Annotated in this window: 52 protein-coding genes (2 of these 52 only partly in view); 30 read left to right on the top strand and 22 right to left on the bottom strand. The window is 53.1% G+C overall.

Features of this window, described 5'->3' with window-relative positions; translation table 11 throughout:
• On the top strand, positions 1-786 hold the 3' portion of the coding sequence (locus ACJJI5_RS21465) for an OapA family protein (protein WP_444895293.1). Its footprint begins 594 nt before the window's first position; the window shows 786 of its 1380 coding nt (coding positions 595-1380); the start codon falls outside the window, past its left edge; it ends in the stop codon at positions 784-786.
• 15 nt (positions 787-801) lie between these two features.
• Positions 802-1911, top strand: coding sequence for an anhydro-N-acetylmuramic acid kinase (locus ACJJI5_RS21470; RefSeq protein WP_282934416.1), 1110 nt, complete (start codon positions 802-804; stop codon positions 1909-1911).
• Between the two features lie 22 nt (positions 1912-1933).
• Here ACJJI5_RS21470 and erpA read toward each other — a convergent pair whose 3' ends face one another.
• The 4 genes from erpA to argC form a co-directional block, all read right to left on the bottom strand.
• Entirely contained in the window at positions 1934-2287 is a 354-nt protein-coding gene (gene erpA, locus ACJJI5_RS21475; protein WP_108731633.1) for an iron-sulfur cluster insertion protein ErpA, read from the bottom strand.
• Positions 2288-2449: 162 nt separating this feature from the next.
• Entirely contained in the window at positions 2450-2893 is a 444-nt protein-coding gene (locus tag ACJJI5_RS21480) for a bactofilin family protein (RefSeq protein ID WP_282934417.1), read from the bottom strand.
• A 33-nt stretch (positions 2894-2926) separates the two neighbouring features.
• On the bottom strand, positions 2927-3670 hold the full coding sequence (locus ACJJI5_RS21485) for a DUF6776 family protein (protein WP_444895294.1): 744 nt from the start codon (positions 3668-3670) through the stop codon (positions 2927-2929).
• A gap of 53 nt (positions 3671-3723) precedes the next feature.
• On the bottom strand, positions 3724-4770 hold the full coding sequence (gene argC, locus ACJJI5_RS21490) for an N-acetyl-gamma-glutamyl-phosphate reductase (protein WP_282934591.1): 1047 nt from the start codon (positions 4768-4770) through the stop codon (positions 3724-3726).
• A 170-nt stretch (positions 4771-4940) separates the two neighbouring features.
• Here argC and ACJJI5_RS21495 point away from each other — a divergent pair, with 170 nt between their 5' ends.
• The 7 genes from ACJJI5_RS21495 (at position 4941) to hemB (ending at position 12571) form a co-directional block, all read left to right on the top strand.
• Complete coding sequence (locus ACJJI5_RS21495) at positions 4941-6692, top strand: chloride channel protein (RefSeq protein ID WP_444895295.1); 1752 nt, start codon at positions 4941-4943, stop codon at positions 6690-6692.
• A 33-nt stretch (positions 6693-6725) separates the two neighbouring features.
• Positions 6726-7148 carry a protoporphyrinogen oxidase HemJ gene (hemJ, locus tag ACJJI5_RS21500; RefSeq protein WP_282934420.1) on the top strand — a complete coding sequence of 141 codons (423 nt, stop codon included), beginning with the start codon at positions 6726-6728 and terminating at the stop codon, positions 7146-7148.
• An 82-nt stretch (positions 7149-7230) separates the two neighbouring features.
• Positions 7231-8016, top strand: a complete 786-nt coding sequence (gene thiD / locus ACJJI5_RS21505) for a bifunctional hydroxymethylpyrimidine kinase/phosphomethylpyrimidine kinase (RefSeq protein ID WP_413664269.1) — start codon at positions 7231-7233, stop codon at positions 8014-8016.
• Between the two features lie 179 nt (positions 8017-8195).
• Positions 8196-9479, top strand: coding sequence for a glutamate-1-semialdehyde 2,1-aminomutase (gene hemL, locus ACJJI5_RS21510; RefSeq protein ID WP_445355127.1), 1284 nt, complete (start codon positions 8196-8198; stop codon positions 9477-9479).
• 160 nt (positions 9480-9639) lie between these two features.
• Complete coding sequence (locus ACJJI5_RS21515) at positions 9640-10812, top strand: benzoate/H(+) symporter BenE family transporter (RefSeq protein ID WP_445355128.1); 1173 nt, start codon at positions 9640-9642, stop codon at positions 10810-10812.
• Positions 10813-10821: 9 nt separating this feature from the next.
• Positions 10822-11448: a GntR family transcriptional regulator gene (locus ACJJI5_RS21520; RefSeq protein WP_445355129.1), complete on the top strand. Its 627-nt coding sequence runs from the start codon at positions 10822-10824 to the stop codon at positions 11446-11448.
• 112 nt (positions 11449-11560) lie between these two features.
• Positions 11561-12571, top strand: coding sequence for a porphobilinogen synthase (hemB, locus tag ACJJI5_RS21525; protein ID WP_444912057.1), 1011 nt, complete (start codon positions 11561-11563; stop codon positions 12569-12571).
• A gap of 43 nt (positions 12572-12614) precedes the next feature.
• On the opposite strand, the gene mrcB is transcribed toward hemB, so the two are convergent.
• Positions 12615-15197: a penicillin-binding protein 1B gene (gene mrcB / locus ACJJI5_RS21530; protein ID WP_444912056.1), complete on the bottom strand. Its 2583-nt coding sequence runs from the start codon at positions 15195-15197 to the stop codon at positions 12615-12617.
• Positions 15198-15582: 385 nt separating this feature from the next.
• Here mrcB and ACJJI5_RS21535 point away from each other — a divergent pair, with 385 nt between their 5' ends.
• Positions 15583-16581: an adenosine kinase gene (locus ACJJI5_RS21535; protein ID WP_413664263.1), complete on the top strand. Its 999-nt coding sequence runs from the start codon at positions 15583-15585 to the stop codon at positions 16579-16581.
• 51 nt (positions 16582-16632) lie between these two features.
• Here ACJJI5_RS21535 and ACJJI5_RS21540 read toward each other — a convergent pair whose 3' ends face one another.
• The 4 genes from ACJJI5_RS21540 to ACJJI5_RS21555 all read right to left on the bottom strand — a co-directional run bounded on the left by ACJJI5_RS21540 (position 16633) and on the right by ACJJI5_RS21555 (position 20397).
• Positions 16633-18426 carry a putative bifunctional diguanylate cyclase/phosphodiesterase gene (locus tag ACJJI5_RS21540; RefSeq protein WP_445355130.1) on the bottom strand — a complete coding sequence of 598 codons (1794 nt, stop codon included), beginning with the start codon at positions 18424-18426 and terminating at the stop codon, positions 16633-16635.
• Positions 18427-18605: 179 nt separating this feature from the next.
• Entirely contained in the window at positions 18606-19175 is a 570-nt protein-coding gene (locus ACJJI5_RS21545) for a YajG family lipoprotein (RefSeq protein WP_444914843.1), read from the bottom strand.
• Positions 19176-19210: 35 nt separating this feature from the next.
• Positions 19211-19672, bottom strand: a complete 462-nt coding sequence (locus ACJJI5_RS21550; RefSeq protein WP_413664261.1) for a copper chaperone PCu(A)C — start codon at positions 19670-19672, stop codon at positions 19211-19213.
• A complete protein-coding gene (locus tag ACJJI5_RS21555; protein ID WP_444914844.1) occupies positions 19669-20397 on the bottom strand; it encodes an N-acetylglucosaminyltransferase in 729 nt (242 codons plus the stop codon). Before ACJJI5_RS21555 ends, ACJJI5_RS21550 begins: the two co-directional genes overlap by 4 nt.
• Positions 20398-20526: 129 nt before the next feature.
• Between ACJJI5_RS21555 and ACJJI5_RS21560 the strand changes: the two genes are divergently transcribed.
• The 4 genes from ACJJI5_RS21560 to accC all read left to right on the top strand — a co-directional run bounded on the left by ACJJI5_RS21560 (position 20527) and on the right by accC (position 24881).
• The gene (locus ACJJI5_RS21560; protein WP_444914845.1) at positions 20527-22320 is read left to right on the top strand and encodes a protein-disulfide reductase DsbD family protein; all 1794 of its coding nucleotides are present in this window, start codon (positions 20527-20529) and stop codon (positions 22318-22320) included.
• A 259-nt stretch (positions 22321-22579) separates the two neighbouring features.
• Positions 22580-23035: a type II 3-dehydroquinate dehydratase gene (gene aroQ / locus ACJJI5_RS21565; RefSeq protein ID WP_444914846.1), complete on the top strand. Its 456-nt coding sequence runs from the start codon at positions 22580-22582 to the stop codon at positions 23033-23035.
• Between the two features lie 22 nt (positions 23036-23057).
• On the top strand, positions 23058-23525 hold the full coding sequence (gene accB, locus ACJJI5_RS21570) for an acetyl-CoA carboxylase biotin carboxyl carrier protein (RefSeq protein WP_282934436.1): 468 nt from the start codon (positions 23058-23060) through the stop codon (positions 23523-23525).
• 15 nt (positions 23526-23540) lie between these two features.
• Positions 23541-24881, top strand: a complete 1341-nt coding sequence (gene accC / locus ACJJI5_RS21575) for an acetyl-CoA carboxylase biotin carboxylase subunit (protein WP_444906502.1) — start codon at positions 23541-23543, stop codon at positions 24879-24881.
• On the opposite strand, the gene ACJJI5_RS21580 is transcribed toward accC, so the two are convergent.
• Complete coding sequence (locus tag ACJJI5_RS21580; RefSeq protein WP_445355131.1) at positions 24870-25007, bottom strand: hypothetical protein; 138 nt, start codon at positions 25005-25007, stop codon at positions 24870-24872. The two genes, accC and ACJJI5_RS21580, sit on opposite strands and share 12 nt — an antisense overlap.
• Positions 25008-25031: 24 nt before the next feature.
• On the opposite strand from ACJJI5_RS21580, the gene prmA reads away from it, so the two are divergent.
• From prmA to coq7, 7 genes are all read left to right on the top strand, one after another.
• The gene (prmA, locus tag ACJJI5_RS21585; RefSeq protein ID WP_445355132.1) at positions 25032-25913 is read left to right on the top strand and encodes a 50S ribosomal protein L11 methyltransferase; all 882 of its coding nucleotides are present in this window, start codon (positions 25032-25034) and stop codon (positions 25911-25913) included.
• Between the two features lie 75 nt (positions 25914-25988).
• Complete coding sequence (locus ACJJI5_RS21590; RefSeq protein ID WP_445355133.1) at positions 25989-27224, top strand: DUF3426 domain-containing protein; 1236 nt, start codon at positions 25989-25991, stop codon at positions 27222-27224.
• Between the two features lie 205 nt (positions 27225-27429).
• Positions 27430-28422: a tRNA dihydrouridine synthase DusB gene (gene dusB, locus ACJJI5_RS21595; RefSeq protein WP_444892695.1), complete on the top strand. Its 993-nt coding sequence runs from the start codon at positions 27430-27432 to the stop codon at positions 28420-28422.
• Entirely contained in the window at positions 28419-28727 is a 309-nt protein-coding gene (gene fis / locus ACJJI5_RS21600) for a DNA-binding transcriptional regulator Fis (protein ID WP_020411495.1), read from the top strand. The genes dusB and fis overlap by 4 nt, the downstream gene beginning before the upstream one ends.
• A 143-nt stretch (positions 28728-28870) precedes the next feature.
• Positions 28871-30442 carry a bifunctional phosphoribosylaminoimidazolecarboxamide formyltransferase/IMP cyclohydrolase gene (gene purH, locus ACJJI5_RS21605; RefSeq protein ID WP_445355134.1) on the top strand — a complete coding sequence of 524 codons (1572 nt, stop codon included), beginning with the start codon at positions 28871-28873 and terminating at the stop codon, positions 30440-30442.
• Between the two features lie 191 nt (positions 30443-30633).
• Positions 30634-31938 (top strand): phosphoribosylamine--glycine ligase, encoded by a 1305-nt coding sequence (gene purD / locus ACJJI5_RS21610; RefSeq protein ID WP_413664253.1) that lies wholly within the window; start codon positions 30634-30636, stop codon positions 31936-31938.
• A 56-nt stretch (positions 31939-31994) separates the two neighbouring features.
• Complete coding sequence (coq7, locus tag ACJJI5_RS21615; protein WP_108731610.1) at positions 31995-32639, top strand: 2-polyprenyl-3-methyl-6-methoxy-1,4-benzoquinone monooxygenase; 645 nt, start codon at positions 31995-31997, stop codon at positions 32637-32639.
• Positions 32640-32723: 84 nt separating this feature from the next.
• On the opposite strand, the gene ACJJI5_RS21620 is transcribed toward coq7, so the two are convergent.
• Positions 32724-33131: an OsmC family protein gene (locus ACJJI5_RS21620; protein ID WP_282934442.1), complete on the bottom strand. Its 408-nt coding sequence runs from the start codon at positions 33129-33131 to the stop codon at positions 32724-32726.
• A 301-nt stretch (positions 33132-33432) separates the two neighbouring features.
• On the opposite strand from ACJJI5_RS21620, the gene crp reads away from it, so the two are divergent.
• On the top strand, positions 33433-34083 hold the full coding sequence (gene crp, locus ACJJI5_RS21625) for a cAMP-activated global transcriptional regulator CRP (protein WP_051089460.1): 651 nt from the start codon (positions 33433-33435) through the stop codon (positions 34081-34083).
• Between the two features lie 78 nt (positions 34084-34161).
• Here crp and trpC read toward each other — a convergent pair whose 3' ends face one another.
• The 8 genes from trpC to ACJJI5_RS21665 form a co-directional block, all read right to left on the bottom strand.
• Positions 34162-34959 (bottom strand): indole-3-glycerol phosphate synthase TrpC, encoded by a 798-nt coding sequence (trpC, locus tag ACJJI5_RS21630; RefSeq protein WP_445356334.1) that lies wholly within the window; start codon positions 34957-34959, stop codon positions 34162-34164.
• Positions 34953-36002: an anthranilate phosphoribosyltransferase gene (gene trpD / locus ACJJI5_RS21635; RefSeq protein WP_444914853.1), complete on the bottom strand. Its 1050-nt coding sequence runs from the start codon at positions 36000-36002 to the stop codon at positions 34953-34955. The genes trpC and trpD overlap by 7 nt, the downstream gene beginning before the upstream one ends.
• A 73-nt stretch (positions 36003-36075) precedes the next feature.
• Positions 36076-36654, bottom strand: a complete 579-nt coding sequence (locus ACJJI5_RS21640; RefSeq protein WP_108731605.1) for an anthranilate synthase component II — start codon at positions 36652-36654, stop codon at positions 36076-36078.
• Positions 36651-37514, bottom strand: coding sequence for an ion transporter (locus tag ACJJI5_RS21645; RefSeq protein WP_445355135.1), 864 nt, complete (start codon positions 37512-37514; stop codon positions 36651-36653). Before ACJJI5_RS21645 ends, ACJJI5_RS21640 begins: the two co-directional genes overlap by 4 nt.
• On the bottom strand, positions 37501-39012 hold the full coding sequence (gene trpE / locus ACJJI5_RS21650; RefSeq protein ID WP_445355136.1) for an anthranilate synthase component I: 1512 nt from the start codon (positions 39010-39012) through the stop codon (positions 37501-37503). Before trpE ends, ACJJI5_RS21645 begins: the two co-directional genes overlap by 14 nt.
• Before the next feature lie 231 nt (positions 39013-39243).
• Positions 39244-39906 (bottom strand): ribulose-phosphate 3-epimerase, encoded by a 663-nt coding sequence (rpe, locus tag ACJJI5_RS21655; protein WP_444892691.1) that lies wholly within the window; start codon positions 39904-39906, stop codon positions 39244-39246.
• A 19-nt stretch (positions 39907-39925) separates the two neighbouring features.
• A complete protein-coding gene (locus ACJJI5_RS21660) occupies positions 39926-40633 on the bottom strand; it encodes a nucleotidyltransferase family protein (protein ID WP_444895316.1) in 708 nt (235 codons plus the stop codon).
• A 38-nt stretch (positions 40634-40671) separates the two neighbouring features.
• The gene (locus ACJJI5_RS21665; RefSeq protein ID WP_445355137.1) at positions 40672-41745 is read right to left on the bottom strand and encodes an aminoglycoside phosphotransferase family protein; all 1074 of its coding nucleotides are present in this window, start codon (positions 41743-41745) and stop codon (positions 40672-40674) included.
• 296 nt (positions 41746-42041) lie between these two features.
• Here ACJJI5_RS21665 and ACJJI5_RS21670 point away from each other — a divergent pair, with 296 nt between their 5' ends.
• The 5 genes from ACJJI5_RS21670 (at position 42042) to ACJJI5_RS21690 (ending at position 48841) form a co-directional block, all read left to right on the top strand.
• Positions 42042-44651, top strand: a complete 2610-nt coding sequence (locus ACJJI5_RS21670) for an LPS-assembly protein LptD (RefSeq protein WP_445355138.1) — start codon at positions 42042-42044, stop codon at positions 44649-44651.
• The gene (locus ACJJI5_RS21675; RefSeq protein WP_445356335.1) at positions 44651-45991 is read left to right on the top strand and encodes a peptidylprolyl isomerase; all 1341 of its coding nucleotides are present in this window, start codon (positions 44651-44653) and stop codon (positions 45989-45991) included. Before ACJJI5_RS21670 ends, ACJJI5_RS21675 begins: the two co-directional genes overlap by 1 nt.
• A 76-nt stretch (positions 45992-46067) precedes the next feature.
• Entirely contained in the window at positions 46068-47051 is a 984-nt protein-coding gene (gene pdxA, locus ACJJI5_RS21680) for a 4-hydroxythreonine-4-phosphate dehydrogenase PdxA (RefSeq protein WP_445355139.1), read from the top strand.
• Positions 47052-47200: 149 nt separating this feature from the next.
• The gene (gene rsmA / locus ACJJI5_RS21685; RefSeq protein ID WP_445355140.1) at positions 47201-48001 is read left to right on the top strand and encodes a 16S rRNA (adenine(1518)-N(6)/adenine(1519)-N(6))-dimethyltransferase RsmA; all 801 of its coding nucleotides are present in this window, start codon (positions 47201-47203) and stop codon (positions 47999-48001) included.
• Between the two features lie 27 nt (positions 48002-48028).
• On the top strand, positions 48029-48841 hold the full coding sequence (locus ACJJI5_RS21690) for a symmetrical bis(5'-nucleosyl)-tetraphosphatase (RefSeq protein WP_413664241.1): 813 nt from the start codon (positions 48029-48031) through the stop codon (positions 48839-48841).
• 114 nt (positions 48842-48955) lie between these two features.
• Here the strand turns inward: ACJJI5_RS21690 and ACJJI5_RS21695 are convergent, their stop codons facing one another.
• The gene (locus ACJJI5_RS21695) at positions 48956-50281 is read right to left on the bottom strand and encodes a M1 aminopeptidase family protein (RefSeq protein ID WP_445355141.1); all 1326 of its coding nucleotides are present in this window, start codon (positions 50279-50281) and stop codon (positions 48956-48958) included.
• Positions 50282-50631: 350 nt separating this feature from the next.
• The gene (galE, locus tag ACJJI5_RS21700) at positions 50632-51660 is read right to left on the bottom strand and encodes a UDP-glucose 4-epimerase GalE (RefSeq protein ID WP_445355142.1); all 1029 of its coding nucleotides are present in this window, start codon (positions 51658-51660) and stop codon (positions 50632-50634) included.
• Positions 51661-51999: 339 nt separating this feature from the next.
• On the opposite strand from galE, the gene ACJJI5_RS21705 reads away from it, so the two are divergent.
• The 3 genes from ACJJI5_RS21705 (at position 52000) to ACJJI5_RS21715 (ending at position 57027) form a co-directional block, all read left to right on the top strand.
• Positions 52000-53922 (top strand): PrkA family serine protein kinase, encoded by a 1923-nt coding sequence (locus ACJJI5_RS21705; protein WP_413664238.1) that lies wholly within the window; start codon positions 52000-52002, stop codon positions 53920-53922.
• A 238-nt stretch (positions 53923-54160) separates the two neighbouring features.
• The gene (locus ACJJI5_RS21710; protein WP_413664237.1) at positions 54161-55438 is read left to right on the top strand and encodes a YeaH/YhbH family protein; all 1278 of its coding nucleotides are present in this window, start codon (positions 54161-54163) and stop codon (positions 55436-55438) included.
• Positions 55438-57027, top strand: coding sequence for a SpoVR family protein (locus ACJJI5_RS21715; protein ID WP_445355143.1), 1590 nt, complete (start codon positions 55438-55440; stop codon positions 57025-57027). Before ACJJI5_RS21710 ends, ACJJI5_RS21715 begins: the two co-directional genes overlap by 1 nt.
• 76 nt (positions 57028-57103) lie before the next feature.
• Here ACJJI5_RS21715 and ACJJI5_RS21720 read toward each other — a convergent pair whose 3' ends face one another.
• Positions 57104-57671 carry the 3' portion of a helix-turn-helix domain-containing protein gene (locus tag ACJJI5_RS21720; RefSeq protein ID WP_413664235.1) on the bottom strand. It continues 5 nt past the right edge of the window, so 568 of the gene's 573 nt are visible here — the last part of the coding sequence; the start codon falls outside the window, past its right edge; the stop codon is at positions 57104-57106.

Genomic DNA, 57671 nt, shown 5'->3' on the forward strand with positions numbered 1-57671 from the left:
GGCAGCGATGCTGGGCTGAGTGACAGCCTGATAATGGAGATGGCGGATGTATTCAGCTCCGATATCGACTTTGCCCTCGATATTCGCAAGGGCGACAACTTTAGTGTGATGTTCGAAGAGTTGTTCCTGGATGGGGAGAAAATTGGCAACGGTCCTATCCTGGCGGTCAGTTTTACCAACCAGGGAAGAACTTTTAGCGCTGTACGCTATGTGGATAACAGTGGTGATGCCAATTACTACACGCCTGAAGGCAAAAGTATGCGCAAGGCATTTATCCGCACACCGCTGGACATAGTCCGCATCAGCTCTCACTTCAACCCAAGCCGCCTGCACCCTGTATTCAAGTCACGCCGACCTCATAATGGCACCGACTATGCCGCTCCAAGAGGCACCCCCGTTTACTCTACTGGCGATGGTCGGGTTATCGCGTCCGGCTATAGCAAACCCAACGGCAACTACGTATTTATCCAGCACGGCGAACGGTATGTAACCCGCTATCTCCACCTAACCAAGCGCAAAGTCAAAAAGGGCCAGCGCGTTAAGCAGCGCCAGGTTATTGGCACTGTGGGGTCTACCGGTTATGCCACCGGCCCGCACTTGCACTACGAATTCCTGGTGGATGGCAGACATCGCAACCCCGCCACCATTGTGCGCAAATTGCCCAAGGCAAAGTCGGTACCGACTTCTGAGATGATCCGTTTTAAAAACCAGACCCAGCCACTTCTGGCGAAACTAGAAAACTTCCAGGGGCCGGCTTTGGCTCAACTGGATGAAGAAAGCCCCTAACAAGCGCCAACGAATATGCCCGATCTGTTTATCGGCCTGATGTCCGGCACCAGCGTTGACTCCATTGACGCGGTGCTGGTCGATTTTGGCGATGAAGAAAAAATAAACACCCGGATCCTGGCTGCGCTAGCCCACCCGATTCACAGCGGCCTGCGCGAGGCTATCCTCAGCCTCTGTGCCCCCGGCCCTTCAGAGTTGGATCGCGCTGGACAGTTAGACCGGCAACTGGGACAGGTTTTTGCCGAGGCCACCAATACCCTGCTAGCCCGAGCCGGTGTTGAGGGTCAGTCTGTTACCGCCATTGGCAGTCACGGCCAAACTGTACGCCACCGCCCCCCAGGCACAGTGACTTCTCCCTTTACTTTGCAACTCGGTGACCCCAACACCATCTCAGCACTGACGGGCATCTGCACCGTTGCGGATTTCCGTCGCCGGGATATCGCTCTCGGTGGTCAAGGAGCGCCTTTAATGCCGGCGTTTCACCAGGCCGCCTTCAAAACTGATGGAAGCCGTGCTGTGGTCAATATTGGGGGGATGGCCAATATCACTGAGCTGACGGCAGATGGCCAGGTTTACGGCTATGACACGGGTCCAGGTAATGCATTGCTCGACTACTGGGTGAACCTACACAAAAACCAGCCCTACGATAGAAATGGAGACTGGGCCGCGAGCGGTCGCGCCAATGCTGAACTTCTCAACCGCCTTCTTTCAGATCCCTATTTCTCCGCCGAGCCACCCAAGAGCACTGGCCGTGAAACTTTTAACCCCAGCTGGCTCGAACAGGCCTGCGCCGGTTTGGAAGTAGCGCCGGTAGATGTGCAGGCGACCCTGTCTGAAGTGACCGCAGCCAGTATCGCCGACGCCGTGCATAATTTTGCCGAAGGCGGCGAGTTGCTCACTTGCGGGGGCGGGGCAAAAAATAAGGACTTGGTTGCGCGATTACAGCGCCGCTTGCCCACCTGGTCTATTACTGACACGGGCAGTTACGGTATTGACGCAGACTGGCTCGAAGCCGTTGGATTTGCCTGGTTAGCCCGCCAGACATTGAGAGGGCTGCCCGGTAATTGCCCGGGAGTGACTGGCGCGCAGAAAGAGGCGGTTCTAGGGGCTATTTACCCGCCCTGATAATAGGGCGGGTTAGGATTTCTCAAATAGAGAAAGAGGAGCCGCAGCCACAGGTAGCGGACGCATTGGGATTTTGTACTACGAAGCGCGACCCCGAAAGGCCTTCTTCGTAATCAACATTGGCGCCAACCAGGTAGGGGTAGCTCATCGCATCCACCAAGACCTGAATACCATCCTTTTCTATGATGGCATCATCTTCGGCAACCAATTCATCAAAGGTAAAACCGTATTGGAAACCGGAACAGCCGCCTCCGGTCACGAACACCCTGAGTTTCAACTCCGGGTTGCCCTCCTCTTCCAACAGGCTTTTTACCTTGGCCACAGCCTTGTCTGTGACCACGAGTGGCGCGGGAGAAAAGGATACAGCTTCTGACATAAGTCTCTCTCAACTCATCGGGACATTCACCGCTCGTATAAAAGTTATAACGAGTGCAGCCCCGGGGGCGTCATCTTGCTTAAACCCAGCAATTCAGTCAAGTATTAACCGGCAGGTAGGCCGGTACAACAAAGTACCAGCGCCAGCCAGTACTACCCGGACTTAAGAGGCTTCAATGACAGTTTCATCTTCGGAATAGCCGAGCATATGGGGCTCACCCGCGCTACTCAGGTCGGCACTGGATACCAGGGCACCGTTTACCTGGGCACCTTTCAGCATCTCGATCAGCTTATAGTGTACATTGCCTTCTACCATTGCCTTGGAAGCGAGTTCCAGGTGGCGCGCAGCAAACACATCCCCTTTCACATTGCCATTGATCACTACCTGAGGCACACGAATTTCACCCTCAATGATGCCGCCATCCACAATTTGCAGGCGCGCATCACTATCACTGTGAGCGGTAACATTGCCGCGCACCTTACCTTCGATGACCAGGTTGCCACGGAAGTGGATATCACCGCTGATCTCAGTCTGACGAGCGATCAAAGTCGTGTGGTTACTACCGGTATTGGCCATAGTTATCTGTTTCTCTTTTTTTCTTAACATAATCCCCAAAACCTCGTGCCTTTGGCACCTATGCTAACTTTCCTGTACTAACCAACCGTAGCGCTGCTCAATATTAAAGCCCTTGCGCCCAGAAGATTTAAGTGACAACTCCACACCTTCGGGCACAAATCCCTCCGGCAAGCGCAGCTCTCCCTCGATATTCTGAAAATATTTAAAACGCAGCTGAATCGACTCACTATCCACCTGCTCCGACAGTTCCTTCAGAGAGTAACTCTTCGGTTCCCCATCCTGACGGCCCACTACGGTAAATGTGGCCGTGCCTTTTACAACATCTCGACGCGCTGCGGACTGTTTGATCTGTAACTTGTACTGGTAACTTTTTGGATCGCCGGTCTGCGAGAGGATAAAGCGTCCAATGGACACCCCCTCACCCCCATCTTCAGGGGCCATGACGCCGCGATAGAAAGAAATTTCCTGCTTTAGCTCTGCGATCTGGCTCTCTTTCTGCACCAGTTCCGCACGTACCGACTCACTCGCCTGCTCACCGATAGTCAGCGACTGCTCTGCAGTGGCAACCCTCATTCGCAGGGATTCATTCTCACTCTGGAGCGCGGTAACACGATCGAGTACTTGAGTATGCTCCAGTGTCTTGCGATCGAGGCTCTGGCGCAGCTGATACTGTCCGGCAAAATAGGACCCCGCCGAGGTCACTAATACCAAAAAAACGACCCCCACTACGGCAATGACACCAGAGAAGGGTTTATGAGGCACCACTTTCATGCGGTACTGCTTGCTGCCTTTAACTTTGAGCACCATGAAATCTGCTAAGTCTTATCCGGGATTTATCGATTGTCGGGAAACACCCGATTCTAAGGCAGCAGTGCCGGGCTATCCAGGCCCAACGTCTCAGTTAAGCCAAACATAATATTCATATTCTGGATTGCCTGGGCGGACGCGCCTTTGGCCAGGTTATCAATGGCCGATAATACCAGTACCGTATCCCGCTCCTGGGGTTGCAATACCGAGATGCGGCACATATTGGTCCCTCTAACCGTACGAGTCTGAGGGTGGCTGCCCGCCGGCATCACATCTACAAAAGGCTCATTTTTATAGCGGTTTTCAAAGATCTGTTGAAGCTCATCGGCATCAACCTTCCCCACTGAGCGGGCAAATAAAGTAGCGTGGATACCGCGAATCATGGGAAGTAAATGCGGTACAAAAGTCACCTGCGCGGGAGAGGATTCAGTGGCCTGCACTCGACGAAGCCCCTGTTCAATCTCGGGTAAATGACGGTGCCCGGCGGCAGAATATGCGCGGAAGTTGTCGCTATTCTCAGCCATAATCAAGTCGGTCTTACCCTGTCGCCCCGCTCCACTGATACCACTGGCCGCACTGGCGATCAGCTCACCAGGTTCTACCAGGCCCTTTTCCAAAAGCGGTATCCATCCCAATTGAATCGCGGTGGGATAACAGCCCGGGCAGGCTATCAACTGCGCATTGGCAATCTGTTCCCGATTAACTTCTGGCAAACCATAAACAGCGCTTTGAGCTAATTCCGGAGCGGCGTGGGCTTGGCCGTACCACTGCTCCCAGGTAGGTATATCTTTCAAACGGAAATCGGCGGACAAATCGATCACTCGAACTCCGCGTTCAATAAGTGCCGGTACTTGGGCCTGGGCAACGCCATGAGGTGTAGCGAAGAATACAACGTCACAATCCGCCAGCTGTTCGAGATCGGGGCTACAGAAAGACAGCTGCGAGTGCCCTCTCAGGCTAGGGAAAAGCTCGGCAACCGGGGTACCATTCAACGAACGGGAGGTGATTGCGGTAACTTCCGCTTGTGGATGTGTTGAGAGAAGCCGAAGTAATTCCACCCCTGTATAGCCGGTGCCCCCGACAATCGCTACTTTTATCACCTTGCTAAAATCTCCGGTATATCCGCCAACTGAGACGATAATCGTAAAACCAGACAGGCACTCTACCACAAGCCCCAGCATTTTAAGGATGTGCGGTGTCACAGCCCCCAAGGAACTCACTAAAAAAGTCATTTTCGCGTTATTTAGTCAGGCCTGGCAGCCTCGAAAATATGCGCTTACAGCTTTCCTCCAAAGACGCGCTGGCGCCTTTGCTGGGAATGGCCCTGATCACCGGCATCCTGGCCGGAGGGGTAACTGTACTTTTTCGGCTGGCGATGGAGTGGCCGACCACGCTGTTTTTATCAATCCCACAAAATTACGAATCCCTTCCTCCATTCTGGCGCTTCGCATTGCCAGTCATCGGCTCTCTGGCAGTGGGATGTATCTATTTATTTCTAAATCCCAGACGCCGCCAGGTGGGAGTGGTCCATGTCCTGGACCGGCTCTACAACCACCAGGGGCAAATGCCAATGCAAAATGCCCTGCTACAGTTTTTTGCCGGCGCAATAATTTTAATTAGCGGCCACTCGGTGGGGCGGGAAGGCCCAGCTGTACACTTGGGAGCAGCCAGTGGCAGCTGGTTAGCCAGGGCGCTGAAGCTCCCCAATAATTCCGGTCGCAACCTACTGGGGTGTGGTGTAGCCGCAGCAATTGCGGCCTCCTTTAATACCCCGCTGGCGGGCGTGGTATTCGCGATGGAAGTCGTGATGCTGGAATATACTGTGGCAGGTTTTTTACCGATAATTCTCGCGGCTGTTGCCGGTAGCACCATCACCCAGCTGACTTTCGGTAGCCAGCCGGACTTTAATGTACCCGCGATTCAACTCAACTCCCTTGCCGAGCTGCCGCTACTTTTTGTGTGCGCACTGGTTATTGGGGTTCTCGCCGGATTATTTATCCGCTCCCAGCGTATTTTGATTCCCCAGCAACGTTACTCCCCACTTCTTCGATTTCTCTTGGTTGGCCTTGTTACTGGCACCTTGGGTATCTGGGTACCGGAAATCCTGGGCGGTGGATATGACACCTTGCAGGTGGCAATGCTGGGGGAGTTGGGGGTCGCGACACTCATTGCTATTGTCGCCGCGAAGTTAGTCGCAACCGCTTTGGGGGCAGGGCTCGGAATTCCCGGTGGGGTAATAGGCCCCAGCCTGATTATCGGTGCCTGTATCGGTGGTATTGCCGGTGGCCTGGCTAACTTGTGGCTGGGTGAGCACACAGCGAGCCCTGGCTTTTATGCCATGGTGGGTATGGCAGCAATGATGGCTGCCATGCTCAATGCACCTCTAGCTGCGCTACTCGCTATCTTGGAACTTACCTATAACCCACATATTTTATTCCCTGGAATGATGATGATCGTGGTGGCCACATTAGTAAGCCGCCAACTCTTTTCCACTATCGGTCTCTATCATGAAACGCTGCGCGCCCTGAATAAAGCGGGAATGCCAAGTTGGCGACAGCAAATGCTGAGCAGTGTCGGAGTTGCCAGCGAAATGAATCAGAGCTTTGTTGTGACTCCTAGGGAAATTACCCGCGCTGCGGCAAAAGAATTAATTAATCAACACCCCGAGTGGATTCTTATCGATTTACCCAAGGAGCCGGCACCGCAACTACTGCGTGCAGCAGACTTGGCAACTTTTCTTCGCGGTGGTGCGAATGAGGCGGTCGAGAGCGAAAAACAGGCTTCCTCCGCATCAGATAAATTACTAGACCCGGGAGAAATGATCGATTTATTAAGACTACCCGGTGAACGCAAACAGCTGGCGTCCCTAAGTTGGCGAGCGACAATGCTGGAGGCCTCGCAAAAGCTGGAGAGAAGTGGCGCGGATGGCCTGTATATCTGCCGTCATAAAAGCGGCTCGCTGGACAATCGCACGGCGGGCATTATTCTGCCGCTACAAATTAACAACTTTTACCGGAAGTAATTTTTCTTCCCGTTTCTTTTAAGGGGACTTTCAATGCTGTGGATCAAGGCTTTTCACATTATTGCGATGGTGTGCTGGTTTGCCGCACTTTTTTATCTGCCTCGACTGTTTGTCTACCATGTCGATGCCACTGATGCCGTTAGCCGCGACCGCTTCTGTATTATGGAACGCCGCCTTTATCGCGGTATTGCCATTCCCTCCATGCTGGCTACCGTTGCCTTGGGCATCTGGCTCTACAGCTTGAACCCGGCCTACTACACCTCCGCCGGCTGGATGCACGCAAAACTGACTTTTGTTGTGCTCCTCCTGGGCTATCACCATATCTGTGGCGCCTATGTTCGCAAGTTTGCCCGGGGAACCGTTACCCGCAGCCGCCGCTACTTCCTAATATTTAATGAGTTCCCAGCAGTTGCACTTGTCGCCATCGTCATTTTGGTTGTCGTAAAGCCATTTTAATTTGGCGCGTATTCATTCCTTGTCAAAGGCGCTCAGCAACTAGAATTAGGCGCACAGCTAATGGCCGTCATGTAGAGCACTTATGGATACACCTCAGCCCGTTATTCTGACCGTTACTCACCACGATCCCAGCGGCAGCGCCGGAATTGCCGCAGATACTGAGACAGCGGTCAGTCTCGGCTGCCATGCGGCCTCGGCAGTTACCGCCATCAGCGTGTGTAACACCGGTGAATTGCTGGGTGTCGCCCCAGTCGACGACAGCCTGCTAATTGAACAAACCCGGGCCGTTCTGGAAGACATGCCGATCGCCGCGATCAAGGTCGGCTACCTGGGCTCTGTGGAGAATGTGCGCGCGCTTCACAGCGTACTCCACGACTACCCGGATATTCCCGTCGTTATCGACCCCGATGCCACACTGGCCGACAAAGATAGCGTACTCGCCCCACCTCTGTGGGAGGCTATGGTGTCGCTGTTGTTGCCCAAGGCGACCATGGTGTGCCCCAACCGCAGGGAAGCTCGCGCCATGGCTGTGGAGGCCGATGTCCTCGATGCCATGGCCCAGGAAATCCTCGAATCCGGCTGTCGCTACCTGTTGCTGACTGGCGTGCCCCACGAGCAACAATTGCAGAACCGGCTCTACGATGAGCGCGGCCTGATGCGGGAGTTCAAGTGGGAGCGCTTGCAGCCAGCGGCCTATGGCGTCTGCGGCACCCTCGCTACTGCCATTGCCTGCCATATCGCCCACGGGCTGACCATTATCGAAGCGGTTACCCGCAGTCAGCAGTACGCCTGGAGTGCGATCAAAGACAGCCGGCGCCTGGGCATGGGAAGACCGATCCCCAACCGGCTGTTCTGGTGCGAACGCTAAACCTGGAGCTGCTGACACAAATTTCGCCCCTGCCCCGATCAGTCTCACCGTTCCCGTGGCGGTGAGATCTTCTGTCTACACAGTCTGTGACCGGTCGTCGCCAATCTACACATTGTCCTCAGGCGCCACCCCCGCGATAATGCTCCCCAGGCCCTTTATGCAGAACCTGAATTAAGTTTATGAGTAAATCCGAGCAGCTTTTCGCAGAAGCACAGCAGTATATTCCCGGCGGCGTTAACTCTCCGGTACGGGCTTTTCGCGCAGTCGGCGGTACCCCGGTGTTTATCCGCCGTGCCGAGGGCGCCTACCTCTACGATGCAGACGAGAAACGCTACATCGACTACGTACAGTCCTGGGGCCCCATGGTGCTGGGCCACGCACACCCGGAAGTCATTGAAGCCGTGGTGGAACAGGCCCAATCGGGACTGAGCTTCGGTGCACCAACCGAACTGGAAACCGAACTGGCCGAAGAACTCTGCCGCCTGTGGCCGAACATGGACCTGGTGCGCTTCGTCAATTCCGGTACCGAAGCCACCATGAGCGCGATTCGCCTGGCCCGTGGATTTACCGGGCGCGACAAGATTGTGAAGTTCGAGGGCTGCTACCACGGCCACTCCGACTCCCTGCTGGTTAAGGCCGGCTCCGGGGCCCTGACCATGGGTGTACCCTCCTCTCCCGGCGTTCCCGCCGCCCTGGCAGATCACACCATCACCTTGAGCTATAACGATGCTGATAGTGTGCGCAGCTGCTTCGAAGAGCTGGGCGATCAAATCGCCTGTATCATCGTCGAGCCTGTTGCCGGCAATATGAACTGCATTCCGCCGGTACCCGGCTTCCTGGAAACCCTGCGCGAAGTTTGCGACCAGCACGGTGCCCTGTTGATTCTCGATGAAGTGATGACCGGCTTCCGGGTGAGCTTGACCGGGGCCCAGGGCTTCTACGGTATCGAAGCGGATATCACCACCCTCGGCAAAGTCATCGGCGGCGGTATGCCCGTTGGCGCCTTTGGCGGTAAACGCGAGATCATGGAACAAATCGCCCCCCTGGGTCCGGTTTACCAGGCGGGCACCCTGTCCGGTAACCCTGTGGCTATGGTCGCGGGCTTGGAAACCCTGCGTTTGGTGGAAGAACCCGCCTTCTACGAGCCTTTAATTGCCAAAACCGACCGTTTGGTAGAGGGCATCCTGGCGGCTGGTAAGGCCGCAGGTATCCCAATTACCGCCAATAAGGCCGGAACCATGTTCGGTTTCTTCTTCACCGAAGAACCTAAAGTAACTAACTATCAACAGGTAATGGCCTGCGATAACGAGCGCTTTAACCGTTTCTTCCACGGCATGCTGGAAGAAGGTATCTACCTGGCACCTGCCTCCTATGAGGCAGGGTTTATGTCCGCAGCTCATACCGATGAGGATATTGAGGCCACAATCACTGCCGCTGAACGCGTCTTCGCCCGCCTCGGCTAATTGCCCACCTCTCTCCAGCACCCGCAGCCTGCGGGTGCTGCTTCTATGCCCGCTTAACTTTACCCCCCTCCTATAAAGCCCCAGTCGCTTCACCGCAAAGTTATTGCGCTCAAAAAAACTAACAGCTAAAAATGTATACAAAATATAAAAGGTATACATTTTGAAAAACTCACCGTTTTCAGATACCAGCTTGTCAGCCATCAGCGCAGGCTTTGTCGCCGTGCTGGTGGGAGTAGCCAGTTCCGCCGCCATAGTCTTTGAAGCCGCGCGTGCAGCTGGCGCAAGTGAAGCGATGATCGCCTCCTGGATTGGCGCCCTGGGCCTGGGGATGGGCATTACCTGTATTGCCTTCTCTTGGTATTACCGCGCCCCGGTAATCACTGCCTGGTCGACTCCAGGTGCTGCACTCTTGGCCACCAGTTTAAGTGGCATACCCATTGCTGAGGCGATTGGTGCTTTTGCGTTTAGCGCCCTGTTAACACTCCTCGTGGGCTTGTCCGGAGCCTTTGAGCGGGTAGCGCGAATGGTGCCGGCACCGATTGCCAGCGCTATGCTCGCAGGCATACTTCTGCAATTTGGTCTCTCAGTATTTACTTCTCTGCAGGCACAACCGCTATTGGTCGGCATCATGTTACTGACCTATCTAGTCGGGCGCCGTTGGGCGCCTCGCTATGCCATTATTTTGGTACTAGCGGCTGGAGTGGCGACTTGCTGGAAGTTGCAACTCATTGCATCGGCCCAGATCGGCTGGCAAGCGGCACACCCTGTTTGGGTCACTCCAGAATTCCGTCTCTCCACTTTAATTGGCATTGGCCTTCCTCTTTTTATCGTCACTATGACCTCTCAGAACCTGCCCGGAGCGGCAACCCTGGCCGCCAGTGGCTACAGTAGAGTGCCTATATCTCCTGTTATTAGTGGCACCGGCCTCACCTCTTTATTGCTGACACCGTTTGGTGGCTTTGCATTTAATCTGGCGGCTATTACCGCTGCTATTTGCACCGGCCCGGAAGCCCATCCCAACCCCGACAAACGCTATACCGCCGGCATTGCCGCCGGTATTTTTTATCTGTTGGTGGGCCTCTGTGGCGCTAGCGTTGTGGCATTATTCAGCGCCTTCCCCCAGTCGCTGATTGCCGGCCTCGCCGGCTTGGCACTGATTGGCGTCATTGGTAGCAGCCTGGCTGGCGCAACAGCCGAGGCCGACAGTCGCGAAGCCGGAATTATCACTTTTCTGATCAGTGCTTCCGGTATCAGCCTCTTCGGCATTAGCTCTGCCTTTTGGGGCCTGCTGGGGGGGCTGATGTGTTACTGGTTTTTCAAGCGCAGGAATTAATAAACATCAATGAGCCTCTACGAAAAAATTAAGTCGGACTTGCAGCATGGGCGCTTCGCCGCCGGCCAGGTGCTAAAGCAAGCCGAACTGGCAGAGCTTTACGCCGTGAGCCGTATTCCGGTTAGGGACGCTCTACAAAGATTGAAAAATGAGGGCTGGTTAACCGGACACGGAAAACGCGGCGTCGCAGTGCCGCAGTTTGACCCTATTGAAGTGGAAGACCTCTACCTGATGCGCATGCGCCTGGAGCCGCTGCTGCAATCCCTGGCACTGGAAAACCTTAATAGAGAGATCCTGGGGCGGGCCAGAGATATTCTGGAATCCATGCAAGCCAAACCTGAACTCTCCGCCGAGCAGATCGGAAAAATGAATTGGGAGTTCCATGCCTGTATTTACCGGGCAGCTGCAAGACCCACGCTATTTAGTACCGTCGAGCAACTGCACCGGCAATGTGAGCGTTATATCGGTTACCAATCCCACGGTCTGAATTACCAGGACACCAGTCAGGACGAGCACTTTGCAATACTCAATGCACTCCAAGAGGGAAACGGGGACCAAGCCGCCGCACTGCTGGCAAAACATATAGAAGCCGCCGGCAAACTATTGGTAAGGCACTTACATCAGCCCCATTTTTAAACCGCTTTCCCTCAGCAATCGAAAATCACCCACTGCGGCAATTTGATATGATGGCTGCCAATTGCGGCTGCGGGGTTTCTGCGGCCCTATGGATAGCCGGAGTAATTTCCCGATGAGCCAAAGATTCGGCCGTGGTGCCTACCCCAACACTCGCCTGCGTCGCCTGCGTGCAAAGGATTTTTCCCGTCGACTGGTGCGGGAAACCCAGTTGAGCAGTGACGACTTGATCCTGCCACTGTTTGTTATTGAGGGGCGTAACGAAACCCAAAAAGTCGCCTCAATGCCGGGTGTTGAACGCCTGAGCGTAGACCTGTTGGCCAAGAAAGCGAAGACAGTTCAAGAGTTGGGAATCCCCGCAATAGCCCTGTTTCCGGTAGTCGACCCGTCGGCAAAGTCCGATTGCGCCAGTGCCGCCCACGACGCCGATGGCTTGGCACAAAGGGCTGTTCGCGAGCTGAAAAATGCGGTACCGGAATTGGGAGTTATCACCGATGTAGCCCTGGACCCCTTTACCAGCCACGGCCAGGACGGGCTGATGGACCACAGCGGTTATATCGTCAACGACGAAACCGTTGAGGTATTGGTACAGCAGGCCCTGTCACACGCTGCAGCCGGTGCCGATATGGTGGCCCCCTCGGATATGATGGATGGCCGTATCGGAGCCATTCGCGATGCTCTCGAAGGCGCGGGCCACAGCAATACCCTGATTATGTCCTACGCCGCTAAATATGCCTCCGCTTACTACGGCCCCTTCCGCGATGCAGTGGGCTCTGCCGGGAACTTGAAAGGTGGCAATAAAGCAAGCTACCAAATGGACCCCGCCAATACCGATGAGGCATTGCACGAGTGCGCCCTGGATCTGCAAGAGGGCGCAGATATGGTGATGGTGAAACCCGGTATGCCCTACCTGGATATAGTGCGTCGGGTAAAAGAAGAATTGCGGGTTCCCACTTTCGCCTATCAGGTGAGCGGGGAGTATGCGATGCACTGCGCCGCCTTTGAAAATGGCTGGTTGAAGCGAGAGGCGGTTATTCTGGAGTCCTTACTGGCCTTTAAGCGCGCCGGTGCCGACGGCATCCTCACCTATTTCGCCGAAGAAGCCGCACAGTTGCTGCAAGACTGATAGCCGGCGATAAAGCGCGCGATTCAATCGCGCGCTACCTTCCCTAGGGCCACTGATCTTCCAGGTCAGGCCCCACCGGCTGGGCTTCCTCTACCGGTACGCTGTGAGCCCTCCCGCCAAAAGTATTATCTCTTGGCAGCTCCAGGGGCTCCTCTTCATAATCGGAGCCATACTCGGGATCTACACCAAACTCTTCCGCATCGTCACCTCGAAGTTGTTCCTGCAATTGTTGGCGGCGCTGATCGCGCATCTGCTGCTCACTGGTATCCACCCCCCAACCGGGACTCATCTCCTCTCTGGGAGCCGCTTCGTCGCGACCATTGCCAAATAGATTGCGGAACCAGCGCCAGCGGTTCTGCCCCCGACATTCCGGCGCCGGTTGCAGCTGGCTCTCGTAGGAGAAAGGAATCTCATAACCACCGCGACAGTAATCCGGGTCCATAAACTGCCCCCGGGAGTTCACTGACTTAAGCTCCACTCCTCGGGGCATCTCTGCCGGTCCATGTTGATGGGGCAGCTTGCGCATAATCTCCGTCCAGATCGGCAGTGCGCCGGTGGAGCCAGTTAGGCGCGTGCGCTCATTGTCGTCGCGCCCGAGCCAGACTACAGCGGTTACTTCCGGCGAGAAGCCCGCAAACCAACTATCGCGGTTATTGTTAGTGGTTCCGGTTTTCCCGGCAAAGGCGATGCTACTTGGCAAGCGCTTGGCAGAGCGGCGTCCGGTACCCTCACGCATGGCCTGCTCCAGCCCCCAGCGCAACAGGTAAGCTGGAACGGGGTCGACACCGCGATTAGCCTTGCGGCGGAAGTGCTGTACACGGCCGCCCTGGGCATCGGAAACCGCCAGCAGTGTGCGCGGCTGTACCGTCTCACCATTGTTCGCGATGGTCTGGTACATACCGGCAACTTCGAACGGGGTCATCTCCACAGCACCAAGCAACATCGCCGGCACTCGGGGGAGCCTGGATTCAACACCCAGGCGGCGAATCGTCTGGCGCACATTCTGCAGGCCGAGATCCAATCCCAAATGGGCCGTCGCCAGGTTATAGGACTTGGCCAGAGCGATATATAGCGGTATCTGTCCGTGAGCGCGCTTATCGAAGTTCTGCGGCATCCATACATCGCCATCCGCCTCTTCAATTCTCACCGGGGCATCATCGATCAGGGTGGCCAGGTTGTACTCTTCCGGTCGCTCTAGAGCAGTGAGAAACACAGCCGGCTTAATCAGGGAGCCCACCTGGCGGCGGGCTTCCAGCGCCCGGTTGAAGCCTGGGTAGTCCGGGTTCCGATCTCCCACCATGGCGAGCACATTGCCGTTGCGATTATCCAACAATACTGTCGCGGCCTGGAGTGAATTGGCTTTGATCCCTCGGTCTTTCTCCAGCTGGCTAACGCCCTGACTGATGGACTCCTCCGCCAACTTCTGCACCGAAGGGGCCAAGGTGGTGTAAACCCGTAAACCCGAAGTGCGCAATTCCTCGTAGGAGTAGTAGGGACGCAATTCAATCAACAGCCGCTCAGTAAAGGCCGGGTAAGGATTCTGCGCACCGACACCACCCTTGACCACCCCCAGAGGCTTGGCGGAATACTTCTGGAACTCCTCCTGAGTAATCAGCCCCTGCTCCAGCATCAATTCCAGCACGGTATTGCGCCTTTGCAGTGCTCTCTCGGGATTGCGCCAGGGGTTGTAGTAAGACGCACCTTTCGCCAGCCCCACCAACAGCGCTACCTGATGGGGTTCCAAGGTGTCCAGGGGCTGCTGGAAATAGAATTCAGAGGCCAACCCAAAGCCATAAATACCTCTGGCACCCTGCTGACCCAACCATACTTCGTTGATGTATTCCTGCAGGATATAGCGCTTGTCGTAGTGCACCTCCATCAGGATGGCCATCAGGGCCTCGTTGAATTTACGCCTCAGGCTGGGCTTATGGTCAAAAAAGATATTTTTGACCAACTGCTGAGTAATTGTGGAGCCACCCTGTACCAATCGTCCGGCTTTTGCGTTGGCCACCATGGCCCGGGCAATACCGCGAGGGGAAACACCAAAGTGATTGAGAAAGTCCTGGTCCTCAACAGCAATCAGGGTATTGGCTACCAAGGGAGGAATATCATCGAAACGCACTGGATTGCGGTCGTCACCTCCCCCTAGTAGAGAGCCGATATTAGCTGCGTCCAGGCGAAACTCTGCCAGGCTTCGGCCATTGTCATCACGCAGGCCGCTGATTTGATCATTGCGCAGACGGAAGGAGACCACTGCAGCAGGCTGGCGGCCATTGGCATGGATAAAGTCCCGGCGCCAGACCTTGTAATTCATTCCGTCCTGAACCCAGGAACCAGGCTCACTCAGAGTGCCCTGCTTGCGGTAATTCAAGGCAGCAAATTCGGACTCCAACTCATCCGGATGCATTGCCATACCCTCGCGCAGCACCAGCGGACGAGCGTAGACTCGGGCGGGGAGTTGGTATTGACGGCTATCCAGTCGCTCGCGCAGCTGCACATCCAGGTAAGCCATATACGCTGCCAGCGCCAGGGAGCCCACCAGGGCTAAAAGCACTAGCAGCTTGAGCCAGCGATATCGTCGTTTGGGCTTTGACGCTCTGACGCGCCGGCGTTTCGTTGATGCCATATGAGGATTCAGTCCCGCTGCCAACTCAGTACATCAAGCGACTCATGAGACCTAACCAGCCCCAATCGAAGAGTCGAAGGCAGGGTACCAGCAGGTGGCAGCTCCGCTGGTATCTTGCTGCCAGTGCCTTTCAGCACTGGCGGGCCCACTCAATTAGCGGGCTAAAATCCAGGCTTGGCAGTATCTATCACCTGGCGGTTTACGTGAAGGTGCTATTTACACCTGTGCGAGGATTGACCGCAGCAACCGCCTATAAGTTCACCAAGATGTAACAAGCGCCTATGTGAGGGTTTGCTGTCGCCAGCCCTCCCCAATGCCTTGCACTTGGCAAAATCACGTCCATAATGCGGCGGAAATGTAGACAATAAGCCCGAATAGGAATGATATGCAGCAATACGATCTCTACGGCATAGGTGCCGCCCTACTCGATACAGAAATCGAAGTGTCGGACCAGGATTTGAGCAGCCTTGGCGTGGAAAAGGGAATCATGACCCTGGTAGATGACGCCCGTCAGCAACAGCTGGTAGACGACCTTCAAAACCATATGGTCACTGCCAAATTGGCCTGCGGCGGCTCCGGTGCCAATACGGTCATTGCTGCCAGCTATTTCGGTCTCCGCACCTTCTATTCGTGCAAAGTTGCCGCTGACGAGAATGGTGATTTCTACAGAAACAACCTTAACAGCGCCGGGGTCGACTACCCCGAAACACTGAAGCAAGCTGATGAGGGCACTACCGGCAAATGCCTGGTGCTTATCACCCCGGATGCCGAACGCAGTATGAACACCTATCTGGGAATGAGTGAACAGCTCTCAGTCGCTGAGCTGGATAGCGATGCACTGTCCGCCTCCAAGTGGGCCTATATCGAAGGCTACCTAGTTTCCTCTGAAACGGGCCGTGCCGCAGCGATCAAGCTTCGCGAAGAAGCCGAAGCCCACGGAGTTAAAACCGCTCTCAGCCTGTCTGACCCGGCTATGGTTCAGTTCTTCGGCGAAGGGCTGCGGGAAATGATTGGCGGCGGTGTGGATATGCTGTTCTGCAACCGGGATGAGGCTCTGGGCTTTACCGGTACCGACTCTGTGGAGGGCGCCGTTGAAGCGCTGCGCGATTACTGCCGCAGTTTCGCGATTACCCTGGGCGCCGATGGCGCACTGCTATGGGACGGCAACGATGTTCACCGCATAGAGAGTCCCGAAGTCCGCGCCATCGATACCAACGGCGCAGGCGATATGTTTGCCGGTGCTTTCCTCTACGGTATCAACCGCGAAATGAGTTTTACCGAAGCCGGCGAGCTCGCTTGCCGCGCTGCCGCCCAGGTGGTGAGCCAATACGGCCCGCGACTAGAAGCCGAGCAGCACTCCGAATTACTCGCACCGGTTGTTTAATAGCAATTGCCTAATAGCAGTTATCTATAGACACATGATTTCCAGGGGCCCCTACGGCTTGGGCCCTCTGGAATGGTGTAGCATCCCCGGGTAGCTATCCAGCTCCGGCAGCCCCGTCGCTGCGGAAATACCGAACCCCTGGGCATAGTCCACCCCCATCTGGCTCAATTTTTCCATTAACTCCGGGCTCTCTACATACTCGGCGATAGTGCTGATACCCATTCTCTTCGCCAAGTGATCAATAGTGCTTACCATTGCGCTATCAATTTCATCCTCAAGCATATTGCGCACAAAGCTTCCATCGATTTTAAGAAAATCTACCGGCAGCTGGCGCAGATAAGCCAGGGAGGAAACACCGCGACCAAAGTCATCCAGGGCAAAGCTGCAACCGGCGGCTCTCAGCTTGTGGATAAATATCAGGGCTCGCTCGAGATTATTGATGGCGCTGGTTTCTGTAATTTCAAATTGAACCCGCGAAGGCGTTACACCGGCATCGGACAAAGACTGCAGCACAAAATCAGCAAAGGTCTCATCCCCCAGGCTGATACCGGAAATATTGACCGCATAATTAATTCCGCCCATCCCCAGGCGCTGCTCCTGGGCCATATAGTCAAAGACCCGGCGAATTACCCAACGGTCCACTTCCTCGATCAAGCCGTAGCGCTCTGCGGCTGGCAAAAATAGCCCCGGTGAAATCACTCCACCATCACGGCCGCGCATCCGCACCAGGATTTCATAGTGGTGGACATTGCGGTCCCCCTTTAGTGAAACCACTGGCTGCCGGTACAACATGAGGCGGTCTTCCCGCAAAGCCGCGTGAATTTCCGCAACCCAAGTGGTCTCGCGACGCTTCTCCAATACCTTGCGGGAGTCACCAAACAGCTTAACGCGATTTCTGCCCTGCTCGCGGGCACTGCAACAGGCATCATTGGCCGACGCCAGTAACTGACTGGCATTGGGGGTAAAGTGATCGACTCCAACAACACCGATCGACACCGCGACCCGGTTGTCATTCCCCTCCCAGAAAAAACTGAAGTTCTGCACAGAGTCGCGCAGCCGAGCCACCACACGACCACCCTCTTCCAGGGTGCAGTCGCGCAATAGTATCGCAAACTCATCACTACCGACTCGGGCAAACAGATCGTCGCTGGAGAGGCAGCGCTTGATTAACTCCACCAACTGAACCAACAACTGGTCCCCGGCAACAAAGCCCAGTGTGTCGTTAATAACTTTGAATTGATAAACATCCAGGTAGAGCAATACATGGTGCTGGCGTTTATCGATACAGAGGCTGAGTTGACTTTGCAGCTCACTCTCAAAGAATTGTCGGTTGGGCAGTCGGGTTAAGGCGTCGTGGCTGCTCTGCCACATAAGGCGGGTGGAAACCCGGCGCGCGGCAGAGGTATCCCGCAGCACCAAAACATAATTTTTTAGCACCCCCATATCCCAAAGAGCCATTACCTGCACGGTCACTTCAAGCGGGACATGCTCTTCCCCTGGGCGCTCAATACAGGCATTAAACTCTCTGGTTCTGGGTACTTCACCCAGGTCACTGGATGCCGGCAGTATCGGCTCTATCGCATCGCCCCGGCTATTGCACAGGCGCAAACCTTCGCTGAGTGGCTGGCCGGGCAGCAGTCCAACCAGGTCCCCAGTCATTTCGTTGACCAGGGGGTTGGTGTAAACCACCGTACCCGCAGCATCGGTGACAATGACACCATCGGCAACTTCACCGAGAGCCGCCTCCGCCGCCTGTAAACTGATCTGCTCACAGGGGCGCAGCCCCTCTTCCAACTGGGCGAGGGGGCCGAGGTAACTTGCGGCCTCTGGATTAAACAGCGTCACGGGAAAACTCACTCAAAACACAACAGAGCAAAGCGCAAACCTTTCCCAGTAGCGGGGAGGTGCCTTGCGACAGGCCATAACCGAAAAAGGTTACCGACATCATCGCCCACGATCGCCGATTTTATTCAATTATCCAGCCTCCCAGCCGAGTTTTTTCTACAAATGTATAAATTGCACATTCACAGATTGCTGCGCAAGAAATTTTTTAATTTCTCGTCTTCAAATACTCGTTGTAGAGTTGTGCTGAGCAGTCCATTCACACGGCTTTGGACTTCTTCACGGCTGGGCTTAACCAGGTTCCGATCTTTGCCGGAAGCGCTGTAAGTGCCGAAATAAGTGCGAGGACCAATTTTCACTTCCAGGTGAATTTCAGCAGAGGTGTCAATCTCGGTGGTATAAACCGTATTTGGACTGTTGTAGGTGAGTTTTACCAATTTTGCGATCACCTGAACTTCCGGCGCGCTATCGGTAATTCGGAATGACCAATTTGAAAAACCCTCACGCAATCCCGCCGCAATAGCCTCACCAGCGTCATTGCCAATACTTACCTGAGCAGTATCCGCATAAACACCACCCAATGATCCCAAGCCGCCAGAGGGCAGTTCATTAACTCCCATCACACTCATACTAAAGCCTTCGCCTATCGCTTCAGGAGCAACCTGAACCTGAGGCTGCAGCCAAATTTGCAGCGGGCTGTGAGCACAAGCGCTGAGTAGCAGCGCACCGGCAAAAACCAATAACTTCTTCATGTTTAATTCCCCCTCACTTCAAAAAAACTGCCAATTCAGCCATGGTGATGGTGGTGGTGCTCCCCCTCATCACTCATCCGAACTATTGGCACAAGAATATCTACACTGCTGCCATCGGCAAAAAGCAGTCGCAACGGCAACTCTTCCCCCGCCTGCAAGCGCAGACCTTTAATCATTAAGTGAACTCCACCGGGAGCCATATCTACACTTGCCCCGGCGGCAATCGTCAGCTGATCCAGCGGGCGCATCCGGTTTATTCCATTCTCCGATATTGTGGTATGCAGGTCTGCCGAAGCCTGTTCAACACCCGGCAACTCCACACCCGTGAGTACCTGACTCGAATCACCAGTGTTGTGCAGCGACACAAAGGCAGCGCTCATCGAAGGTCCCGGAGGAGTTTCCCGGGCATACCCCTCCGCTGTAATTCCTATGGAATAGGCGCCTTTAGACACAAGGAGTGCGGTGATTAAAAAGGCAAATGCCAATACTTTTTTCATGGTGCCCCTCCGCTGGGCTTAATCAGAATCAGTTTCGCCGGATTCCCGACTTTGATATCTCCACGCACCCGATACCCGGGTACAGCCTCGCGCAGTTGCTGATAAACCCAACGGCCCTCAGCATCAGTGCGCGCTACGATAATGACGCGCAGCTGCTCGCTGCGAATCCTGCCCGCTACTCGCTGCAACTGTTCCACCAACCCGGCAGACCTTGTTGCGAGTTCACCGGCTGGCAGACCTATCACCTCCCCTTGTGGTAAATCGAGCTGCGCTCTCCCCCGCTCGCGGACCAACTGTGTACGCACTTCAGCCACCAGCGGATTGGCCGGGGCCAACATCTCGGCCCGTTTCAACAGGGTATTCACCGCCCCAAAATCCCTGCGACGCAGGGCGTCCCGCGCCCGCTCAACATAGGTGACCACAATGGTTTGAATACCGGTTTCTGCCTTGCTGTTATCCGGTTGCAGTTGCAATACACGCAGGTAATAGTCGTAGGCACTGGCACCGGCAGGCTGGGTTAGATGCCCTTTGCGTAGCGCCTGTTCCGCACGACTCAAAAAAAAGGAAATATTGTTGCGCCGAACCTGGTCTTGGGATGGCGTCTTTTTAGGGGCGGGAGGAGGGACAACCGTTTTAGGTGCGGGCTTATTGGATGAGCAGGCCCCCAGGCAAAATGCCAGTAGCAGTAAAACCCCAAGGCTGTGAAGGCGTTCAAATGACGGCAAAACAATCCCCTATTGTTGTTTTTTTGTACCACTGGCGTCGCTATACTGCTGCGGCGACTGAACCCCCGTCTGGTGCAGCAGTCTGAACTATGCGCCCGACTATAATGAATTTTTTCATCTATGGCTGTGATGACCAAAAGTTTCCGAAAAAATTTCCTCGTTCTGCTGACAATCCTGCTGGCCATAACCAGCATTGGAGCTGCAGCGCAGAATTCCGATAACCCTTTTGCCTCGCTGAGCAGCGCCCAGGAAAACTCTTTCCTGCCGGTCGATGAAGCTTATCAGCAGGATCTGCTCTTTGATGCCAACGGCCTCAGTGCACTCTTCCAGATTGCCCCAGAGTACTACCTCTATCGCGAAAAACTGGCGCTGTACAGAGTCGATAATGGTGAAAAAACTCCCATCCCCCTAAACCTGCCAACCGGTGAAGTCATTTGGGACGACTATTTCGAGAAAGAGACTGAGGTCTACCGAGGCCAGCTCGAATTTGCCCTGGATATCCCTGAAACCAGCGGTTCCACCCAACTGGAGCTCCACTATCAAGGCTGCGCAGATGCTGGCCTTTGCTATCCACCTCAGACCCGATACTACAGTGTGGATTTTGCCAGTCAGGATATAGAACCGCAGGACAGCGCCTTAATTACAGGCGCGCCCACTCCGCCAGCGAGTGCTGGCGGTGCCGCAGGCAGTAGCAATGTCACCTTATCACTGGCGCTGCTTCTCGCATTTGCCGGTGGCCTGATCCTGAACCTGATGCCCTGTGTCTTCCCAGTACTGTCGATTAAATTACTGGCAGTGAGCCAGGCGGCACAAAATGCAAGCCAAAGGCACCACCACGGCTGGGCTTATACACTGGGCGTAGTTTTGAGCTTTGTGGCTATCGCCGCTGTGATGCTCGCCCTTCGCGCCGGCGGAGAAGCTGTCGGCTGGGGCTTCCAGCTTCAATCCCCCTGGTTGGTGGCAGCACTCGCCTACCTGTTTTTTATCATGGGGTTGAGTCTGTCCGGAATGACCGAGCTCGGCAGTAACCTGATGGGTATTGGCGGCAACCTGAATAAACGTCAGGGATTGTCGGGCTCTGTGGCATCCGGCGCGCTGGCAACCCTGGTGGCCAGCCCCTGTACTGCACCGCTGATGGGCTCCGCACTGGGGTTTGCTGTTACGCAGCCCGCGCTAATTGCGCTAAGTGTTTTTGCCGCCCTTGGCGCCGGTATGGCGGCCCCCTTCCTGTTGTTGACCTATATCCCCGCTCTGGCGGAAAAGCTGCCCAAACCCGGCCCCTGGATGGATCGCCTAAAGCAGTTGTTGGCATTCCCGATGTATCTCACTGCGGTATGGCTACTGTGGGTTCTGGGCCGACAAGCCGGGGGGGATGGAGTTGCCCTGGTACTGGCTGGTGCTGTAGCCATTGCATTTTCCCTGTGGCTTTGGCCGCGTCCGCAATGGCACTGGCTGCGCGGTTCCCTGGCCCTGGCCTCCCTGGCCTTGGCCGTTTTTCTACTTCCGCAACTGAAAACCATCAATCAGTCTGAACAATTGTCCAGCAGCGATTACTGGGAGCCCTATTCGGCAGAGAGACTGGAGACTGCACGCAGTGAGGGGCGTGCAGTTCTGGCCAATATGACAGCGGCCTGGTGCATCACCTGCCTGATGAATGAGAAAGCTGTGCTGTCGAGCACCGAGGTCAGTGATGCTTTGGAGCGCCTCAACGTGGTCGCGCTGAAAGGAGATTGGACCAACCAGGATCCGCGAATCAGCGAATTATTGGCCAAATACGGGCGTACCAGTGTGCCGCTGTATCTCCTCTATCCCGCCGATGGGGGCGACGCAAAAATACTGCCGCAAATACTTTCTCAAGATGATTTACTACAGGAATTGGAGAACGCTGTGGACTCCCCTTTGAGCACTGGGGTGACTCAGTAAAGTTTTTGACGCCTTTGTAGCCAATAACCCAAGGTAAACAGGCCACAGCCCGGATATTTTGAACTAATTTTTTGCCCAATATCGCCGAACTGCTGCTAACTTCGATAAACTCCGAGTCTGGCATGGACAGGGAGTCACTTTTGCGGCAGACTCGGTTAATGAGTTCGGGCAGCTAGGCCGAAATTTCGAGTTTGCCCGCAAGATAGCCAATTTTAACCCACTTTATATGGGTTTTCGGCAACTTTCTTCAGGGCGAATTATGGCTAAACTTCTTCTCCTTCACGGCCCCAACCTAAATCTTTTAGGCAGTCGCGAACCGCACATCTACGGGTCTACCACCCTGGCGGATATCAATAAAGCCGCCGAGCGCCAGTGCGACGCCGCCGGCCACGAACTGGAAGTCCTGCAGAGCAATAGTGAATCAGCCCTGCTCGAACGAATCCACTTGGCGGCGACCAGTGGGGTCGACTTTATCGTGATCAATCCCGCTGCGTTCACCCATACCAGTGTCGCCTTGCGCGATGCCCTGGCAGCCGTTGCCATCCCGTTTATTGAGCTTCACCTGTCCAATCCCCACGCCAGGGAAGCTTTCCGACACCATTCCTATCTTTCAGATCTGGCCTGCGGCGTAATCTGTGGCTTTGGCGCCAACAGCTACACCCTGGCTCTACAGGCAGCCATCCATCAACTGGATGCCACACCTGCACAACAATGAATCAAACTGCGAGTAAATAACTATGGATATCCGCAAAATTAAAAAATTGATTGAGCTGCTCGAAGAATCGGATATCGGCGAGCTGGAAATCAAAGAAGGCGAAGAGTCCGTGCGCATCAGTCGCGGCGTCAGCAGCGCAGCCCAACCCGTTGCACCGATTTACAGCGCGCCTCCCGCACCGGTTGCCGCCCCCGCTGCTCCGGCGCCCAGCGCTCCTGCTGCCCCAGCTGAAAAAGAGTCCAAGCCGGCTATCAGCGGGCACGCGGTGAAGTCCCCAATGGTAGGCACCTATTACGCTGCCCCCAGTCCTGGCGCCGAGGCCTTCGTGAAGGTGGGCCAGCAGGTCAAAGTTGGCGATGTTGTGTGCATCGTCGAAGCGATGAAAATGATGAACCAGATCGAAGCCGACAAGGCCGGCACCATTGAGTCGATCCTGCTGGAAGACGGCCAACCGGTTGAGTTTGACCAGCCCCTCGTGACCATCGTCTGAGTGGGGTAAGTCACAATGTTCGACAAAATCCTAATCGCCAACCGCGGCGAAATCGCATTGCGGATTTTGCGCGCCTGTAAAGAGATGGGCATCGCCACTGTGGCGGTGCACTCTTTGGTAGACCGCAATCTCAAGCATGTCCGCCTGGCCGACGAATCTGTATGTATCGGCCCCAACCCATCCCCGCAGAGCTACCTAAATGTGCCGGCCCTGATCTCCGCCATGGAAATCACCGACGCAGTAGCCGTGCACCCCGGCTATGGCTTTCTCGCAGAGAACGCCGACTTCGCCGAACAGGTGCAAAAGAGCGGCTTTACCTTTATCGGCCCTGATCCGGATGTGATCCGCCTGATGGGTGACAAGGTGTCTGCAATTGCCGCCATGAAAAAGGCTGGCGTTCCCACCGTTCCAGGCTCTGACGGCCCGCTGCCCGATAATAGCGAGCGCTGCATGGAGATCGGCCGCAGCATCGGTTATCCGGTCATCATTAAAGCTGCCGCCGGTGGCGGTGGTCGCGGCATGCGCGTGGTGGAAAAGGAAGAGGAGCTGGTGAACGCGATTGCCGTGACCAAGTCCGAAGCCCAAGCGGCCTTCGGTGACGGCACCGTCTACATGGAAAAATTCCTGCAGAATCCCCGCCATGTTGAGATCCAGGTAATGGCCGATGGCCAGGGCAACGCCGTTCATCTGGGCGATCGCGACTGCTCCCTGCAGCGCCGCCATCAAAAAGTTTTGGAAGAAGCCCCAGCTCCGGGTATTCCCGATGAGGTGCGCGAGCAGGTACATGAGTCCTGTGTACAAGCCTGTATCGATATCGGCTATCGCGGCGCGGGTACTTTTGAATTCCTGTATGAAAATGAGCGCTTCTACTTTATCGAAATGAACACCCGTATCCAGGTGGAGCACCCCGTTACCGAAATGGTAACCGGCGTCGACCTGATCAAGGAGCAGATTCGGGTTTGTGCCGGTGAGAAGCTATCCCTGAAGCAGGAAGATATCGTAATCAAAGGTCACGCCTTTGAGTGCCGTATCAATGCCGAAGACCCACAGACCTTCTTCCCCAGCCCCGGCAAGGTAAACAACTTCCATATGCCTGGCGGCTTGGGTGTGCGGGTCGACTCCCATCTCTACTCCGGATACTCCGTACCCCCCAACTACGATTCCATGATCGCCAAGCTGATCACCCATGCGGAAGATCGTGAAACCGCGTTGGCGCGTATGCGTGTAGCTCTGTCGGAACTGGTGGTGGACGGTATCAAAACCAACATTCCCCTACAGGAAGAGTTGGTACGAGATGAAAACTTTGCCAAGGGTGGGGTCAATATCCACTACCTGGAGAAGAAGTTAGGTCTTTAAGCGCTCGCCAGCCGGGGCAAAGTTAGCGAGAATTGCGGCAAACATAACGACACTGAACCTTGCCATGGATGGCGTGGCAACCGTCGTTATCTGAGTGCGGCCCAGCCGCAACAATGCCGTAAACATCGCTATAACAATTCCGGAATAATTATGCCCTGGCTACAACTCCGCGTGGACACCGACCGTGATCACGCGGAAAAAATTGAAGACGCACTGCTTTTTGCCGGTGCCGTATCTGTCACCCTGCAAGACAACGCTGACCAACCGATCCTTGAGCCCGGGCTCGGAGAGGTGCCCCTTTGGGAGCAAACACGGGTTACCGGGTTGTTCGATGCGGAAGTGGACACCTCGGTTACCGAGGCAAAAGCAGCTTCCTTCCTATGCGAAATGTTGCCCAATGCCCGCTGGGAGCAACTTGAGGACAAGGATTGGGAGCGAGAGTGGATGACCCACTACAAACCCATCCAGTGCGGCCCCAATTTATGGATCTGCCCCAGCTGGTGTGAGCCTCCACAGCCGGACGCCGTGAACCTGCTGCTCGATCCGGGCCTTGCCTTCGGCACTGGCACGCACCCAACTACTTTCCTATGCCTGCAATGGTTGGCACAGCAGGAACTCGCAGGTAAGAGTGCCATCGACTTCGGTTGCGGCTCGGGCATTCTGGGGATTAGCGCACTACTACTGGGAGCAGAGCGAGTTCTCGGTACCGATATCGATCCCCAGGCATTGATCGCCAGTCGCGACAATGCCCAGCGCAACGGCATAGACCCCGAGCGTTTCCCGGTCTACCTGCCAGAGCAAATGCCGAGCGAAGCCGCCGATGTCATGTTGGCCAATATCCTCGCCGGTCCCCTGGTAGAACTCGCCCCTCAATTGATACAACTCACTCAATTGGGCGGAAAAATCTGCCTGTCCGGCATCCTCAGTTCCCAGGCAGAGCAGGTGAAAAATGCTTACAGCGAATGGATTGAGTTCGATTCTGACGGCGAACACGAGGGATGGGTCAGACTGACAGGCAAGCGGGTGCGCTAAATGCGCTCCCGAGCACTACGCGGGACCCCTTTGGGCTGATAAACTTGGCTGCTAAATAAACTGCGCTCTAGTCGAATGTCTCAACTGGTAACCCGCTGCCCTCATTGCAGCACATCATTTCATATTAATGACCAGCAACTGCGCGCTGCCCGCGGCGCCGTTCGCTGTGGGTCTTGCCTGCAGGTGTTTCGCGCAGACGAAAATATCGTTTTCTCAGAAAGTGATAGCGAGAGCCGCAATGATTTGGAAGCTTTGCTGGAAGACGATGACTTCCTGATTCACGACGATATCGAGCTCGACGAGGACGAACCCGCCACCCCGCCATCTCCACCAGCTGTGGATCAAACTGCCGGTCGGGAGAGTGCAACCAATGAGAGTGCACCTGACAGCGCGCCCAAATCTGAACCAAAAGAATATAGTGCAGCAGCGCAGGAATTAATTGGTGACGCCTTTGGCGACCATGAGTGGCAGGAGCTGGAAGCATCTCACACTGAAGAGGAAGCGGAACCCGAAGAGGACCTGGATAAAATCCTCAAGCCGGACTGGGAAGAACTTCCTGATTTTGATTCTGACCCTTCGCCTGAGTACAACGGCCAACCTGAAGTACCGGAGTTTGAAACTTCTAGCTCCCTCGCTGAGGAACCATCCTGGGACAACAATGAGCCTGCGGTATCAACCGAGTCTGTAGATACACCTCCCCCCACTGAGGAAAGCCGCCAGGAGCCTTACTTCGGTGGCGAATCTACCACTGCTGAAGAGCCCCAGCGGGAGCAATTGATCTCAGCTATCCAGCCCGCGCCTGTGGAGATGTCGTGGGGAGTCCCCAAAAAGAAACGCACAGCCTCTCCCTGGCTGTGGCGTGCATTGATTCCCCTATCGATCCTCGGCATAGTAATTCAGGTTGCATACTTCCAGTTCGATAGCCTCAGCCGCAAACAGCCCTGGCGGGACTTCTATGCTGCCGCCTGCCCACTATTCGGCTGCACCTTACCCCAACTAAAAGATACCCGGGCGATCCAGGCCACAAACTTAATGGTGCGCACCCACCCGCAGCTGCAGGGCGCCCTGGTAGTGGATGCAGTGCTGCTAAATACCGCCCCTTACGCGCAACCCTTCCCCAACCTGTTGCTGAACTTCAGCGACCTGAAGGACAAGGCTGTGGCCAGTCGCCGGTTTACCCCGGACGAGTACTTACAGGGGGAGTTGGCCGGACGCAAACTAATGCCCCAGGACAGCCCCATTCATATCGCAATTGAGGTGGTTGACCCCGGTGCAGAAGCGGTAAACTACGAGCTGAACATCACTCACTAAGCGCACACAAGTACCCCGGCCAAGTTTTTAGCAAAGGGGGTTTGGCGCCATAAACAACCAAACCTGCGCATTCAGCAGGCTAAATGGACAGTGTTCGATCAAATTGCCCGCTTTTTCGCTTTGCCATTAACGGGCCAGCCGCTATCATAGGCGGCTGTTTTGCCGGGGCACAGATTGCCCTTCCTACAGCCCAAATGGAGCTACCGTGTCTACTGCCATTGGCCCCTATATTATCGACAACCCGGTAATTCTGGCGCCCATGGCCGGTGTCACCGACCGCCCCTTCCGCCAGCTGTGCCGAGAACTCGGCGCCGGATTGGTGGTTTCGGAGATGGTGACCTCGGACACTCGCCTGTGGAACAGCCGCAAGTCCCGCTTGCGCCTGGATCACGGTGGCGAAGCGGCGCCCATATCGGTGCAGATCGCCGGCGGTGATCCTGAGATGATGGCGGAAGCCGCTCGGGAGAATGCTCGTCGCGGCGCGCAAATCATCGATATTAATATGGGTTGCCCGGCAAAAAAGGTGTGTAAGAAAGCAGCGGGCTCCGCCCTGCTGCGGGATGAAAAGCTGGTAGCGGATATTCTTCAAGCCGTGGTCCAGTCTGTTTCCGTCCCGGTGACGCTGAAGATCCGCACCGGCTGGTGCCCGGATTCCCGCAATGGCGTCACTGTAGCCAAAATGGCCGAGGATTCCGGGATCGCTGCACTGGCGGTTCACGGTCGCACTCGCGCCTGTGGCTACCACGGACAGGCTGAATTCGATACCATTGCCGAAATTGTATCCAGGGTAAAAATCCCAGTTTTTGCCAATGGCGACATCTGCAGTGCTGAGAGAGCCCGAGAGGTGCTCGATTACACTGGCGCATCGGCGGTCATGATTGGCCGTGCAGCACAGGGACGACCATGGATTTTTCGGGAAATAGCCCACTATCTCGCCACTGGCGAGCGGCTACCCGAACCGACATTGGATGAAGTCAGGAATATTTTGCTCGCCCATTTGGGCGAACTACACCGATTCTACGGTGAGGTGATGGGGGTCCGTATCGCTCGCAAACATGTGGGCTGGTACTTGAAGACGCTCGCGGATAGCGAGTCCTTCCGCAAGACCTTTTTCCAAATAGAGAGTGCAGAAGTACAACATGCCAGCGTTCACGAGTGGTTTGAACGCCGAATAACGAGAGGGGCACAAGCGGCATGAACAACGAAGTATTAATTCCGGATACTGGCAATGAAGAAGTATCCTCCAGGGGACAGACTCAACTGGCACAGCCACAGCAGCAGTCCCTGCGCGATGCCGTCGAGCACGCAATGGAGAACTACTTCCGCCACCTGGATGGCCAGATGGTAACCGATGTCTACGACATGGTGCTGTCGGAGATCGAAGCGCCCATGCTCGAAGTGGTGATGAAATACACCCGCCACAACCAGACCCGCGCCGCGCAATTACTGGGTCTCAACCGTGGCACCTTGCGCAAGAAGCTGAAGCGCTACGGCCTGCTGTAAGCTTCCCACCGAGCGAAATTTTGAAGGGGGATGAGGTAACTCATCCCCCTTCGCTATTTTCCCGGCAGCGTTTTTGTTGCCACAGTGGACAACCGCTAAAACCCTTTAAACATCCTTTTCGAAAACCAATTGGATCAAGTGCAATGACAGACAAGGTTTCCATCCGCCGCGCTCTAATTAGTGTCTCTGACAAGAGTGGCATTGTAGAGTTCGCTCAACAGCTCTCCGCAATGGGGGTTGAGATTCTTTCCACCGGCGGAACCCACCGCCAGCTCAAGGAAGCGGGTATTCCCGTGGTAGAAGTTTCCGACTACACCGGCTTCCCCGAAATGATGGACGGCCGTGTCAAAACTCTGCACCCGAAAGTACACGGTGGCATTCTGGGGCGCCGTGGTACCGATGATGCCATCATGGGCGAGCACGGTATCACCCCGATCGATATGGTGGTGGTTAACCTCTACCCCTTCGCTCAAACCGTTGCCAAGCCCGACTGTTCCCTCGAAGACGCTATCGAGAATATCGATATCGGAGGCCCTACCATGGTTCGCGCTGCCGCCAAGAACCACAAAGATGTCACTATCGTGGTCAATGCCAGCGATTACGGCAATATCATCGAGGAGATGAAAGCTAACGATGGTGCCCTGAGCCACGCCAGCCGCTTTGATCTGGCGGTAAAAGCCTTCGAACACACTGCGGGCTACGACGGCGCTATTGCCAATTACCTGGGCGCCATTAAAGGCGAAGAAAAGCAGCTGTTCCCGCGCACTTACAACAGCCAATTTATCAAGAAACTGGATCTGCGCTACGGTGAGAACCCGCACCAGAAATCCGCTTTCTATACCGAAGCCAACCCAGCTGAGGCCAGTATTTCCACTGCCACCCAGCTGCAGGGCAAAGAGCTGTCCTACAACAATATCGCCGATACCGATGCCGCGCTGGAGTGTGTGAAATCCTTCGAACAACCCGCTTGCGTGATCGTAAAACACGCCAATCCCTGCGGTGTGGCGATTGCTGAAGATATTCACAAAGCCTACGACCTGGCCTTCGCTACCGACAGCGAATCTGCCTTTGGCGGTATCATCGCCTTTAACCGAGAGCTGGACGGCACCACTGCCCGCGCTATCGTCGAGCGACAGTTTGTTGAAGTCATCATCGCACCGTCAGTCTCCGAAGAGGCCAAACAGGCCGTTGCCGAGAAGAAGAACCTGCGCCTTCTGGTATGCGGCCAGTGGAGCAGCGAGCGCGCCCCGGAACTGGACTACAAGCGCGTTAATGGCGGCCTGCTGGTTCAGGGCCGCGACGACGGCCTGATCACCGCTGCCGACCTGAAAGTAGTCTCCAAGCGCCAGCCCACTGAAGAAGAAATCCGCGATCTGCTGTTTACCTGGAAAGTGGCCAAGTTCGTAAAATCCAATGCCATCGTATACGGCAAAGACGGTCGCACTGTGGGCGTAGGCGCAGGCCAGATGAGCCGCGTAAACTCCGCGCGTATCGCCGCGATCAAGGCCGAGCACGCCGGCCTCGCCGTTGCAGAATCCGTTATGGCTTCCGATGCCTTCTTCCCCTTCCGCGACGGCATCGATAATGCTGCCGCTGTAGGAATCCAGGCGGTCATCCAGCCCGGCGGCTCCATGCGCGATGAAGAAGTGATCGCCGCAGCGGACGAGCACAATATGGCCATGGTATTTACCGGTATGCGCCACTTCCGCCACTAAGATTGTACGCCCGCAAATGCTCACTGCTGCGGGCTATGATCAACGGGCTGGGAAGTATCGATACTTCCCAGCCCGCACAAATCATTTGAATCCAGGGGCGAGACTCAGGCCCCAGAATCAATTCCACGTTAAACTAGCACACCTATAACCTGTGCAATGGACCGGATCGGTCGACTTAGGGGGATTTAAGAATGAACGTATTGGTTATCGGATCAGGTGGCCGCGAGCACGCTCTGGCGTGGAAAGCAGCGCAAAACCCAAATGTCGGCACCGTCTATGTTGCCCCAGGCAACGCCGGCACTGCCCGCGAACCCAAGCTGGAAAATATCGCGATCGGTGTGGATAACTTCGCCGCCCTGGCAGATTTCGCCGAAGAAAACGGCGTAGAACTAACTATTGTCGGCCCGGAAGCACCGCTGGTAGAGGGCGTTGTCGATTTCTTTAATGCCCGTGGCCTCGCCATTTTTGGCCCCAGCAAAGGCGCCTCCCAACTGGAGGGCTCCAAAGCCTTTACCAAGGACTTTCTCGAGCGCCACAAAATCCCCACCGCTGCCTACCGCAATTTCACCGAAGTGGAGCCGGCGGTTGCCTACATTCGCGAGCGCGGCGCGCCCATCGTGGTTAAAGCCGACGGCTTGGCTGCGGGCAAGGGTGTAATCGTTGCCGAAACCGAAGAGCAGGCTGAGCTCGCTGTACGCGATATGCTGTCTGGAAACGCCTTTGGTGAAGCCGGCTGCCGCGTGGTTATCGAGGAGTTCCTCCAGGGTGAGGAAGCGAGCTTTATCGTGATGGTGGATGGTGAAAACATCCTGCCGATGGCCACCAGCCAGGATCACAAGCGCGTTGGCGATGGTGATACCGGCCCCAATACGGGCGGTATGGGTGCCTACTCCCCGGCACCGGTGGTGACCGACACCATTTACCAGCGCATTATGCAAGAGGTTATCGAGCCCACAGTTAAAGGCCTGGCCTCTGAGGGTACGCCCTACACCGGTTTCCTCTACGCCGGCCTGATGATCGACAGCGACGGTACTCCGAAGGTTATCGAGTACAACTGCCGCTTTGGCGATCCGGAAACCCAGCCAATTATGATTCGCCTGAAATCAGACCTGGTCGACCTGTGCATGGCTGCTCTGGACAAGAAGCTGGACACTGTCACTGCTGAGTGGGACCCCCGCCCAGCCCTGGGTGTGGTACTTGCCGCGCACGGCTATCCCGGCAGCTACCGCAAGGGCGACGCCATCAGCGGCCTGGACAAAGCAGACGGTGACAACGCCAAGGTCTTCCACGCCGGTACCGCACTGGATGGTGAGCGCGTAGTCACTAATGGTGGCCGGGTGTTGTGCGCCACAGCATTAGGGGATACCGTCGCTGAAGCTCAGGAAAATGCCTATGAATCAGCTCGGGCTATCTACTGGGACGGTGTATTCTTCCGGAAAGATATCGGCTACCGCGCTGTCGAAAGAGAAAAGGTTTCTGCAGAGCAGCAGGACTAACAGCTGGCATCGGCGGCCGCTCATCAACGGTCGCCTTCCACAGGGAGCAGAAGACTATGAGTAAACGCAGCCTCAGCGGACTCGACCGCCTGTTAATTCAAGCGGATCGGGCTCTGCGCACCCTGAGTCCCGGCGAACCCTGCCACGGCCGGGCATCCCCGGCCAAGGGTGAAGCCGAGACAGACCTCACCGACAGCGAACGCAAACACGCCGCTGGCCTTATGCGGGTCAACCATAGCGGTGAAGTCTGCGCCCAGGCGCTCTACCAGGGCCAGGCCCTGACCGCCAAGCTGCCCGAGGTGCGGGGGGAAATGGAGCGCGCTGCCGATGAGGAGATCGACCATCTGGCCTGGTGTGAACAGCGCTTGAAGGAATTGGACAGCCGCCCCAGCCTACTCAACCCACTGTGGTACGGCATGTCCTTTGGGCTCGGCGCCGCCGCCGGGAAAATCAGCGACCGAATCAGCCTCGGTTTTGTGGCCGCTACGGAAGACCAGGTGTGTAAACATCTTGAGAGCCACCTCGAAAAGCTTCCCGCCGACGACAAGAGAAGCCGTGCGGTAGTGGAACAGATGTTAATTGACGAAGACGAGCACGCCCACGCTGCACTGGCCGCCGGTGGTGCCCGCTTCCCCGCTCCGGTAAAAGGAGTGATGTCTCTGGTATCTAAAGTGATGACCTCGGCCAGTTATAAAATCTGACCGTTACTCTTCACTCACTAAAACGACTTGGATTTTAGGGAGGTTACGCCCAGTATCCTCCTTCCCTTCCCGGCTAATTTTCCTTCAAGCTTCTTCAACGCTGTAGCTGTGCACAATCTCGACACCCGCATTGCGCAACATGATGGAGCCTGAGCAGTATTTCTCTGCGGAGAGTTCCACTGCACGGGCAACATGGGATTCCTTCAATCCGCGACCGCGCACTACAAACTTCATTTCAATTCGCTCAAACGGCGATGGGGTTGTATCTGGGCGCACACCTTCCAGTTCACAATGACAGGAAATAATGTCTTGTCTCGCCTTCTGTAAAATACTCACCACATCGTAAGCCGCGCAGCCACCGACGCCCAGCAAAATCATTTCCATCGGGCGCACACCATTATTTGTGCGGCCGCCTTCCATCACTACCGAATTACCACTGCCGGCTTCACCGACGAAGGTTAAATCATTTACCCAGGTTACTTTCCCCTGCATCACTCCACTCCCATTAAAACTTCAGCGGCGAAGCTTAGCATATTGGCGAAGTCTATCCCGGCACCTGTATGTTTCCGGTATAGTGTCTGGTACGCCTCCGCGCGAAAGCCGAATGACGCATGATCAAATGCTTTTTCTATGAACGCATCGTGGTTTATGAAGTCCAAGCGACCCAGTGCCATAGTGTCACAGGTCACACTGCGGAACTTTGCCGCGGTCAGCCCCTGTTGGGGATTTTGTTTTCGCGCGATAATTCAATAGTGCTCAGCTGCTAAAGCCGGGATAGAGCACAAGACAAAAAATGAGGAATAAATCCGTGACGGTTGCTATCGAAGACCCCATGACTATCGGCAATATTGAAGACTTTCTGGCCCACTGCCACCGGCGTCGCTACCCGGCCAAGAGCACAATTATCTATGCTGGCGACCGCTGTGAATCCCTTTATTTCATTATGCGCGGTTCCGTTACAGTTCTGATTGAGGACGATGAAGGCCGCGAGATGATCGTTGCCTACCTCAACGACGGAGACTTTTTCGGTGAGATGGGCCTGTTCGATCAGGACACCCGCAGTGCCTGGGTCCGCACCAAAACCGAGTGTGAGGTGGCAGAAATCTCCTACACCAAGTTCCAAGAACTCACTCGCCAGCACCCAGAGTTTCTTTTCGCCCTGGCCACCCAAATGGCAGGCCGCCTGCGCAACACCACGCGCAAAGTTGGCGATCTTGCCTTCCTGGATGTTACCGGACGTGTCGCTCGCACCCTGCTCGACCTCTGCAATGAGCCGGATGCAATGACTCACCCCGAGGGCATGCAAATAAAAATCACCCGCCAGGAAATTGGCCGTATCGTCGGCTGCTCCCGGGAAATGGTGGGCCGCGTATTAAAAACCCTGGAAGAACAGGGCCTGGTTTCCGTTAAAGGTAAAACCATGGTGGTGTACGGTACCCGCTAGTAACCGAATAAATACACCGCATAAAAAAAGGGCGATTTTTATATCGCCCTTTTTTATTTCTACTACTGGAGTAAGCGGTCAGTTAAACATCTCCATCAGTTTCCTGCCCGGCTCCTCCTCCCGCATAAAGGCCTCTCCCACCAGGAAAGCATTGACGTTATGACCGCGCATCGCCGCAACATCATCTGTGGTATGAATACCACTTTCCGTGACCACAAGACGGTCATCGGGGATCAAGTCCAGTAACTTAAAGGTATTTTCCAGCTGTACATCGAAAGTGTGCAGATTGCGATTATTGATACCGATTAAGCGGTTAGGTAATGTCAGGGCCCTCTCCAATTCCTTGTGGTTATGCACTTCCACCAAGACATCCAAACCCAACTCCAAAGCGAGCCCGTTGAGATCCGCCATTTGTGGATCTTCCAGGCAGGCTGCAATCAGCAAAATACAGTCGGCCCCAATCGCGCGAGCTTCATAGATTTGGTAGGGATCAACGGTAAAGTCCTTGCGCAGCACCGGTAGGCGTACGGCATCTCGGGCCTGCTGCAAGTAATTATCTGCGCCCTGAAAAAAGTCCACATCGGTTAGTACTGACAGACAAGCCGCGCCACCTTTTTCATAGCTGGTAGCAATTTCTGCAGGAAGGAAATCCTCGCGAATCACGCCTTTACTGGGAGAGGCTTTTTTAATTTCGGCAATTACTGCAGCCTCACCAGTGGAAATCTTGCGATCCACTGCACCGACAAAGCCTCTCGCCGGTTCCTGATCCCGGGCGCGAAGGCGAACTTCGTCGGTGGAGCACTCAGCCTTGCGCTCAGCAACCTCTTGCCACTTGCGCTCGACAATTGTTTTTAAAATGGTCGGTGTACTCACGATTGAATTTCCTCTGGGCGAAACGCACTGGTAAACGCGGCAAGATCGTTAATTTTCTCTCCGGCGAGACCGCTGTCGATAGCATCTTGTGCCATAGCCACACCTTGCTCTGCAGAGTGCGCAACGCCGCTGACATAAATTGCCAGGCCTGCGTTAAGCGCAATAATATCCGCGGCTTTTTGCCCCGCCTCAGTATTGCGCTTACCCAGCGCATCGCGAATCAGGGCCAGGGAGTCCTCGGAACCAGAAACACTAAGATCAGAGAGGTCACGGCGCAGCAAACCAAAGTCTTCAGGCTTGAGGGTATATTCCTGCAAGGCACCATCCTTTAATTCCACAGCAAAGGTATCCGCAGCAATACTGGCTTCATCGAGCCCATCATCACTATGTAAAACCAGCACATGCTCTGAACCGAGCTTTTGCAAAACCTCAGCCAACAGGCGGCAGTAGCGCTTGTCATACACACCGATTACTTTTCGCTTTACCCCCGCCGGATTTGTCATCGGCCCGAGTAAATTGAAGATGGTACGCAGTCCCAGCGCCTTGCGCGATGGGCCAACGTGGCGCATCGCATTGTGAAAGCTGGGCGCAAACATAAAGCCAATACCGATAGTCTCTACGCATCGCGCCATCTGCGAGGGACTCAATTCCAAAAATACGCCGGCGTGCTCAAGCAGGTCCGCAGAACCACTACTGGACGACACCGAGCGATTGCCATGCTTGGCTACCTTAGCTCCGGCGGCAGCTGCCACAAAGCTGCTCGCACTGGACACGTTAAACAGATTGGCGCCATCACCGCCGGTGCCGACAATATCAACCGTGTTTTCCAGATCGAGCTCAACCTTTACCGCCAGCTCACGCATGGTTTCCACAGCGCCGACAATTTCATCGACTGTCTCCCCGCGAATGCGCAGTGCGATAAGGAGTGCGCCTATCTGAGACTCCAGCGCTTCGCCACACATAATCTGGCCCACGGTTTCGCGCATTTCTTCACGAGTAAGGTGTTCGCCATCCACCAGTTTGGCAATGGCCTGTTGAATATTCATTTTTCCCCCTTTGCCCAGCTCTGGTTATTGATTCTGGCGGGGCCTGCCCGCCGCGCACTTATTCTTCCGGCCCTCAAGACTCGATAAAGTTTCTCAACATATCGTGACCGTGCATGGTGAGAATCGACTCAGGATGAAATTGCACCCCTTCTACCGCTAATTCCCTGTGCTTCACGCCCATGATCTCGTCAATTTCACCATCCTCTGTCTCAGTCCAGGCGGTGATCTCCAGGCATTCCGGTAAACTGCTTTTCTCCACTACCAGTGAGTGATAGCGAGTCGCCTCAAACGGGTTGGACAAACCGTGGAACACCCCCAAATTGTTGTGCACTATAGGAGATGTTTTGCCGTGCATAACCTGCCGGGCACGAACTACCCTGCCACCGAAGACCTGGCCAATACTCTGGTGCCCCAGACAAATACCCAAAATAGGGATACTGCCGGCAAAACGGCGAATGGTATCGAGCGAAATACCCGCCTCATTGGGGGTACAGGGACCCGGCGAAATCACAATTTTCTCTGGCGCCATTGCCTCGATTTCATCCAGGGTAATTTCGTCGTTGCGTTTTACCATCACTTTTGCACCCAGCTCTTCCAGGTACTGCACTACATTCCAGGTAAAGGAGTCGTAGTTATCGATCATTAAAATCATTGTGCGGCCCCCTTAGCCTCTGGTTGATAAGTGGATTCTTCCATTCTTTTTTGCAGGCGTGCGAGAGAGGCCTGGGTTGCGCGGAGTTCGCGCAGGATTTCGGTCTGGCTTGGAGGCAGACACATTTCATCCATTCGTCGCAATTTGGCCTCTTCCAGGTTATTCAAGACTACACCGATAAAGAGGTTAATCATTACGAACGCCCCCATGACCACAAAGCTGACGAAGTAAAGCCAGGCCCAAGGCATCGAATCCATCGCTGTATACATAATATCCGTCCAGTCCTCAAAGGTGACTATGCGGAATAAACTCAAAAATGCGATGGGTAAAGTGCGCCAGTGAGTTGGATCAATATCGTGAAATAGGAAATAGCCCGCTACACCATAGATATAGAAAATGATGCTCATCAACAAAGCAATGTGCATCATGCTTGGCAAACTGCGCAAAAGCGTGTCCACCAGTGTGCGGAGTTCCGGGAATGCAGACACCAGCCGCAAAACCCTTAATACCCGCACCAAGCGCGCCAGGGTAGCTAGCGGCCCTGTAGCAGGAATCAAACTCAGTGCAATAATAGTAAAATCAAAGCAATTCCAACCACTGGCAAAGTAACGCCAGGGACGGGCCCCATGGGCAAAAATTTTAACCAGCGCCTCAATAACAAATGAGGCGAGAATCAGTTGATTAATAGCGCCCAGCAGCGTACCAAAGCGCTCCATCACCCAAGTGGAAGTCTCCAACCCAACAGCGACGGCATTGAGCAGAATCATTCCGATAATGATTTGGTTAAATAACGGCGCTGCGACGACTCGCTCGCAGCGTTCAGCCAGGGTCAACTTTTGAGAAATACTAACTTCGCTCATCTTGCTCGATCTTTAAAGGGTCACTACTCTTGGCCAGCGCCATACCGGCAGCGCGGAAAAGCGCTCGGGCCTTATTCATTGTTTCATTCCACTCTGACTGTGGATCGGAGTCCGCCACCAGGCCAGCTCCCGCCTGCACATATAGTCGGTCATCCTTGATAACTGCTGTACGAATGGCGATAGCGGTATCCATATTGCCATTCCAAGCCAGGTAGCCAACCGCCCCACCGTAAATGCCACGCTTTTCTGGCTCCAGCTCATCGATAATTTCCATAGCGCGTATCTTGGGGGCGCCCGACAGGGTACCGGCCGGCAGTGCCGCGCGCAGAGCATCCATGGCGGTGAGGCCCGGCTTTAACTGGCCGACAACATTGGAGGTGATATGCATCACGTGGGAATAGCGCTCGACAAACATTTGGTCGGTGACTTTAACACTGCCAGTATCAGCCACCCTGCCGATATCATTGCGCCCCAGGTCAATCAGCATCAGATGTTCAGCGAGTTCTTTGGGATCTGCCAACAGCTCTTCCTCCAGGGCAAGATCCTCCTCCTCAGTGGCTCCCCGATGGCGAGTTCCCGCCAGAGGTCGCACAGTCATTTCCCCCTCTTCTAAATGCACCAAAATTTCTGGGCTGGAGCCCACCACATGGTGATCACCCAGATCGAGGAAATACATATACGGCGAAGGGTTCAAACTGCGTAAAGCACGGTAAAAATTGAGTGGCGGCGCATCGAAAGGCGCAGACAGGCGCTGGGAGGGCACCACCTGCATCACATCACCGGCAAGCACGTACTCTTTAACCCGGTCTACTGCGCGCTTAAAGTTGTCCTCGCCAAAGTGGGATTGGAATTCGCTCTCATCAATGCCGCGCCCATGCAAATCGAGGGGCACAGTATCCGGTAGCGGTTGCGCTAACTGGCCAACCAATTGGTCCAGGCGCTGCTGGGCTTTTTCATAGGCTGCTTCTTCAGCGGTATTTGCGTGGACAATCAGAATTACCGCACCGGCAAGATTGTCAAAAACCACCAATTCATCGCTGACCATCAACAGGATATCCGGGTTACCCAGGGTATCCGGCGGAGTACTGGCGGCCAGACGCGGTTCGATATAGCGCACGCAGTCATAGCCAAAATAGCCCACCAGCCCGCCGTTAAAACGGGGCAGATCCGCTAATTCAGGTACCTGATAGCGCTGCTGAAACTGTTCAACAAACTCCAGAGGGTCGGCGGCGCTGTGGCTCTCTACAACCTCACCATCAGTTTCCACGATGATGTCAGTGCCCTTAACCCTGAGCAAAGTCCGCGCAGGTAAACCAATAATGGAATAGCGCCCCCATTTCTCCCCGCCCTGAACCGATTCCAGCAAATAGCTGTAACGGCCTCCGGCCAGTTTCAAATAGGTGGACAGTGGCGTTTCAATATCCGCCAGTACGCGCCTTACCAGGGGGATACGGTTATAACCCTCAGACGCAAGTTGAGCGTATTCAGTAGGGGTCATGGAGACTCCGATCAATTTTTCATTCTTTATGATTGGCGCCAGAGTATAAGCAGCGCCCACGGGAAAGGTGCCTCAATCGCCAAACTCGATTGGGCCTCAGCAGGTCAGTGGCGCCATCGCCAACTGTTTGTCAGGGAGAAAGAGTGGTTCACGGAAATTCCCTCAGTGCAGGCGCACAAGTTAACAAATCCCGTCTATGGCGGGCAAGAGATTGCCCGCCAGTTTTGTAAATTAAGCCAAACTCTTACGCATAGCTGCAATCACTTCAGCGTAGTCCGGAGTATTGAATATGGCAGACCCAGCGACAAAGGTATCTGCTCCAGCTGCAGCAATTTCGGCAATATTGTCGCGATTAACACCGCCGTCGATCTCAAGGCGAATATCAAACCCAGACTCATCAATCAACTTGCGGGCTTCTTTTAACTTGGTCAGGGTATTGGGGATAAACTTCTGCCCACCAAAGCCCGGGTTCACCGACATCAGCAGGATCATATCCAGCTTATCCATTACATATTTGGCCGCATCGAGGCCACTGGCTGGATTGAACACCAGCCCGGCTTTACAGCCGAGACTGCGGATCAATTGTAGGGAGCGGTCCGGGTGACGAGAGGCTTCTGGGTGGAACGTAATATAGGTAGCTCCGGCATCGGCGAACATGCGAATCATTTCATCCACCGGCTCCACCATCAGGTGCACATCAATCGGAGCCTCAACACCGTGTTTGCGCAGGGCCTGGCATACCATAGGGCCAATCGTGAGATTTGGCACATAGTGATTGTCCATCACATCAAAATGCACCCAGTCCGCTCCGGCTGCCAACACATTGTCCACTTCCTCACCCAAACGTGCGAAATCTGCGGAGAGAATAGAGGGGGCGATCTTGTAATCTGACATCAAAATATCCTTTGGTAACTCAACTTTCGCCAGTCAGTCGGCGATCTAAATTTTCCAGGCGCTCGGGGGTTCCCACATCGCACCAGTCCCCCTCATAGAGTTCAGCTTGTAGCTTATCCTCATTAAAGGTGAACACTTCCCCAAGCCCAAAGCATTCGCGACGCTTAGGGTATTCAGTTAGGGTTTCAGCTCGCAGCCAGCTAATACCCGCAAAGGTATAGCGGGGCTTGGCTGTACCCGACAGCAAGCCACCTTCTATGCCAAAATCTCCATCGGGGTTATGGGGAGGATTGGGAACCATCAAAAGACGCCCAGGGCAAGACTCCGGCAGCGGCCTCTCGATCCATTGCGACAGGTCATAGTCACACCAGACATCACCATTAACCACCAAAAACGATGAATCGCCGATCAGTGGCAGCGCCTTGAGAATCCCGCCGGCAGTTTCCAGTGGCTCCTCCTCATGCTCCACAGAATAATGAATATCCAACCCCCAGCGGGAACCAGAACCAAGCTGTTGACGAATTTTGGGTCCTAAGTAGCCCAGGTTAATCACGACCTTTTGCACACCAATAGCTGCCAAGCGCTCAATTGCATATTCAATCAGGGGCTTACCGGCAATCGGTAACAGAGGCTTTGGAGTTTGGTCAGTCAGTGGGCGCATACGGCGCCCAAAACCTGCTGCCAATACCATGGCAGTCAAAGGGGAATTCTCTTTGGGTTTGCTCATTAAATTAATCTGTACAGTTTTCGTACGGCCTACTTCGGCTAGTCACCGGCACAGCGGTAATCGCTGTACCAGGGCAAAGGCTCTATCTGCGGCAGTAGGGTGCCGCTGAACCAATCAGTAAACGGCTCCAGCTCTGGGTAGCGCTCAGCGGTTTCCAAAACATAGCGAATCACCAGCGGCAGGTGCTGCAAGTATCCCTGCTTTCCATCACGCAGACTGAGGCGCGGGAACAGACCCAGCACTTTAATATGACGCTGTAACCCCATCCAGTCGAACCAACGAAGATAAAGTTGTGGGTCCACAGGTTGCATAACACCCGCCGCTTCTGCGGTCGCGACGTAAGCCAGCACCCAGCGCTCTACCCGCTCGCGGGGCCAACGGATATAGCAATCTTTGAGCAGAGACACCAGATCGTAGGTGGCGGGCCCCCACACTGCGTCTTGAAAATCGACAATCCCCGGCCTTTCCCCGTCACGGATCATCAGGTTGCGACTGTGGTAATCCCGGTGAACAATAGTGTGAGGCTGTTCCTCCGCACTGTTAAGCAACAATTCAAAGGTTTGCTCCAGCAGCTTTTCTTCCCGCTCTGAAAGCTGGTAGCCAAGTAGCTCTCGCACCAGCCACTCAGGCATAACCTGCATTTCCTTAAGAAGTAGTTCCCGACTATAAGCTGGGAATAATTGTTCCTCAAAAGGGATTTGCTGCAGGCACAAAAGTTCACTCATTACCTCTGCGTAGAGTCCCTCAACACTGTCGCTGTTGAGCACGCTATATAACTGGGTATCCCCCAAATCTTCCAGCAGCAGGTACCCCTCCGCGGTGTCTGCAGCAATCACCATCGGAGTATGGGTACCGTTGCGGCGCAAGTAATCAGCCAGAGCCACAAAGCGGGCGGGGTTAGTCAATTGGGGAGGAGTATCTACCGCTATCAGTGACGGCTCGGTTAGAGTGCGAAAATAACGGCGAAATCCAGCATCTCCCGCCAGGCTCGATAAATCAGCCGGAGCCTCCATACCCAGGGCCACGCCAACCCACTCACTCAAGGCATTGCGTCTGGGATCGGAGTCGATCTCGCACCCTTGCTCAACTTCACTGCTCGATCTTAGGCTCATCTTATATTCCAACTGTTTCTAGCTGCATTTTAACCCCGAGCCTCTCTGCGTCCAGAGACGCCATCACTATTTATTGGTGCCCCTACTTTGCCTCAGCTAAAAAAAGAACACGAGTTCCAGGTAATTTGCGTTTCAAAGCTGAGCCTCTAGCTGTAACATTACGACTTCAGTACGGCTATTAACCACATCTACATTCAAGTAGAATCGGACGATGATTTTGCGCGCCCCGGCTCGAAAGCTGTCGCACGTATCCATCGATAAAGAAACACTAAAAGATAGCTGGAACATATCGTTTGATGCTTGAAGTCTCCCGGTGGCGTCGCCTCGCTCTGGCGATTGCTAATAACTCCCAAGCCCGCTCCATCGCTCTCGGCCTGATCGCTGCTCAACCTCTGTGGGCGCAAGCCAATCAGGGCGAGCCGTATCCTGATCCCGACTACAACCCCTATTTGTACTTGGACTGGTTGCCCCGCTCTGAGCTAACCCCGGAGGAGTTAGCCAATCTACCGGCGGTGTGCTCTGGTGCCTTTGTAGCCCCTCCGCGCAACTATCCCGGTTCTGATCTGCCCCCTGGGGAGGCTCCACTGAGAGCCACTGCTGAGAAATCCCAGTGGCTGGAAGATGGTTCAGCCGAGCTGAGCGGGAATGTACATATTACCCAGGGTTACCGGCAGCTCTTTGCCGACCAGGTCAAACTGAATCGCCCAGAAAATATCGCCACTTTAGATGGCGCCATTGAGCTTCGGGAACCCGGTTTACTGATCCGTGGTTCCTCCGCCGAAGTCCATACCGAAAGCGAAGCGGCCTCTATTGAGGATGCTACCTATGTGGTGCATGATGCTTTTATTCATGGGGATGCCGAGCTAGTTGCACGTCAAACCAGTGGTGAGCTAACCCTGACAGAGGGCACATATACCCGCTGTGAGCCCGGGCGTGAGTTCTGGCAACTCACGGGCCGCGAGATCAATATTGATGAAGTAGAAAGCCAGGGGACTGCGCGGGATGTGCGCCTGAAGATTCTGGATGTACCTGTCTTATACCTGCCGTATTTCCGCTTTCCAGTGGGCGATGCGCGCATGTCCGGCTTCCTGTTTCCCACACTCAGCAACAGCGACAAGAATGGCTGGGACCTCGCCATTCCCTACTACTGGAATATTGCCCCGCAGATGGACGCCACCATTTCCCCGCGTTACATCCAATATCGCGGAGCGGGATTAGAGGTTGAGTTCAGGCACCTGGCAGAAATGTTTAGTACTGAAATCCGTCTAGCCGATCTCCCCAACGACGATGGCGGCAATAATGACCTTGCCCAGGACCTGATTGATGAGGGTTTCCCTGAGGACCTGGTTCTCCCCTATAAAGGCGAAGACCGCTGGCTGATCAGTTTGGAGCAGCAAGGGGGGTACAGCGGCAGTGTCTGGCGTACCGATATCGACTATACCAAGGTCAGCGATCCAGATTATTTCCGCGATTTGAGTACGGCCAACCTAGACATCAATGCGGAAACCCGTGTTAGCCAGAAAGTTCAGGGGCTACTGCGCAGCGAGCACTGGCGAGCAACACTGCGTACCCAGGACTATCAAGTACTGGAAAATGACGCCTTCGATACCTTTGCCCAATACCCCCGTTTGGATATAGACGGGGATTACCGCTGGGATGACTGGCTGTTGACTATGCAGAACGAAGTCACCAGCTGGGATCACAGTGACACACAAACCATAAGGTTTATTGAAGACACCGATGACCCCGACAGTGTCACTACTCGGACACGAGACTTTATCACTGCAGATCGGCTGCGCCTCGACTATGAATTCTACTGGGATAAAGAGTGGCTCTGGGGATATTTTAAGCCGGGAATAGCTGGTCGCTATCTCACTTACAGCGTGAGTGACCTGTTTCTACCCGAGGATGCCGACGATACCCCCGATGCGGCTGCAGCCCAGTTTATTCTGGATACTGGGCTCTACTTTGAGCGCGATAGCCACCTATTTAACCGCGACTTTATCCAGACACTGGAACCTCGGTTATTTACCCTGATTAGCAGCAATGCCGATCAAAGTGATTTCTTTGATATCAGCGGTCGTGCTAACGAAGTCGATCCTGAAATTAGGATAGACCCTGACAGTAACAACCTACTGTACGACACCTCACTTTACACTTTCAGTTACGACCAGTTATTCCGGGATAGCCGCTTTACTGGAAATGACCGGATCGACGATGCAGATAGACTTGCCCTAGGCCTGACAACTCGCTTTCTAGATCCAGTCAGTGGCCGGGACCTCTTCTCAGCCAGTGTCGGACAGGTCTACTACTCCAGTGACAGGCAAATTGGCCGCACTGCTTACATTGAGGATACCCAACGGTCAGAACTGGCTGCACGAATCGAAAGTCGCCCTTTCGAATCCCTGCGTTTGGGGACTGAGCTGGTCTATGAAGATAGTGAGCACAATATTAATCGCGGTAATTTCAGCCTGCGCTATCTTGACGACGACTACCGCATCTTTAATTTCAGCTATTACTACGAGCGTCCAGACTCAACGGATGACGAGGATGAGGACGAAGATGAAGATGAAACCGTGAGTCAACTAAATGCCTCAACAGTCCTCCCACTTGGTACTCATACCTCACTCATGGCTGGTGCCAGCTATGATCTTACTTTAAATCGGGAACTGGAATACCTGGCAGGAATCGAATATGACGACTGCTGCTACCGTACCCGACTGGTGTGGCGACGCACACTGGACAATGATCTCGCAGGGGTTGTATCTGCTGAAGACCTTGAGTACGACGAAGGTATTTATCTCGAAGTCGAACTCAAAGGATTAGCAGGCTTTGGTTCAACCGTGACAGAAATGCTGACCCAGGGGATTGCCAACTTTGATCAGAGAGAAGAGCTGAAACAGTGATGAGAATAATTAAGAAATTCGTACCGAAACTGGGCCTGGCACCCGTACTGGCAGCTGGCGCTCTGATCGCCGCCACTGCTACGGCACAAGTCAGAAACCTTGACCGGGTAGTTGCTGTTGTTGATGACGATGTTGTAATGGCCAGTGAACTGACCCAGCGCATGAATACCATCGCCAGCCAAATCCAAGCACAGCAGGTGCAGGCTCCTCCAGTGGATGTTTTGCGCCGCCAGGTTCTCGAACAACTCATTATCGAGCGTTTGCAACTGCAGATGGCCTCTCGCGCAGGTGTTACCGTTTCTGAATCGGAGTTGGACCAAGCTATCGCCCGTGTCCAACAAAATGCCGGAGTCAGCCCCGAAGAATTCCGCCAGCGGCTGCTCGCTGACGGTATGAGCATGAAGAGCTTTCGTCAGCAGATTCGCCAAGAGCTGATGATTCGCCGGGTCGAGCAAGGCAGCGTTAACCGCCGGATCCAGATTACCGATCAAGATATCGATAACTTCCTACGCTCCAAGGAGGGGGAGTTTTGGAAGTCCCCTCAATTTGAGCTAGGCCATATTCTGATCCCCGTAAGTTCCAGTGCCCCCAGCAGCGAAGTTACCCAGGCACGGGAAAAGGCTGAAGACCTAGCTCAGCAGGCCAAAGACGGCGCTGACTTCCGCCGCCTGGCGATCGCAAACTCTGCAGGCCAAAATGCACTTACCGGCGGTGACCTAGGTTGGCGCAAAACCGTCGAGCTTCCCACTCTTTTTGCCGATGCCCTTACCGACTTAAAAGCCGGTGATGTTACCGAGCCTTTCCGCAGTGATGCCGGCTTTCACCTGTTAAAGATTCACGCGCAGAAAGGCGCCAGCGAGCAGTTGGTGGAACAGACAAAAGTTCGCCATATCCTGCTTAAGCCATCCGCTATTCTTACCGATGACCAAGCTTACAATAAGCTGATTGAGCTGCGTGAAGAGGCCATGGCCAGCGATAACTTTAGCGAACTCGCGCGCGAGAACTCAGAGGATATAGGTTCTATGCTATCCGGTGGCGATCTTGGCTGGTCTATGCCCGGACAGTTTGTGCCAGAGTTTACCCAGGCTATGGATGCAACTGAGATTGGCAGCATTAGCCTGCCTTTCCGCAGCCAGTTCGGCTGGCATATCCTGCAGGTTGAAGATCGGCGCAAACAGGATATGACCGACAAATATATCCGCAATCAGGCAGCCAATTTGCTGCGCAACCGCCGCTATGAAGAAGAACTGCAAAACTGGCGCCGTGAGATTCGCGACCAGGCATACGTTGAGATCAAATTGCCGGACTCTGAGACCACCGAGGACTCAGGTAACCAATAGTAAGCCGCTTTTTCAGCGGGAAAGACCGGGCCCTGTGCCCGGTTTTTTTTTGTAGCTACAGGAAAGTTATATAGCAATGGCTCCTAAAATTGCCTTCACCCCCGGAGAACCTGCAGGTATTGGCCCTGAGCTGGCTGTGAAGATTGCACAAGAGAGTTCTCCAGCACAGATTGTCGCAATTGCTGATCCCCTACTACTGACAGAGACCGCTGCGGCATTGGGGTTGCCTCTTCAGCTCCTTCCTCTGTCCACAGCAGGCACAGAGGGGACACCTGCCGGTGCTCTCTACATACTACCGGTCTCCATACCCGAGCCTGCTAAACCCGGCTTACTGAATGCAGTCAATGCACCCTATGTATTGGAAACTCTTACAGTTGCGGCAGAGGGTTGCCTGGCCGGCCAGTTTGATGCCGTGGTTACAGGGCCCGTACACAAAGGCATTATCAATGATGCCGGTACTCCATTTAGCGGCCATACAGAGTTCTTTGCTGAAAATGCCGGTGTTGAGCGTGTCGTTATGATGCTAGCAGCAGAGGACCTTCGAGTTGCTCTAGTGACAACTCACCTGCCCCTCAAAGAGGTGAGCGCTGCTATCACCCCCCCGCTTCTAGAGCAGATTATTACCATCCTCGACGCCAGTTTGCGGGAACATTTCTGCATCTCCAATCCCCGTATTAGCGTTTGCGGCCTCAACCCCCATGCTGGAGAAGGGGGACACTTAGGCCATGAGGAAATAGAAATAATTGAACCCACACTCGAACACTTGCGCCACCAAGGTATATCACTGAAAGGTCCACTTCCCGCAGACACTCTTTTTACCCCGCCGCATTTGTCGGAATGTGACGCCGTTTTAGCTATGTATCACGATCAGGGGCTTCCAGTGTTAAAATTCAAGGGTTTTGGCCACGCCGTCAATATCACTTTGGGGCTACCCTTTATCCGCACTTCAGTAGACCACGGCACAGCTCTCAATATCGCGGGCACAGGCATTGCAGACTGCGGCAGCCTCAAAGCCGCACTGTCTCAGGCTGTGGCGATAGCTAAATTGCGCAGTTCCTAACCAGTGCCTAAAACTTGCTTGAAGAAAGTGTAAACCATGCCCTCACCACGTGAGCGCAGTGAAAGGCCCTAAAGGGTATCCAACTGAAATGCTCACTAGCACCCCAAGGCTTAACCGCAAAATTAATCATCCAGGTTACAGATATATCAATGGATAACTTCTTTCAACACAAAGCCCGCAAACGCTTTGGACAAAACTTTCTCGTCGATGAAAATATTATCGAGCGCATTGTTCGTGCGGTAGGCCCTAAAGAGTCAGATACGCTAGTGGAAATTGGCCCGGGCCAAGGGGCAATTACAGAATTACTACTAAAACGGTGCCCATCTCTAACCGCTGTCGAACTGGATCGCGACCTGATTCCGATGCTGGAATTTAAATTCAGGGAATACCCGGAATTTAGCATCATTGAAAAGGACGCATTAAAATTTGACTTTGGCACCTTTGCTGGAGATAAGCAGCTACGCATTGTCGGTAACCTTCCATATAACATATCCACACCATTACTGTTCCATCTGCTCAGTTTTCGCGGGCAAGTCCAGGATATGCATTTTATGCTTCAGAAAGAGGTGGTAGATCGGCTCAGCGCTACGCCTTCGACTAAATCTTATGGGCGACTTAGCGTGATGGTTCAATATTACTGTCGCGTACAGGGCCTATTCCCTGTCCCTCCGCAGTCCTTCCGGCCCGCCCCCAAAGTGGATTCTGCCATCGTGAGATTGGTTCCCCACAGCACTCTGCCATTTACCGCAAAAGATGAAGGATTATTGGAAAGAATCGTCAATATAGCCTTCCAGCAGCGCCGTAAGACCCTGCGCAATGCTTTAAAACCCCTATTCCCGGATCTCGACCCCGAGCTGCTACCCATTGATGCCGGCCGCAGAGCAGAAACCTTAAGCGTCGAGGACTTTGTTAAGCTGGCCGACTACTGTACAAACTTGCAACAACAATAATTATTTTTCACATTATTGGGGGGAACCTTGGCAACTTACGCCATCGGAGATATTCAAGGATGCTTTGCAGCTTTTCAAAGCCTTCTCAAGAAAATCAATTTTAGTGCTGACCGTGACAAACTCTGGCTTGCCGGAGACTTGGTTCACCGGGGTGAGGATAGCCTGAGCACCCTTCGCTATCTCTATGAGCACCGCCAGCAGGTTACAGCAGTGTTGGGCAACCATGATCTCCATTTACTAGCGATCGCCCATGGCGCTAAATCTCTGTCTGAAAAAGAGCACGACCTTGCCAAGGTTTTAAAAGCAAAAGATTCTGATAAGTTACTGGAGTGGCTACAAAGCCTACCCCTTTTAGTACATAAGAAGGGGTACACCATGGTGCATGCGGGTATCCCCCCCATTTGGAGCGTTACTAAAGCGCAAAAGCTCGCCACTGAAGTGCATAAGGCCCTCGCCGACGAAGCTATGGCAAAGGCATTTTTTTATGGCATGTACGGTAATGAGCCACACTGTTGGGATGATCATTTGATCGGCATCGAACGCCTGCGGTCCATTACCAATTACTTCACAAGAATGCGATTTTGTAAGGCTGATGGCACTCTGGATCTAATCAATAAAAAGGGGGTCCAGGCCTCTCACGGTGAATACCAGCCATGGTTTAGCTTTCCCAATCGAAAAACCAGAAATGACAAGATTATTTTTGGGCATTGGGCTGCCCTGGAAGGCCGTGCAGATACTGAGAATATCTATGCCCTAGACACAGGTTGCGTTTGGGGAGGATACCTGACTGCAATGCGATTAAGTGATGAAGAATTTTTTTGTACAGACTGTAGCTTATAAAAATCACTTCGCCCTGAAGCCTAAAAGAAGAATTTAAACCGACCGAATCTAAAAAAATAAACTGACAGTTATCACCTGGGAGTGTAACTGTCAGTTTACCTAGCTTGAATAACCTTATAAGCCATGGGTTAATTGATCCAAAGCAACTCCTACACTCGACGGTTTCCCATCAAGTAAAAGCTCAATAGAGTTAACAAGTTCCGCTGCTCCTTCCCTCTGGCTGAGAAGCATCAAGAAAGTATCAGCGCCTTTTTCTCCGCCGCCCTCGACCTCTTGACGAAAACTGCTCCATATCGAAAAAATATTTGACGAATCAGCATTTTCACTTTGCAGAAACAGATCAATTGCTCGATGTATGAGCAGGCCACAGCTATAATACAGATCAAACCTACCCCGGTTAGCAGCCTCAACCAAAGGAATCTCTTTTACACCTTTTGTACAACTTTCCTTAAAAGCTTTAATTTTATTAGAGACATATTTTGATGACTCGGGATACAAATCTAATAAAGCCAGCACTGCTAACCAATCCGCATTCCCTTCATGTAACCACGATTCATTCGCATCACCATACAACTCCGTTTCACTACCCTGCTGATATAAATGTGCGACCTCATGAGCAAAAAACCAAATGGTTTCATTAATAAATTTAGGGTCGGAAAACTTCCCATCTAGTTCATTGATATTCCAATGCATAAAAATCTGATTTGGCAAGGTCCCCCCCTGCCAAGAGTTATCATCGACATTCGCATATGATGCATACAAGGCCGGCTTGGTTCCACTTAGTGCCCCAAGCCTCTGCTCAAAATAACTCATTAACCTGGGAATATCTGACTCTAAAGACAATCTCAATTTTTCAGGCAAACCGCTATCAATTACTGCTAAAACACTAGCTGTATTTATAGGTTCTTGAGTTCCAACATAGACATTCATTCCATTATCACGATCAATCCAGCTGACTGTCCCAATATTTATCTTCCCGTTAATGATCATATGCTCACCTGGAGGAACCTGCATAGTTACTCGCCAGGTTTTTTCTTTATCATCACAGTTGTCAATACAAGCAAAAAAGCGGCCCGTATATATCAGGCTTCCACCATCTGAATAGGGGGAGAAAGGTGCATAATCTTTGGGAAGAGATATATAACTAGGCGTCAAATAAATTTCAATGTGTTCGAATGAACTTCTATCTTTTCTAACCAGAAACTCTTCACCATCCATAGAAACTAATTCAAATTCTGGTGACACAGGCTTCCAGCGTTTTATACGAGAGGCATCCGGGTTACGTACAAAGCTAATCCGGCTTGCCGGCCTATCCATTTGATAGGTAAGCTTCCAGAGCTTATCGCCCTGCTTCTCAATCGCGATATCCACCCCAGATATATCTTCAGCTAAAGCTGAAAAACCAGTTAAAACTAACAGTAAAAACTGAATATATTTCAATCTTAACTCCTTTTAGATTGAGAAAAATAAACAAAAATTGAAGTAATAAATGCTTCCATATATTGATAACTATCAATCGAGCGTTATACATACAACCAGACAGACAAATAATTCTTATTCTTCGCTAATCAGAAACGTTCAAGTCAATCAACAGGATTGTATCTATCGGTAGTATAATGGCCCCTTAACGCAGGTACTGTTGATATAATTTTATTTAGAACATGAAAGAAACTCATTGCCTGCAATATCCGCATGGAGCTGCGCAAGCAATGAGCATTATCAGGTTGATAGAAAAACCTAACCCTCTGTGAGGCAAAAAATAGGATCAAATTTCCTTAACTTAATTTTGCCTAATCTGCACTGTACCCTTTAGGATTTTTATACTGCCAACGCCAGGTATCTTTCACCATACGTACTAAATCATACTCAGCTTTCCACCCCAGCTCTGTTTCAGCCAGCTCTGGATCTGCGTAACACTCTGCAATATCTCCGGGTCTCCGCGGAGCAATGTTATAGGGAATTTCCTTCCCGCTGACACTCTCGAAAGCACGAACGACTTGTAAAACAGAACTGCCCTGTCCCGTCCCCAGATTATGGGTATAACAACCCTCAGAAATTTCTTCTTTACAAATTAAGTTTAGCGCCGCCAAGTGTCCGCGAGCCAGATCAACTACATGTATATAATCTCGAACTCCAGTACCATCGACGGTATCATAATCACCACCAAAAACCTGTAGCTGCTCCAATCTACCTACAGCCACTTGGGAAACATAGGGTAGTAAGTTATTGGGGATACCACTGGGATCTTCACCAATAGTCCCACTTTCATGGGCTCCAATCGGATTGAAGTAACGCAACAAGCTCACTTTCCACCGGCTGTTCGGCGCAGCACAAAGATCTCGCAACATGTTTTCCACAACCAACTTACTTGAGCCATAGGGGTTGGTTGCGCCAGTAGGGAAATCTTCTTTAATTGGTACTGTTTCAGGATCACCATAGACTGTTGCCGACGAACTGAAAATCAGGCGGTGAACTCCAAACTCCTCCATCACCTCACATAAAGTTAAGGTCCCAGCTACATTATTCTGGTAATAGCGCAGAGGCTGCGCAACAGATTCACCAACTGCTTTCAACCCCGCGAAGTGAATTACGGCGTCAATCTTATGATCAGAGAATACTTTGCGTAAACCTTCCTTATCACTAATATCCAGATGGTGAAAAGGGATATCTTTGCCAGCAATTAACTCGACCCTCCGTAGGGCTTCCTCACTGCTATTCGATAGGTTATCCACAACTACAGGCTCAAAGCCGGCAGCAAGCAACTCGATACAGGTATGACTGCCAATATATCCGGCACCTCCAGTCACCAAAATCGCCATTTATGTTCCTCAATATTTCTCTAATACCCAATATGGGCTGTAGTAAAGCGTAAAACAGCCGCCCAATTCAACCTATATAAGTGACATTCCACTGTCTCATTCAAAGGGAAAGCTATGCTGGAAAAGCTGGAGAGCATTCAACACTTACTCCAGCAAAGAACAAGGTTCACAACGGCAATAACGATAGTGCTTCACGCCAAGCGTATCCCAAACACGATCTGGACTTTACAGCTCATACATCGCTCGTCACATTTGGGCAAGAGAAGCCAAGGGCGTACGACATCCTAACCAAAGCAGGAAACTGAGCTAAATCCAGTAGGCTACAGGGAGGTAGACACCATGACAATTTTCAATCACTACTTGGAAAGATACGAATCTATCCAAGACGAGGAACTCAGTATTCAGGAATACCTGGAGCTGTGTAAGACAGACCGCAGTGCCTATGCGTCACCAGCTGAGAGGATGCTGATGGCCATCGGCGAGGCCGAACTGGTAGACACCTCACGGGACCCGCGCCTGTCACGTATTTTCTGTAATAAGGTTATTAAGCGATACAAGGCCTTCAGTGAATTCTATGGTATGGAGGAAGCCATAGAGCAAATTGTCTCTTTCTTCCGACATGCCGCACAGGGTCTGGAAGAGAAGAAGCAAATCCTGTACTTGCTAGGTCCTGTTGGCGGCGGAAAGTCATCCCTTGCAGAGCGGCTAAAAGCCTTGATGGAGCAGGTGCCCATCTATGCAATTAAGGGATCGCCAGTATTTGAATCTCCCTTGAGCCTTTTCTCTCCTACTGAGGATGGCCGCATCCTTGAAGAGGACTACGGCATTGCACGTCGATACGTCAACACTATTATGTCTCCCTGGTCTGTTAAGCGATTGCATGAATTTAAAGGGGACATCAGTAAATTCCGTGTCGTAAAAATTCGTCCATCTATTCTCGATCAAGTTGCCATCTCAAAAACAGAGCCCGGTGATGAAAATAACCAGGATATTTCATCACTGGTTGGCAAGATCGACATTCGTAAGCTTGAGGATTTCCCCCAGAATGACCCTGATGCCTATAGTTTTTCTGGTAGTTTATGTAGGGCCAACCAGGGACTGATGGAGTTTGTCGAGATGTTCAAAGCGCCTATCAAGGTGCTTCACCCCCTACTAACTGCAACACAAGAAGGGAATTACAACAGTACTGAGGGGTTGGGGTCAATTCCGTTCAACGGTACAATCCTCGCTCATTCCAATGAATCAGAATGGCAATCCTTCCGCAATAATCGCAACAATGAGGCTTTCCTGGATCGTATTTATATCGTCAAGGTGCCCTACTGTGTAAGAGTGCAGGAAGAAATACGAATCTATCAGAAACTGCTAGAAAATAGCTCCTTGTCAAAAGCTCCCTGTGCACCAGACACCCTGCGGATGTTGGCGCAATTCTCTGTATTGTCGAGAGTTAAAAATCCTGAGAACTCCAGCCTTTATTCAAAGATGCGTATCTATGACGGTGAAAACCTAAAGGATACCGACCCCAAAGCAAAAACCATTCAGGAATACAGAGATAATGCAGGGGTAGATGAAGGCATGAACGGACTATCCACCCGTTTCTCCTTTAAGATCCTCTCAAAAGTTTTCAATTTCGATGCTACCGAGGTGGCGGCAAATCCAGTCCACCTACTCTATGTTCTGGAACAGCAAATAGAGCAGGAGCAATTTCCACCAGAAGTGCAAGAGACTTACCTCGGGTTTATCAAGGAATATTTAGCTCCAAGATACGTAGAATTTATCGGTAAGGAAATCCAAACAGCTTACCTGGAATCCTACGCTGAATACGGCCAAAACTTGTTTGATCGCTATGTCACTTACGCTGATTTCTGGATACAGGACCAGGAGTATCGCGACCCAGAAACTGGTGAAATACTGGATCGCGGCGCCCTTAATGAAGAGCTTGAAAAGACAGAAAAACCTGCAGGAATTTCCAATCCGAAAGATTTCCGCAATGAAATAGTCAATTTTGTGCTCCGTGCCAGGGCTAACAATCAAGGAAAAAATCCCGACTGGAGATCTTACGAGAAACTACGTGCCGTTATCGAGAAAAAAATGTTCTCCAATACGGAAGATCTTCTGCCAGTTATATCCTTTAATACCAAGGCGTCAGCAGATGATAAACGCAAGCATGCAGACTTCGTTGCGCGTATGGTTGAACGCGGCTATACCGAGAAGCAGGTTAGATTGTTATCCGAATGGTATCTACGCGTGAGAAAATCTCAATAGTGAGGTTTTCCTTCATTAAGGTCACTGGAAAAACACGAGGAAGCCAAACCCGGATACTGATTAGATCATTAACTTTTAGTGAGCACTTAAATGATTTCACAGCATCTCATCGGGACCCTCAACGGCTCGCTATAGTGAAGATACCAATAATTGTGTTTGGTGGATTCAGCAGGAAATATTCTGAATAGATTTATGGCGATGGATGCCTGTGAGCTTTATTCAGAACAAAGGCAGAAATATGAGCTATATCATCGACCGCCGCTTGAATGGAAAGAAAAAGAGTACCGTTAACCGGCAGCGATTCTTAAGACGCTACAAGGCTCACATTAAGAAAGCTGTCGGCGACGCCATGAATAGCCGCTCTATTATGGACATGGATAAGGGAGAGCAAATCAGTATTCCTACTCGGGATATCAGCGAACCCTTATTTTCTCACGGTAGCGGTGGGCACGTAGAGCGAGTTCTACCCGGAAACAAGCAATTTACTGCTGGTGATCGTATCCCTCGTCAAGGTCAGCGAGGCGGTGATGGAAATGGTGGTGGTGCCAGTGATAGTGGGGAAGGGGTTGATGAATTTGTCTTCCAGATATCACAAGAAGAGTTTCTGGACTTTATGTTTGAGGGGCTCCAGCTGCCCAATATGATCAAGCAACGCCTGGCCGGCAACGAGTCTTTTCAAATAGTACGTGCCGGAATTAGTAATGAAGGAACTCCAGGTCGTCTCAATGTGATCCGCTCACTCAGGGCTGCCCATGCAAGACGCATAGCCTTGACCAGTAATAAGCGAAGAAACCTGCGCAATTTAGAGGAAGACCTATCCCAGGAAGAAAACAAAGATACTGCTCTGCGAGACCAGCGCAAAATTGAGGCTCTTAAAAACCAAATCGCCGAACTTCGCAGCCGTATCAATCGAGTCCCTTTCCTCGATGATTTCGACCTGAAATATAACCTGCTGATTCGACAACCAAAACCTCGATCTAGGGCGGTGATGTTTTGCCTGATGGATGTATCCGGCTCGATGAACCAAGCCACAAAGGATATGGCCAAACGCTTCTTCTTACTTTTATATTTGTTTCTACAGCGCAGTTATGAATATACAGAAGTCGTTTTTATTCGACACCACACTAGCGCCAAAGAAGTTGATGAAGAGGAGTTTTTCTATTCACGGGAAACTGGCGGCACCATTGTCTCAAGCGCACTCAAATTAATGCGACGTATTATAAGAGATCGCTACCCCGCCAGCGAATGGAATATCTATGGAGCCCAGGCCTCAGATGGCGATAACTGGAACGACGACTCCAGTACCTGCCACCGAATCCTTATCGACGATATTATGCCCCATGTGCAGTATTACTCTTATGTGGAAATTACTCCCAGAGATCACCAGGCCCTGTGGGAAGAATATGAAAGTGTTCGTACTTTATTCCCCGATCACTTTGCTATGGAGCAGATTGTCGATGTACAGGATATTTATCCGGTGTTCCGACAACTGTTCCGCCAAAAGGTGACTGCCTGATGCTCGACAAATTTGCCAGTGGCGCTGAAGCATCTGAATCTGAGTCGCGTCAGCCCATATCAACAAGCTCAGAATGGACTTTTGAATTAATCCAGGAATATGATCGCGCCATCGGCGCACTGGCAGAAGAGTTTGGGTTAGATACCTACCCAAATCAGATTGAAGTTATCTGCTCTGAGCAGATGATGGATGCCTACTCCTCGGTAGGGATGCCAGTGGGTTATCACCACTGGTCTTTTGGCAAGCAATTTATCAGCGTGGAAAATAATTACCAGCGCGGATTGATGGGGCTGGCTTATGAAATAGTCATTAATTCTAATCCCTGCATCGCTTACCTCATGGAAGAAAATACCATGACAATGCAGGCTTTGGTGATTGCTCACGCCTCCTATGGGCACAACTCTTTCTTTAAAGGGAATTACCTGTTTCGCTCCTGGACAGATGCCAGCAGTATTATTGACTATCTGATCTTTGCCAAAAATTATATTTCCCGCTGTGAAGAGCGCTACGGGCTTGATGAAGTCGAGGCCATTCTCGACTCCTGTCATGCCCTAATGAACTACGGTGTAGATCGCTATAAACGCCCTTACCCAATCTCGGCTGTTGAAGAAGAACGCCAACAGCAAGAGCGAGAAGAGTACCGCCAGAGACAGCTCAATGATTTATGGAGGACCATCCCAAAACTCGGTGACGGTATAGAGGAGACAAAGGAGAAACGTTTTCCCGAAGAGCCTCAGGAGAATATTCTGTACTTTGTTGAGAAAAATGCCCCTCTACTGGAAAACTGGCAACGGGAGCTGGTGCGCATTGTACGTAAGCTGGCCCAATATTTTTATCCACAGCGGCAAACCCAAGTAATGAATGAGGGCTGGGCTACCTTCTGGCACTACACTCTCTTAACCGAGCTGTACAAGCGCGGGCGGGTGACTGAAGGCTTTATGATGGAGTTTCTACAAAGCCACACCAATGTTATCTACCAACCCTCTTTTGACAGCCCTCACTACAGCGGTATCAATCCCTATACCCTAGGCTTCAGTATTTTTACTGACTTACGGCGTATCTGTGAAAGCCCCACTGAAGAGGATCGCCGCTGGTTCCCAGACATTGCTGGAAGTAATTGGCGTGAAACCCTTCAGTTCGCCATGCGCGACTTCAAAGATGAAAGTTTCATTTTACAATTCCTGTCTCCCAAGGTTATGCGAGACATGAAACTATTTTGTATCAGCGACAACGATAAAGAGAACGATATCATTGTCAGCGCAATTCACGATGAGAGCGGTTATCGCCAGTTAAGAGAGAACCTTGCGGGACAGTACAACCTGGGCAATCGGGAACCGAACATCCAGGTATATTCAGTAGATACCCGTGGTGACCGTTCACTGACCCTGCACCACACACAGCACCGCCGTCGCCCTCTTGGTAAAGATACAGCAGAGGTATTAAGGCATCTTCACCGGCTATGGGGCTTCGATGTTCACCTGAACAGTTTGAACGGGGATCAAATAACGGCCAGTTGTCACTGCCCGGAGCAAGGTCGGGACCGACCGGAGGGTGAAGAAGAGTCTATGTTAATACCAAAACCCATTTAGGTTTCAGCGCGGGAACTGTTGAAATACCAGCCCCGCACAGAATGGGGAAATAATACCCACTAGCGAATCGCGCTACTTAGGCATCAGCTTCCAACAAAAGCTTGGCCTTTGCAGAAAGTTCACCGTGCTCAGAACGGTGAGTTAAAAGAGCATCAGCTCCAGCATCCAGCCAACGGGCTTTCTCGCCATCGTCATCAGAAGGCACAACCAGAATGCTCAAATTTGAATACTCACTGCGGGATCTGAGGTAGTCCAGCACCTGAAACCCACTCTCCCCAAGCAACCCAGTGTCAACCACTAACAACGCCGGCTTGGCACTCGCCATCAAGATACCGGCGGAAAAACTATCACTAGCTACTTCTACTTCACACCCCATCTGCTGAAGCGCCTGGCGTCCACCTGAAGTCAGCTCAGGATCAGTCGTTAACAAAAGCACTTTTCGACTGGGAACTGCCAGGTCGTTCGGAACTGGCATTGAGTTGTCCCGCAGGAACCCCACGAAATCCTCAACACAGATACGGTGGTCACCACGCCCTGGAAGTTTGTATGCCTTGAGCTGGCCACGCTCAATCCAGCGAATCACCGTTCGGAAGTTAACACCGCAGTACCTGGCTGCTTCCCCGGTGGTTAGCACATGTAATTCG

The sequence above is a fragment of the Microbulbifer maximicatervae (SeqCode) genome (assembly GCF_052467955.1).

Excerpts from the sequence above, each read along its gene's own strand:
- ACJJI5_RS21470 (WP_282934416.1), top strand. The coding sequence starts at position 802 with ATGCCCGATCTGTTTATCGGCCTGATGTCCGGCACCAGCGTTGACTCC.
- erpA (WP_108731633.1), bottom strand. The coding sequence starts at position 2,287 with ATGTCAGAAGCTGTATCCTTTTCTCCCGCGCCACTCGTGGTCACAGAC.
- ACJJI5_RS21480 (WP_282934417.1), bottom strand. The coding sequence starts at position 2,893 with ATGTTAAGAAAAAAAGAGAAACAGATAACTATGGCCAATACCGGTAGT.
- ACJJI5_RS21485 (WP_444895294.1), bottom strand. The coding sequence starts at position 3,670 with ATGGTGCTCAAAGTTAAAGGCAGCAAGCAGTACCGCATGAAAGTGGTG.
- ACJJI5_RS21495 (WP_444895295.1), top strand. The coding sequence starts at position 4,941 with ATGCGCTTACAGCTTTCCTCCAAAGACGCGCTGGCGCCTTTGCTGGGA.
- hemJ (WP_282934420.1), top strand. The coding sequence starts at position 6,726 with ATGCTGTGGATCAAGGCTTTTCACATTATTGCGATGGTGTGCTGGTTT.
- thiD (WP_413664269.1), top strand. The coding sequence starts at position 7,231 with ATGGATACACCTCAGCCCGTTATTCTGACCGTTACTCACCACGATCCC.
- hemL (WP_445355127.1), top strand. The coding sequence starts at position 8,196 with ATGAGTAAATCCGAGCAGCTTTTCGCAGAAGCACAGCAGTATATTCCC.
- ACJJI5_RS21520 (WP_445355129.1), top strand. The coding sequence starts at position 10,822 with ATGAGCCTCTACGAAAAAATTAAGTCGGACTTGCAGCATGGGCGCTTC.
- hemB (WP_444912057.1), top strand. The coding sequence starts at position 11,561 with ATGAGCCAAAGATTCGGCCGTGGTGCCTACCCCAACACTCGCCTGCGT.
- mrcB (WP_444912056.1), bottom strand. The coding sequence starts at position 15,197 with ATGGCATCAACGAAACGCCGGCGCGTCAGAGCGTCAAAGCCCAAACGA.
- ACJJI5_RS21535 (WP_413664263.1), top strand. The coding sequence starts at position 15,583 with ATGCAGCAATACGATCTCTACGGCATAGGTGCCGCCCTACTCGATACA.
- ACJJI5_RS21545 (WP_444914843.1), bottom strand. The coding sequence starts at position 19,175 with ATGAAGAAGTTATTGGTTTTTGCCGGTGCGCTGCTACTCAGCGCTTGT.
- ACJJI5_RS21550 (WP_413664261.1), bottom strand. The coding sequence starts at position 19,672 with ATGAAAAAAGTATTGGCATTTGCCTTTTTAATCACCGCACTCCTTGTG.
- ACJJI5_RS21560 (WP_444914845.1), top strand. The coding sequence starts at position 20,527 with ATGACCAAAAGTTTCCGAAAAAATTTCCTCGTTCTGCTGACAATCCTG.
- aroQ (WP_444914846.1), top strand. The coding sequence starts at position 22,580 with ATGGCTAAACTTCTTCTCCTTCACGGCCCCAACCTAAATCTTTTAGGC.
- accB (WP_282934436.1), top strand. The coding sequence starts at position 23,058 with ATGGATATCCGCAAAATTAAAAAATTGATTGAGCTGCTCGAAGAATCG.
- accC (WP_444906502.1), top strand. The coding sequence starts at position 23,541 with ATGTTCGACAAAATCCTAATCGCCAACCGCGGCGAAATCGCATTGCGG.
- ACJJI5_RS21580 (WP_445355131.1), bottom strand. The coding sequence starts at position 25,007 with ATGTTTACGGCATTGTTGCGGCTGGGCCGCACTCAGATAACGACGGTT.
- prmA (WP_445355132.1), top strand. The coding sequence starts at position 25,032 with ATGCCCTGGCTACAACTCCGCGTGGACACCGACCGTGATCACGCGGAA.
- ACJJI5_RS21590 (WP_445355133.1), top strand. The coding sequence starts at position 25,989 with ATGTCTCAACTGGTAACCCGCTGCCCTCATTGCAGCACATCATTTCAT.
- fis (WP_020411495.1), top strand. The coding sequence starts at position 28,419 with ATGAACAACGAAGTATTAATTCCGGATACTGGCAATGAAGAAGTATCC.
- purH (WP_445355134.1), top strand. The coding sequence starts at position 28,871 with ATGACAGACAAGGTTTCCATCCGCCGCGCTCTAATTAGTGTCTCTGAC.
- purD (WP_413664253.1), top strand. The coding sequence starts at position 30,634 with ATGAACGTATTGGTTATCGGATCAGGTGGCCGCGAGCACGCTCTGGCG.
- coq7 (WP_108731610.1), top strand. The coding sequence starts at position 31,995 with ATGAGTAAACGCAGCCTCAGCGGACTCGACCGCCTGTTAATTCAAGCG.
- ACJJI5_RS21620 (WP_282934442.1), bottom strand. The coding sequence starts at position 33,131 with ATGCAGGGGAAAGTAACCTGGGTAAATGATTTAACCTTCGTCGGTGAA.
- crp (WP_051089460.1), top strand. The coding sequence starts at position 33,433 with ATGAGGAATAAATCCGTGACGGTTGCTATCGAAGACCCCATGACTATC.
- trpD (WP_444914853.1), bottom strand. The coding sequence starts at position 36,002 with ATGAATATTCAACAGGCCATTGCCAAACTGGTGGATGGCGAACACCTT.
- ACJJI5_RS21640 (WP_108731605.1), bottom strand. The coding sequence starts at position 36,654 with ATGATTTTAATGATCGATAACTACGACTCCTTTACCTGGAATGTAGTG.
- ACJJI5_RS21645 (WP_445355135.1), bottom strand. The coding sequence starts at position 37,514 with ATGAGCGAAGTTAGTATTTCTCAAAAGTTGACCCTGGCTGAACGCTGC.
- trpE (WP_445355136.1), bottom strand. The coding sequence starts at position 39,012 with ATGACCCCTACTGAATACGCTCAACTTGCGTCTGAGGGTTATAACCGT.
- rpe (WP_444892691.1), bottom strand. The coding sequence starts at position 39,906 with ATGTCAGATTACAAGATCGCCCCCTCTATTCTCTCCGCAGATTTCGCA.
- ACJJI5_RS21660 (WP_444895316.1), bottom strand. The coding sequence starts at position 40,633 with ATGAGCAAACCCAAAGAGAATTCCCCTTTGACTGCCATGGTATTGGCA.
- ACJJI5_RS21665 (WP_445355137.1), bottom strand. The coding sequence starts at position 41,745 with ATGAGCCTAAGATCGAGCAGTGAAGTTGAGCAAGGGTGCGAGATCGAC.
- ACJJI5_RS21670 (WP_445355138.1), top strand. The coding sequence starts at position 42,042 with ATGCTTGAAGTCTCCCGGTGGCGTCGCCTCGCTCTGGCGATTGCTAAT.
- ACJJI5_RS21675 (WP_445356335.1), top strand. The coding sequence starts at position 44,651 with ATGAGAATAATTAAGAAATTCGTACCGAAACTGGGCCTGGCACCCGTA.
- pdxA (WP_445355139.1), top strand. The coding sequence starts at position 46,068 with ATGGCTCCTAAAATTGCCTTCACCCCCGGAGAACCTGCAGGTATTGGC.
- rsmA (WP_445355140.1), top strand. The coding sequence starts at position 47,201 with ATGGATAACTTCTTTCAACACAAAGCCCGCAAACGCTTTGGACAAAAC.
- galE (WP_445355142.1), bottom strand. The coding sequence starts at position 51,660 with ATGGCGATTTTGGTGACTGGAGGTGCCGGATATATTGGCAGTCATACC.
- ACJJI5_RS21705 (WP_413664238.1), top strand. The coding sequence starts at position 52,000 with ATGACAATTTTCAATCACTACTTGGAAAGATACGAATCTATCCAAGAC.
- ACJJI5_RS21710 (WP_413664237.1), top strand. The coding sequence starts at position 54,161 with ATGAGCTATATCATCGACCGCCGCTTGAATGGAAAGAAAAAGAGTACC.
- ACJJI5_RS21715 (WP_445355143.1), top strand. The coding sequence starts at position 55,438 with ATGCTCGACAAATTTGCCAGTGGCGCTGAAGCATCTGAATCTGAGTCG.